Source organism: Erythrobacter sp., from assembly GCF_024305245.1.
Classification (GTDB): Bacteria; Pseudomonadota; Alphaproteobacteria; order Sphingomonadales; family Sphingomonadaceae; genus Erythrobacter.
In genome coordinates, this window is the sequence record NZ_JAMWYX010000007.1 from 1 (window position 1) to 55,408 (window position 55,408).

Consider the following 55,408-nt stretch of genomic DNA (forward strand, 5'->3'; position numbering starts at 1 on the left):
TGAGCAAGGCGGAAAACTCCAGACCCGAGTGGTCCGACGTTGGGTAGCAGTGCACCTTGCGTCAGACTCTACCAAAAAGCGGTCACATTTCAGGGGAGCACGTCAGCTGGCTTCTACTGTGCCGGGATCGCACCGAAACTGACGATCTCAAGCTCACCCACGAATTTATGGCGTCAATGATCGGAGCGCGGCGGAGCGGCGTAACGTTGGCGCTGCACGTCCTCGAAGGTGCAGGCCTGATCAGATCGGCACGCGGGACCGTGACCATAGTTGACCGTGAGAAGCTGCTTGATCTGGCGGGCGATAGCTACGGCCTGGCCGAAGCCGAATACAGCAGGCTTATCGCGCCCTTTGGCTTGCCTAGGTCTGCATAGCCGAAGGTCTGGGATGCCTTAGGATCGGACGGCAACTTTGGGGTCGCTAGCCGAACGGCAGCTTTTTTCCGCATCATTGCTAAACCAGCCTTGCCACTTCCGCGCCGACTGCGTCGAAAGGCCGTGACTAACCCACCTGCCCGCGTTCTCGCCGCGCTATCGCTTGCGTTATTTGAGCGCGTCCCTGTCGCGCTATCGCCTACCCCACTTGCCCCCGATGCAGCAGTTTGTGGTCGGCCAGCACCAGCGCCATCATTGCTTCGACCACCGGCGTGCCGCGGATGCCGACGCAGGGGTCGTGGCGGCCCTTGGTGACCACCTCCACCGCTTCGCCCGCGCTGTTGATGGACTCCACCGGGGTGAGGATCGACGAGGTCGGCTTGAACGCCACCCGGCACACCACTGGCTGCCCGGTCGAAATACCGCCCGCCGTGCCGCCTGCGTGGTTGCTGGCGTAGACGGGCTTGCCATCAGGGCCGGGCCGCATCCGGTCGGCGTTCTGTTCGCCGGTCAAGCGCGCGGCTTCGAAGCCGTCGCCGATCTCCACGCCCTTGACCGCGTTGATCGTCATCATCGCGGCCGCCAGATCGCTGTCGAGCTTGGCGTAAATCGGCGCGCCCCAGCCTGCGGGCACTCCGGTAGCAACACATTCGACCACCGCGCCGAGCGACGATCCGGCCTTCCGCGCGGCATCGACCTTGTCTTCCCAGCGTTTCGCGGCTTCCGGGTCGGGGCAGAAGAACGGGTTGCGGGCGATTTCGCTATGGTCGATCCGCGCGGGGTCGATCCGGTCGCCGCCGAGTTCGCACACGTAGGCGGTGATGCTGACTTCGGGGATCACCAGCCGCGCCACCGCGCCCGCGGCCACCCGCGCTGCCGTCTCGCGCGCCGACGAGCGTCCGCCGCCGCGATAGTCGCGGATGCCGTATTTGGCATCATAGGCATAGTCGGCATGGCCTGGGCGGTATGACTGCGCGATGTCGGAATAGTCCTTCGACCGCTGATCGGTGTTCTCGATCATCAGGCTGATCGGGGTGCCGGTGGTCTTGCCCTCGAACGTGCCGGACAGGATCCGCACCAGATCATCCTCGCGCCGCTGGGTGGTGAAGCGGCTGGTGCCGGGCTTCCTCGCATCCATGAAGGGCTGGATGAACTCCTCGCTGATCGCCAGCCCCGGCGGGCACCCGTCGACAATCGCGCCCAGGGCAGGCCCGTGGCTTTCGCCCCAAGTGGTAAAGCGCAGCACGCGCCCGAAGGTGTTCCAGCTCATGCCGCATCCCTTACCGCAAAAGCGCCGCCTGTCGAGATTGCGCTGATTTCCTACTGCGGGCGCCGCCGGTATGCCCGTAGCCATGAACCGCCATTCCCCCGTTTCGCGCCCGGCTTTCCGAGGTGTCGTGCGGGGGCGGGTTTTCGTTCCTTGGACAGTGTCTCATGTGTCTCCTACAGGCACCTACGCGAGTTGCGGACAGGTGCAGGGGCGCTCTGGCATTTGGGCCGGGCTTGGGGCACTTATCAGCGATGATCGCGAAACTCTCAGGCAGGCTCGATGCCACGGGCGAGGATTGGGCCATCGTCGATGTCGGCGGGGTGGGCTACCTGGTCCACTGCTCCAGCCGCACGCTCGCCGCGCTGGGCGAGGTGGGTGAGGGCTGCACCGTCCACACGCAGTTGCAGGTGAGCGAGAACGACATGCGCCTGCTCGGCTTTGCGGAAAGCGCGGAGCGGGACTGGTTCCGGCTGCTGACCGGCGTGCAGGGGGTGGGGAGCAAGGTCGCACTGGCGATCCTGTCGGCGCTGGCGACCGGCGAATTGCGCGAAGCCTGCGGACGCGGCGATGCGGCGCAAGTGGCGCGGGCGAACGGGGTGGGGCCGAAACTGGCGGCGCGGATCGTCAACGAGTTGAAGGACAGGGCAGGGGCGATGCCCGGCGGCGGCGGCAGCTTCGCGTCCGGCATTACCGCTCCGGTCGCAGGCGCCAGCGCCGACGCGGTGAGCGCGCTCGAAAACCTCGGGTTCAAGCCCGCCGTGGCCGCGCAGGCTGTCGCCCGCGCACAAGCCGAACTGGGCGAGGGCGCGAGCGAGGGCGATCTGATCCGCGTGGCGCTCAAGAAGGCGGCAGGTTAGGGTCGAAGCAGGAGGAAATCGCATGCGTTTCGTAATCACCACCGCTCTGGCACTCGCCGCCGCCCCGCTCGCCGCGCAGGACATGAGCGCGTTCCAGCCCGGCCCGGTGCTGACCGAATTCGGCGCCCACGCGCCCGTGCCGGGGGTGGAGCAATTGCCCGCCGACACCGAATTCGCCATCGCCTTCGATGTGTCAACGCCCGCCGCCGAAGGTTCGCCCAATCGCGGGTTCGACAGCGCGGCGCGGTTCCTCAACATGCATGTCGCAAACGGCGTGCCGCAAGACAACATCCGCCTTGTGGTGGTGGTGCACGGCAAAGCCGCGCTCGAACTGCTGACCGACGCCGCCCACGCCGCCAATCCGCTCTCGCGCCAGGGTGACAACCCATCGGGCAAGCTGGTCGAGGCGCTGCTGGCCGAGGACGTGCGCTTCATCCTGTGCGGCCAAAGCGCAGCGGTTTACGGGATCAAGCCCGAAGATTTGATCCCCGGTGTGGAGATGTCGCTGTCCGCGATGACGGCCCACGCGCTGTTGCAGAGCAGCGGCTTTACGGTGAACCCGTTTTGATGGAGCCGGTGAACCCCATCATTCGTCATGCTGAACTTGTTTCGGGGTTCATCCAGTGGAGCCGGAACGGATGAAACTATTTGGCAAGCAATCACAAACCGAGGCCTACGCTACAGAACTGCCACGCCTTTTGGTGGGGCAGCAGGTTGTGATGCGGCGAGGCGAAGGGCAATGGTCTATTGCGATCGGCAAAAGCTTTGTCATTACCACCAACAGCTGGCGCTTGATCGGCGCGAAGAGCATCATCGTTACCAGCGAGGATGATGGACAGCAGTTTGGCCTGCCTTCACCCGTTGATGCTGAGACGAAGGCCACTGGGGCGCTGACGGGAGCCAGCGTCGCGGCTGTCGAAATGGATACGCGAACCGGAGATTGTACCCTGCAGTTCACCAACGCTCTCGTCCTCGAAATACTGACTTGGTCTTCGGGCTATGAAACCTGGCAGTTATACCGGGACAGCGAGTTCTTCGGAGCGGTTGGCAATGGTGGAATGCGGTGACCACGCCTGACACCCCCCTCCACACCCCCGCCCGCCAGCCGGGCGACCCGGACGCAGCCCTGCGCCCGCGGCGCTTGGCCGAATTCGTCGGACAGGAGGGGGCGAAGGGAAACCTTGCGGTCTTCATCGCCGCCGCGCGCGCGCGCGGGGAGGCGATGGATCATACGCTGTTCTTCGGCCCGCCCGGCCTCGGCAAGACCACGCTGGCGCAGATCATCGCGGGGGAACTCGGCGTCGGCTTCCGCGCCACCAGCGGCCCGGTGATCGCCAAGGCGGGGGATCTGGCCGCGCTGCTCACCAATCTCGAGCCGCATGACGTGCTGTTCATCGACGAGATCCACCGCCTCTCCCCCGTGGTCGAGGAAGTGCTCTACCCCGCGATGGAGGACCGCGCGCTCGATCTCATCATCGGCGAGGGGCCGAGCGCCCGCAGCGTCCGCATCGACCTGCCGCCCTTCACGCTGATCGGAGCCACGACCCGGCAAGGCCTGCTGACCACGCCGCTGCGCGACCGGTTCGGCATTCCCGTCAGGCTCAATTTCTACAGCCATGAGGAGTTGGAGCGCGTCGTCACCCGCGCCGCCGGTCTGCTCGGCCTCGCGATCCAGCCCGATGGCGCGCATGAAATCGCCCGCCGTTCGCGCGGCACCCCGCGCGTCGCCGGACGCCTGCTGCGGCGGGTGCGCGACTTCGCCGATGTCGCGGGCGCGGCCAGCGTAACGCGCTATGTGGCAGACGAAGCGCTGACCCGTCTGGAGATCGACCGGCTGGGGCTGGATGCGATGGACCGCCGCTATCTCGCCATGATCGCGACCACCTATAAAGGCGGACCGGTGGGGATCGAGACGCTCGCGGCGGGCCTCGCCGAGCCGCGCGATACGGTGGAGGAGGTGGTCGAACCCTATCTCATCCAGCTTGGCCTGATCGCCCGCACCGCGCGCGGGCGGATGCTGAATGATGCAGGCTGGGAGCACATGGAGCTGACGCCGCCCAGCAACGCTGCGGGTGATTCTCTGTCCCGGCAGGCCGGCCTGTTCGAGGAAGATAGTTAACGCAGCGACTAACGAGACCTCCGGATTCGGTGCCAGATCGGGACATGGCCGCGCAAAACCACGGAATTTGAGCCGCTTTCGCCGATTTGGCGGCCTGCGGGCTGGTTAACACGATTGCCGTTGAGCGCGATATCCCATCAAATGAAAGCTGATCAGGTGACGCAAGCGGATTGGCCGTTGCGTGCCACCACAGGCAAACAGGGTTATCGACTATGTCGCTCAAACTGGCCATCGCGAAGCTTTCCGCCGCAGCTGCGGGGGTCGCATTGTTGCAGGGCGGCGCGGTGCGCGTGGCTGAGCCGATGAACACCGACGCTCCCGAATTTTCCTCCAATATCGATGGCAAGCTGATCGCGGTCGATCCGGAAACCGGCGCGCGCTATATCAAGTCGCGTGAGCGCATCGTGCCGATGCCCGAAGAGCGTCGCCGCCGGATTGTCGAGCGCACGATCGAGTGCCAGCCGGTCGGCCCGCAAGGTGCGGGCGGCGCGCCGAGCCTGCCGACCGGCGCGGTGCAGACCTATTTCGACCCGAATGAATGTCCGCCGATCGCGCAGGTCGCCTATATGCCCGCGCCGCTCCCGCCGCTTCCGCCGATTCAGGGTGGCGGCGGCTTTGGCGGCGGACCGAACATCGGCGGCGGACTGGGCTTTGGTGGCGGCTTCGGCGGCGGGTTCTTCGGCGGTTTCTTCGGCGGCGGTGGCGGCGGCGGTTCGTCCTCGGGCGATGTGTCGGTGTCGACCACCACATCGACCTCCGGCGGATCATCCTCGGGCGATGTCGCTTCCTCGACCTCGTCGGGCGGCAGCAGCGGCGTCGTGATCGATATCGACATCGACAATTCGACTTCGACGACCTCGTCTTCGGGTCAGATCAGTTCCTCGACCGGCCAGGTTTCGACCTCGACATCGACGGGCACCGTGTCGAGCAGCACGGGGGCGGTATCGTCTTCGGGCGATGTCTCGTCGTCGACCGGCGCGGTATCGAGTTCGGGCAACGTCAGTTCCTCGACCGGCGCGGTTTCGAGTTCGACCGGGGCAGTGTCCAGTTCCACCGGGGCCGTTTCGAGTTCCTCGGGCAACGTCTCCAGCTCGTCGGGCAATGTTTCCAGCAGTTCGGGCAATGTCAGTTCCTCGACCGGCGGGGTTTCGAGTTCAAGCTCTTCGTCGTCATCGTCTTCGTCGTCGTCGAGCTCATCGTCCTCGTCCAGTTCATCGGGCGGCGGCGATGGAACCAGCGGCCATCCCGGCACCACCACGAGCTCGGGCGGTTCATCGGGCAGCAGCTCTTCGTCCTCGTCGAGCAGCGGCGGCAGCACTTCGGGCGACATGACTACCAGCACCAGCAGCAGCAGCTCGTCTTCCTCCTCCTCGTCCTCGGGCAGCTCCAGCGGTTCCTCGGGTTCCTCGGGAAGCAGCGGATCGTCCTCGTCGTCGGGTAGTTCCTCCTCGTCGTCTTCGTCGAGTTCCTCGTCCTCATCCTCGTCATCGAGCAGCAGCGGCGGGCACGAAGTTCCGGCCCCGCCGATGATGGTGCTGTTCGGGCTGGCGGCTGCGGCGATCCTTGGCCGGCGCAAGCTGCATGCCGGACAGGACGCCTGACGGGTCGGCTTTCCGAAACGTACACCGGAAAACGCAAAGGGCGGCCTCCTGGGAGAGCCGCCCTTCGTGATTCGGTAGTGGTACGCCGATGTCAGGGCTGTTCGAGGGAGCGCCCGGCCTCTTCCCAAGCGAGGATACCGCCCGCGAGGTGTTCGACCGGTGCGCCTGTCGCCTCGGCCAGCTTTGCCCCGGCCATCGCCGAACGCTTGCCCGAGCGGCAATAGAGCACCACGTCGCGCCCGTCCGGCGGGCCGAGCCTGGCGGGATCGAACCGGTCGAGCGGGATGTGTTCGGCGCCCGGAATCACGCCTTCGGCGACTTCCGCATCGGTGCGCACATCGATCAGCCGGATGTTCCCCGCGGCGAGGCGTGCCGCCAGCTGTTCGGGGGTCAGATCGATCATCGGCGAGGCATCTGCGCGTGCCTCCGGCACTGCGGCATAATCGTCGGCCGTCGCAGCACCTGCTCCGGCAAACGCCAGTTCGAACCCGAGCGGCGAGGAGGGCGCGTCCCGCTTCTTGCTCGCGTGCGTATCGCCACTGCAGGCGGTAATCGCCAGCAAAGCCGATGCGGCAAGCAGAAGTTTGCGGGACGCGTTCATCCCATCTTTATGCCGCAAGCTTGCGCAGAACGTAATGGAGAATTCCGCCGTGGCGGTAATATTCCATTTCGTTTGCGGTATCTATGCGACACAGCGCGGTGAAGCTGAAGCTGGTTCCGTCGGCGCGGGTGACTTCGACAGTGATGTCCTGAGCCGGCTTGAGGTCGGCCAACCCGCGGATCGAGAAGGTATCATCAGCCGTCAGGCCGAGCGTTTCGCGGGTGTCGCCGTCCTTGAACTGCAGCGGCAGCACGCCCATCCCGACGAGGTTGGAACGGTGGATGCGCTCGAAGCTCTCGACGATCACCATCCGCACGCCCAGCAGGATCGTACCCTTGGCCGCCCAGTCGCGCGACGAGCCGGTCCCGTATTCCTTGCCGCCGATCACCACCAGCGGCGTGCCGTCTTCCTTGTGCTTCATCGCCGCGTCGTAGATCGGCATCGTCTCGCCGTTGTAGGTCGAATATCCGCCTTCGATGCCGGGGACCATTTCGTTCTTGATGCGGATATTGGCGAAGGTGCCGCGCATCATCACTTCGTGGTTGCCGCGGCGCGAGCCGTAGGAGTTGAAGTCCTTCCTGGAGACCTGGTTCGAGACGAGGTAGGCGCCTGCGGGCGAATCTTCCTTGATCGAACCGGCCGGGCTGATGTGATCGGTGGTGACCGAATCGCCCAGCACTGCCAGCGGCTTGGCATCCACGATGTCCATGATCGGCGCGGGCGTCATGGTCATGCCCTCGAAATAGGGCGGGTTGGCGACATAGGTCGATCCGGCGCGCCACTGGTAGGTGTCGGACGGTTCGACCGTGATCGCCTGCCAGTGCTCGTCACCGTCATAGACATTGGCGTAGCGGTTCACGAACATCGAACGATCAATGTTGGCCGCCCGGTTTTCGGCGATTTCGGCGTTGGTCGGCCACAGATCGGCGAGCATCACGTCATTGCCGTTCTGGTCCTGCCCGATCGGGGTCGTGGTGATGTCTTCGGTGACGGTGCCCTTCAACGCATAGGCCACCACCAGCGGCGGCGAGGCGAGGAAGTTGGCGCGCACATCGGGAGACACGCGGCCTTCGAAGTTGCGGTTGCCCGACAGCACGGAGGCGGCGACGATATCATTGCCGTTGATCGCGGCGCTGATCGGCGGTGCGAGCGGGCCGGAATTGCCGATGCAGGTGGTGCAGCCATAGCCGACCAGATCGAACCCGAGCGCATCGAGGTGATGCTGCAGCCCGGATTTTACGAGGTAATCGGTCACGACCTGCGATCCCGGTGCCAGCGAGGTCTTGACCCACGGCTTGGGCTTCAGGCCCTTTTCATTGGCCTTTTTGGCGACCAGACCCGCGGCGATCAGCACGTCGGGGTTGGAGGTGTTGGTGCAGCTGGTAATCGCGGCGATCACCACGTCGCCGTCACCGATGTCGTGGTCCTTGCCCTCGACCGCTACGCGCGCAGGGCCGCTCTTGCCGTAGACCTTCGACAGGTCGGTGTTGAACAGTTCGTCCACCTCTTGCAGGATCACCTTGTCTTGCGGGCGCTTCGGCCCGGCGAGGCTGGGGACGACCGCGGCCATATCGAGTTCGAGCGTCTTGGTGAACACCGGCACGTTGGCGGGATCGAACCACATGCCCTGCGCGCGGGCATAGGCTTCGACCAGCGCTATGGTGTCTTCGCTGCGGCCGGTCAGGCGCATGTATTCGATGGTCTTGTCATCGATCCCGAAGAAGCCGCAGGTCGCGCCGTATTCAGGTGCCATGTTGGCAATGGTGGCGCGGTCGGCCAGCGTCAGGTTGGCGACGCCCGGGCCGTAGAACTCGACGAAGCGTCCGACAACGCCGACTTCGCGCAGCATCTGAACGCAGGTCAGCACCAGATCGGTGGCGGTCACGCCTTCGGCCATCGCGCCTTCGAGATAGAAGCCGACCACTTCGGGGATCAGCATCGATACCGGCTGGCCGAGCATCGCGGCTTCGGCCTCGATCCCGCCGACGCCCCAGCCCAGCACGCCCAGACCATTGATCATGGTGGTGTGGCTGTCTGTGCCGACGCAGGTATCGGGATAGGCGACCATCATGCCGTCCGGCCCTTCGGACGACCACACGCCGCGGGCGATGTGTTCAAGGTTCACCTGATGGCAGATGCCCGTGCCCGGAGGAACGGCGGAGAAGTTCTTGAAGCTCTTGGAGCCCCACTTGAGGAAGTCGTAGCGTTCGGCATTACGCTCGTATTCGAGCGCCATGTTGGCTTCCATCGCCTTGGGGTGGCCGAATTCGTCGACCATCACCGAGTGGTCGATCACGAGGTTGACCGGCACCAGCGGGTTGATCTTCTGGGTGTCGCCGCCCAGCTGCTTGATCGCGTCGCGCATCGCGGCCAGATCGACCACGCAGGGCACGCCGGTGAAATCCTGCAGCAGCACGCGCGCGGGGCGGTACTGGATTTCGTTGCCGGTGGCGGGATTGTTCTGCCAGTCGACGATCGCCTGGATATGTTCGCGCCCGACGGTGAAGCCGCCATCCTCGAAGCGCAGCAGGTTTTCCAGCAGTACCTTCATCGAAATCGGCAGTTTCGAAACATCGCCCAACTGTTCCGCAGCCTTCGCCAGCGAGTAATAGGCGTAGTCGGTCCCGTTCACAGAGAGGGTCTGGCGGGTTGCGAGGGTGTCCTTGCCGATGTCGGTCATGGGGCGTTTTCATCCTTTTGAATTGGTCCGCACCCCGATCCGTAAAAAGGCGCGGTTTTCGGGCGCGCACTGCGCTTTCAGGCGCGCGAGGTCAAGGGGGCTGCCCTAGCGAAATGGTATCAGGCGGGCAGGTTTTGGGTCGCAGCGTCGCGCCGGGTGACGAGCCAGCACCCGGCGATAATCAATGCGGTGCCCGCCAGCGTCGGCAGGGTCACGGCTTCACGGAAGAACAGCCAGCCAAACGCGCTGGCCCAGACGAAGCCGGAATATTCGATCGGCACCAGCGCCTGCGCTTCCTCGCGGGCATAGGCCCAGGCAATCGCCATCGATCCCGCCACCGTCAGCGCGCCGGCGGCGACCAGAGGCAGCAGGGCGGGCGCGCTGGGCGTGACCCACGCGAACGGCGCGAAGGTCAGCAGCACGGCTCCGCCGATCCCGCTGTGAAAGGTCGCGATCTCCACCGGGCCTGCGACCTGCGACTGGCGGCGGATGACGATGAAGTTGTAGGCATAGAGCACCGCCGAAAACAGCATCGCGGCCAAGCCCAGCCCGGCGTCGCGGTCGAACCCGCCAGCCCCGATCCGCCCGCCGACGATCACCAGCGTTCCCGCAAAGCCGAGGATGCTGGCGATCACCGCGTTCCTCGCAATGGTTTCGCCCAGCAGCACCCGCGCGAGATACAGCGCCAGCAACGGCGCGACGAAGCTGAGCGCAATCGCTTCGGCAAGCGGCAGGCGGGTGAGCGCGAAGAAGAACGACAGCGCCATTAAGGCCGACACCACGCCGCGGGTCAGATGCAGTTTCATAACCGCGCGCGATGGCCATGCCGGGCCGCGCGCCAGCCAGAAAGGCGCGATGATCGCCGCCCCGATCCCGGCGCGCAGCACCGTCGCGGTATAGGCTCCGATCAGCAGCGCGGCCTCCTTCATGAAGGCATCCATCAGCGACAGGAAGCCGACGCCTGCAAAGGCGGCGGCAAACGGCAGCAGAGGATTGGGGCGCGGCTGCATATCGCAACGGCGCATAATCACAGGGGCCTGCAAGGTCACGCGGATCTTGGCGCGAAGGGGAGCATCGCGGCTTATTCACCCCGCAGCAAGCGAAGGCAGTTGATAGGGGGCACCCCCCGCGCGTATGATGCGCACGGATGGCATGGGCTGGCGCAGGCTGGCACAACAGGGTTGGAAAGCATTTTGATGAAGTATTCAGCGGGCAGATTGGCGTGCGGGATCGCAGCAGCGGCGCTGCTGGCGGGCTCGGCTTTTGCCCAGACGCAGCCCGGCAGCGAAGATAGCGGTCCGCGCGGCGAGCAGTGGACCGGGCCTGCGCGGATGGAGATGCCGGCCTCCCGCCCAAGCCCCGCGCCCACTCCCGCTACCGAGACGGGCGATTCCTTCGATGCGGCCTTTCCGCGCATGGTGTCCGAGCCGGTGGTGCAGGGCGGCCTTGAACTGCCCGCGCCGCTGGTACAGCCTTGGACGGTCGCCAACGCGACGAAGCTGGTCGCAGCGATCGAGGGGATCGGGACCGAAGGGCTGGACCCTGCCGATTACGATCTGCAACCGCTGAAGGTCGCGCTTGCTTCCGGCCCGTCGGAAGAACTCGATGCGCTCGCGTCGCAAAGCTTCGTGTGGCTGGTCGAGGATTTGCGAGACGGGCGCACCCCGATGGATGCGCGCGAGCAGTGGTTCGTGGTCGATCCCGACCGGGAAACCTTCCGCACCGGCGACTTGCTGGCCGAAGCTGTGGCGAACGGCGACATTGCCGCCACGCTGGACAAGCTTGCCCCCACGCATCCGGACTACGCCCGCCTGCGCGATGAGCTCGCCACAACGCCCGCAAGCGAAGCGGACAAGCGCAAGCTGATCCGCGCCAATATGGACCGCTGGCGCTGGCTGGCGCGCGATCTCGGCTCGCAATACCTCATCACCAACGTGCCCGAGTTTCAGCTGCGGCTGACGGTCAAGGATCGCATCATCAGCACCTATCGCACGGTAGTGGGCAAGCCGGGTCGCACCGCCACGCCGCAATTGGCCGAGATGGTCGAAGGCGTGGTGTTCAACCCGACCTGGACGGTGCCGCAGAGCATCGTGAAGGGTGAGGGACTGGGTGCAAAGGTGCTCGCCAACCCCGCGTGGGGCAAGCGGAACGGCTATGTCGCGACCAAGGGCGCGAACGGCTATATCAGCGTGGTGCAGCAGCCCGGGCCGGGCAATTCGCTCGGCCAGATGAAGCTGGAGATGCCCAACCCGCACGCGATCTTCTTCCACGACACGCCGTCGCGCCACCTGTTCGCCAATGATAGCCGCGCGCTGTCCCACGGCTGCATCCGCACCGAGCGGGCGCTGGAACTGGCGATCACCATGGCGATCCTCGGCAAGGGTGCGAGCAAGGATGAGGCGGTCGAAATCTCGACCTCGGGCAAGTACACCAAGGTGATGCTGGAGAAGCAGCTGCCCGCCTACATCACCTACTTCACCATGGCGTCCAACATCAACGGCGAGATGGCGACGTTCAAGGACATCTACGGCCGCGACGCCCCGGTGCTCGCCAGCTTGGACAAGCCGCGCGTGCGCAACCGCAGCACTGTGCCGACCGACGAGGTTATCGTCATCGAGGACGATCTGCAGGATAGCTAGGCACTCGGGTCAGTCGCCACCATAGCACCACCGCTGCACCTAGCGCGAATGTGGTCGTGAACAGGTAATCGCCCGCCTTCGAATAATCATGCCACAAGACCATCCAAATGCAGGCGACCTGGGTGGCGATAGCAAAGCTGAGGCACAAGGTTAGAGCGCGCAATGGTGAGAGCGCAAAGCGCCGGATCAGCAGAGCGCTCGGGATACCAAAAATCAGCGTGCAGGGGATCACGACAAAGAGGCTCAGTCCGGCAATTGCCAAGGGGAATATAAGCGCCAGCCAGGGCATCTCATAGATGCCTTGGGCGCTGCCATCGAGAATGATCCAAGCCGTGAGGCTGACGCCGCCGATCAGGGCTCCAAATATCGCGGACCAGAGGAGAGCGACCCAGACCTGATCGGGCCGCTCCGGAACGGACATCAGAATGCGCTGGTCGCCGGACGCTGCAACAGGTCGAGCGGCTTACGCTCGATCATCGCCAGTTCCGGCACCGGCTGGATGCTGCCGTCTTCCTCCAGCCCCAGCGAATCCGCGAACAGCAACCGCCCGCCCGACAGGTGTATCAGCGCGATCCGGAACTGTACCTCGCCCATCGCGAAACAGCCGTTGGAGCGCCCCAGACGCCCCCACGTTTCGATATGCGAGGACTCTGCGTAGTCGGCGCGGTGCATCACGATGTAGCGGCGCAGCGCGGCGTCGTTGCTCTCGTCCAAGCCGCCAAGGCGCACGGAAGTGCCATACCGGCCCTTGTACCATTCCCACGTCACATAGGCGCCGCGGCTGGTCGCGTTGGAGCCTTCGGTGTTGGAGAACTGCTTGAGCCAGCCGTCGTGCTGCGGATCCGATCCCGTGCCGTGGCTGACGTGGTGCGACTGCACTTCGCCCCGGTCGAGGTTCACGAAGTGAAACCGGGGCTTCGCCGAATGCAGGCCGAAATCCGCCACCCCGACGATATCGCGCTTCCAGATCGCGTCGCCCGCCCGGTCAAGTTCCCGCTTGGCGAGGGCAAACAGCATCCGGTCACGCGGGGAGCCGGACATCGGCGCTGCGGGAACGGTAGCGGCGAGCAGGGGGGCAGGTGCAGCCAATGCAGCCCCGGCAATCAGAGTGCTCTTGAGAAGGTCGCGCCGCTTCATCCTGTCACAACTTATAGCGCGCCGATTGCGTTCCCGGTAACGGAAAATGGCGTATCGTCGCACCTCTGCGGCATGTCATGGCTGTTGGGCCGCGTTTTCGTGAATCGCCTTGGCCGCCATGCCCAGCCGGATCACCGCCGGCATCGCCTCTTTCACCGCCGCGCGGAACCCGCTGAGCGCCGCCAGCCGCGGATCGCCCGCCGCTATCATCCGCGCAACCGTAGGCCCGGTCGGGTCGAGCCGCGCTGCCGCCAGCCATGCCGCGATCTCCGGCGTCTGCGACCAGGTGCCGCGGTTCATCAGGTTCATCATGAAGGCATAGGGGAAGGTTTCGGGCGTGTCGGTCAGCGGTCCGGTGCGCGCAAGCTGGTTCTTGGTCGTATCGTCCGGATAATGCGCTTCGAGGAACGCGGTGATCGCAGCGCTGAGAGTCACCAGCGGGACGTGGACGGGTTGCAGCACGATGGTGTCGCCGCGAAACTGCGGGCCGCTGTTGGCCTCGGCGGTGAAGGGCACGGCGCGGGCGGTGCAATCGATGAACAGCGTGTCTTCGGGGACGGGGTGCGAAACCGCTCCGAAATGCAGTTGTCCCTGTTCGATGGCGGTCACGCGTCCGGTGCGGATGACCTGCGTGATCCGCCGCAGCAGCGCGATCTCGCCTTCGGAAATCACCGCATAGTGATACATTGCCGGCCGCACATCGGGGTCGATCCGCAGCATGTATCCGCCAGCTTCAAGCGCTTCGAACACTGCATGGCCATCCTCGGCCCCGGCAATCGCCTCCAGATGCGCGATCTGGTTTTCGACCGTGGCGGCGAGGAAATCCTCGCCCGGCTGGATGTATTTGCGATTGTTCAGCCAGCTGTCGCGCGGGCGAACCCACTGGATGCGGTCGGGCGCGACGCCTGCTTCGATCAGCCACACGCCGGTATCCATCGCGGTCTTGCCGCCGCCGAGGATGACGAAGTGGCCGGGCGCGCGGGCGGGGTCTTTCCAAAGGTCGGGCAGCGCGCCGGGCGCGATCACCTGAACGCCGTCGGCCACGGCGAAGGCGCGTGTGTGGGTGGAGGGCACCGAGGTCTGATAGAAGGTCGCATCCACCAGCTTGCGGCGCACGGCGATGGAGTGCTCCTCGCCCGACAGAACGCCTGCGATCCGCGCGGTGCCGTGTTCGTCCCGGCCCCTGAATTCGCTCAGCCGGTGATAGGCCACGCGGCCACTGGGCAGCAGGCGGTGGTGCATCACCCGCTCGAAATAGGCGGTGACTTCGGCTCCGCTGGCGAGCGCATAGAGGCCTTTGTTGGGGCCATGATCGTCGATCTGTTCGCTGGGAAACGCCATCGAATTGACGCCGTAGAAGGCTGAGGGCTGGTGCAGCGCGACGAAGGGGTAGGCATCGTTCCAGTGCCCGCCGGGCCGGGCGTGCTTGTCAACGAAGGTGATATGGCTTGTCGGGTCTTCGTCGAGCAGCGTATCGGCAAAGGCCAACCCTACCGCGCCCGCGCCGATAATCAGGTAATCGGTTGAAAGATCGGTCATGTTGTCCCCCGCACTACGCGGATGCCGCTTTAGCATCATTGCGGCCCCGCCGCGCGTGCGTTTTCGTCCGCCATCGCCAGCATCGATGCGGCGTGACGCGCGGCGACGGCACGCTGATCGTCGCCATATCCGCCGCCAAGCGCGCTGGCGATCGGCAGGCCGCGTCGGCGGGATTCGCTCACTACAAATCGGTCGCGCAACGACAGTCCGGCATCGGTCAGCGCCAGCCTGCCGAGCTTGTCCTGAGCGTGCGGATCGACGCCTGCCTGATACAGCACGAAATCCGGCGCGAACTCGACCATCACCTCTGGCAAGTGGCGGGTCAGCGCGGCCATGTAGCCATCATCATCGACCCCGTCCGGCAAGGGCACATCGCGGCTGGAGCGGGCCTTGCGCACCGGGAAGTTCTTCTCGGCGTGCAGCGACAGCGTGAAGATATCGGTGCGCCCGGCAGTGAGGCTGGCGGTGCCATCGCCCTGGTGCACATCGCAATCGACAATCAGGATGCGCTGCGCATCGCCTTCGGCAATCAACCGATTGGACGCGACCGCCAGATCGTTGAACACGCAGTACCCCGCGCCGGTATCGTGCAGCGCGTGGTGGCTGCCCGCAGCGGAGTTGGCGGCATAGCCGTGCTGCATCGCCAGCCGCGCCGCCAGCCACGTGCCGCCATTTGTGTGGCGCACGCGCGATGTGATCGCGGGCGTCACCGGAAAACCGATGCGGCGCTCCTTGTCTCGCGGAACCTCGGCGCGGAACACCTGATCGACGTAATCGGGGCAATGCACCGCTTCGAGCCATTCGCGCGGCATCGGCTCCGGCGCGTGCTCGGTCAGCGGCGCTCCGCTGGCGCGCAGTTCCTCCATCACGAGGTAGTATTTGTCGAACCGGAAACTGCCGCGTTCCGGGCGCGGGGCCATGTAGTCGGCGTGGTGAACGACGTGGAGCATGCAGCGTCAGACCGGCCTGTAGGAGACACATGAGACACTGTCCAAGGAAGCAAAACCTGCCGCAGCTTCGATGGACACGGGCGCGGGCAGGGACAGGCGGCACAGGTCGTTCATTGGCACCGTCATGCCAGCTTCGCTTGCAGTAGGACAGGCCAGTGTGCCGGTCACAGCCAGCCGGTGTGTTCGGCCAGGATCTTGACGCCCAGCCCGATCAGGATGACGCCGCCCACGCGCTCCGCCCATGAGCCCCAGCGATCCCCCGCGCCGCGCCCCAAGGCCACGCCCGCAACGCTCAAACCGAAGGTTACGAGGCCGATCAGCGCCGCCGAGGTCAGCGGCGGGATATCGAGCGCCGGCAGGGTGATCCCGGCGGCGAGCGCATCGATGCTGGTCGCCACCCCTGCCACCAGCAAGGCTCTGCCGGTCAGCTTGCGCGCCGCTTCGTCCTCGCCGACATGACCCCCCAGCATCCGCAGCCCGAGGAAGGTCAGCAGGGCGAACGCGATCCAGTGATCGACCGCCTCGACATATTCGAACGCGACTGTCCCGATGCCCCAGCCGATCAGCGGCATTGCGCCCTGAAACACGCCGAACGTCAGCGCGATGGCCAGCGCGCCGCCCCAACCGGGCCGGAACCGCGCGCCCTGCGTCAATGCCACGGCAAAGGCATCCATCGCCAGCGCGAGCGCGAGGAGGAAGGCGGCAAGCAACGTGCGGCCCGCTCAATCGGCGGCGGGCGCGGGAGCCTCGGCCAGCGCTTCGAGTTCGGCGACAATCGCATCCTCGCTGCGGGTGGCGGCATTACGCCAGCTGGCGGCAGTATCGAGGTTCACCGGCTGGCCTGCGGCAGTCAGCACCAGCAGCGCGGGCGTGCCGGGCAGTTCGGCAAGGCCGAAGCGCTGCGGCACGGCGAGGTTATGCCCGTCGCCGGTCTGCGGCAGGCCGACATTGACGAACACCAGCTCGTAACGCTCCGCCACCAGCGCGGAAAGGCGTGGGGCTTCGAGCCAACCGGCCAGCGCGCGGCTATCGTGGCACCAGTTGCCGCCCATCACCAGCAGCACGCGTTTGCCATTGCCAGCGGCGCGGGCGAGCGCGGCATCGACATCGCCCATCGCATCGGGCGTGACGGCATAGGATTTCGCCTCGGGGTGGGCGGGGGCGGCCGGGCTTGCGTTGGGTGTCGTCGCGCAAGCGCCCAGCGCCAGCGCCACACCTCCGGCGATGATCGCGCGGATCACTCGGCGGCTTCGGCGGATTGTTGCGGCGCGGCGTGGGGATCGAAGGCAGTGGCTTCGCCCGCATCGATGGCGGCGGCCTTTTCCTCCACCAGCCGGACGATATGATCGAGCATTGCTTCATCGTCGATCGCGTGGGCTTTCATGCCCGAAAGATAGACCATATGCTTGCCATTGCCGCCGCCGGTGAGGCCGATATCGGTCTCGCGCGCTTCGCCCGGGCCGTTGACGACGCAGCCCAGCACCGAAAGGCTCATCGGGGTCTTGATGTGTTCGAGCCGCTTTTCCAGCGTTTCGACCGTGCGGATCACGTCAAAGCCCTGCCGCGAGCATGACGGGCACGACACCACCCGCACACCGCGGGTGCGCAGGCCCAATGCCTTGAGCATGTGGTAGCCGACCTTGATCTCTTCCTCCGGCTCGGCAGAAAGGCTGACGCGGATCGTGTCCCCGATGCCCGCCCACAGCAGGCTGCCCATGCCGATACTCGACTTCACCGTCCCGCCGATCAGCCCGCCTGCTTCGGTGATGCCCAGGTGCAGCGGGCAATCGACCGTTTCGGCGAGGCCATGATAGGCCGCGACGGCGAGGAACACGTCGGACGCCTTCACCGCCACCTTGAATTCGTGGAAATCGTGGTCCTGCAACAGCTTGATGTGATCCAGCGCGCTTTCGATCAGCGCTTCGGGGCAGGGCTCGCCGTATTTTTCGAGCAGGTCTTTCTCGAGGCTTCCCGCGTTCACGCCGATGCGGATCGCGCAGCCGTTGGCCTTGGCCGCGCGCACGACCTCGGCGACGCGCTGGGACGAACCGATATTGCCGGGGTTGATCCGCAAGCACGCCGCGCCCGCATCGGCGGCTTCGAGTGCGCGTTTGTAGTGGAAGTGGATGTCCGCCACGATCGGAATGTTCGCGCCGCGCGTGATTTTCTTGAAATCGCGGGTCGATTCCTCGGTCGGGCAGGAGACGCGGATGATGTCCGCGCCCACTTCCTCGCACCGCCTGATCTGGTCGAGCGTGGCGCGCACGTCCTCGGTCGGGGTGTTGGTCATGGTCTGCACGGTGATGGGCGCATCACCGCCAACGGGGACATTCCCCACCATGATCTGGCGACATTTGCGCCGTTCGATTGTGCGCCAGGGCCGAATGGAAGACATGGGGCTGCATATAGCCATCCGTGCGTGACTGGGCAATGACAAGCACGCCTGCTTGACTTGGCCGGGTGCAGCGTCAGTCTGGCGGCAAAGGGGAATGCCGATGCCGACCGACACCGCGACCGAACTGCGCAGTGCCAAGCCCAGCCTGATCCTGCGCGGGGTCAAGTGGCTGATGGGGCTCGGCAAGCCGGTGTTTCCGCACACTGCCGAGGGATTTGAACAGCGCATGGCGAACCGCCGCTTGCCCGAAGATGCGCCGATGCCGGACAAGTTTCGCCGCGATTTTCAGGTCGCAGACTGGGAAGCGGGGGGGCATCCGGTGGTGACGATCCACCCCAAATCCGGCCCCGGCGCCTGGCACATGCTGTATTTCCACGGCGGCGGGTTCGTGCAGCCGATGTTCAAGGTGCACTGGCCGCTGGTGGCCGCGATGGTGAAGTCCTGCGGGATCAGCGTCACCGTGCCGCTCTATCCCGTAGTGCCCGAAGCCCCGCACGCGGCGCAGGATGCAATGGCCGATGCGGTGTTCGCGACGCTGGCCGAGCATCACGATCCGGCAAAGATCATCCTCAACGGCGACAGTGCAGGCGGGCATATGGCGCTGGCGCTCGCGTTGCGGCTGGCGCGGAAGGGCGCGCCGATGCCGGGCAAGCTGGCGCTGTTCGCCCCGTGGCTCGATCTGACGCTGGCCGACCCTGCGATTGCGGCGGTCGAACCGCATGACATCATGCTCAAGATCGGCACCCTGCGCGACTGCGGGGCAATGGTGGCAGGCGCGCGCGATCCGGCCAGCGCCGAGGTCAGCCCGCTCTACACGCCGGAAACGGAACTGGCGCTGCTGCCCCCCACCCGCATCTGGACCGGACGGCACGACCTGTTCATCGTCGATTCGCGCACGTTCGCGGACCGGCTCCGCACCGCCGGGGTCGATGCGAAACTGTACGAATACGAAGCCGCCCCGCACGTGTTCATGGCGATCACCCCGACGCGCGAGGCGAAGGACGTGCTGGCGCTGCTCAAGGATTTTGTCGCCAGCTAGAGCGCTCTAGTCGGGGTATTGAACCCCGGTCATGTCCTCGCTGATCGCCCACAGCCGCCGCGCCGAGTCGGGATCGAGCGCGTAGGAGCGCACGCCGCCAGCGGAGGATTCGTCGTCCACCTCGGCGACGTGGCAATCCTCGCAATAGACCCCGCCCTTGCCTTCCAGTTCCGGTGCGGTCGCGGCCCAGCAGGTGGTCGCTGCGCCCTGCGGGATGGTTTTGAAGGCGAAATTGTCATCGCTTTTCTTGACCCGCTCGATCAGTGCGGCGGTCATTTCCTCGTCGAGGTGGCGGCTCAGGTTGGTGTTGATGCCGCCCGGATGCACCGCATAGGCATGGATGTCGCGCAGCGCGTAGCGGCGTTCGAGCTCCACGGTGAACAGCACATTGGCGGTCTTGGCATTGCCGTAGCTGACCCAGGGGTTGTAATCGCGCTGCTCGAAATTGGGGTCGTCGAGATTGGTCGGCGCCATGTGATGCGCGCGGCTGGAGAGGTTGACGATGCGCTTGGTCGTGCCCCGTTCGATCAGCGGCATCAACTCGCCGGTCAGCGCAAAGTGGCCGAGATGATTGGTGCCGAATTGCAGCTCAAACCCGTCGGCGGTGTGCATCAGGGGCGACGCCATGACACCGGCATTGTTGATCAGGATGTCGATTTTATCGAAGCGCTGGCGAGCGCGCGAGGTCGCGGCGCGGATGCTTTCGAGGTTGCCCAGATCGCAAACGATCGTGTCGAGCTGCGCATCGGGATGTTCGCCGCGGATCGCCGCGACCGCCTCGTCCAGCTTGCCCTGATCGCGCCCTGCCATCACCACATGCGCGCCGCGCGCGGCCATCGCGCGGGCGGCTTCCTGCCCGAGACCGGAATTGGCGCCGGTGATGAAAACGGTCTGCCCGCTCAGATCCTTGTCTGCCAGCACCTCGTCGGCCGTGGTGTCTTTGCCGAAAGTGGTCATGCGTTCTCTCCCAGTCGCAGTTCGTAGAGGAATTCCGGGTCGAGTTGCTCGCCCACCGGAAATGTGATGTCGGCAATCTTGCCAAAGCCATAGCGCTGATAAAACCGCTGCGCGCCGAAATTCTCCGAATAGACCGACAGGAGGACGCTGTCGTGCGCCCGCTCGCGCGCCACACCCAGCGCCCAGTCCATCAGCCGCGCGCCGAGCCCCGCGCCGGTATAGCCCGGCAGCGCGTAAAGCTGGCCGAGTTCGATCGGATCGCGGGCAGCGGTATGGTGGGCGTAGTGGCTGGGGTAGCGCAGCTTGCAGAAGGCCACCAGTTCGCCGCCATCATCGACGAGGCAATGGGTGCATTCGTCGCCCGCGATTTCCTCGGCCACGGCGGCGGGATCATGCACCTGCACCAGGAAAGCGGCGAGGTCTTCCTCGCGGTAAAGGTGCCCGAAAGCGGCGACGAAACTCTCCGCGCCGAGCCGGGCAAGGGCGGGCGCATCTTCGATGGTGGCAGGGCGCAGGATCATGGGCCTCGCTCTAGCGGGGATGAAGCGCGCTGTTAAGCTGGCGCAAGCTTCAGGTGCGCGTTACACCTTGCGCCCATGAAGAACCTCATCACGCTGATCGCGCTCGCCCTGATGCCCGCCGCCGCCATGGCTCAGGATGACGCACCGCCGCCTGAGCTGAAGTGGTCGATTGCGATCCACGGGGGAGCGGGGACGCTCAATCGCGACGCGATGACGCCGGAGCGCCGCGCTGCATACGAGGCCGCCTTGCAGACCGCGCTCGATGCCGGGGCCAAGGTGCTGGCCGAGGGCGGCAGTGCGATGGATGCGGTGAAGGCGGCGATCATTCCGATGGAGGATTCGCCGCTGTTCAATGCGGGCAAGGGCGCGGTGTTTACCTGGGACGGGACCAACGAACTCGATTCTTCGATCATGGACGGGCGGGATCGTTCGGCAGGCGCGGTGGCCGGGGTGAAGACGGTCAAGAACCCGATCCTGCTGGCGGATACCGTTCGCACCCAGAGCGAGCACGTGATGCTGATGGGCGCGGGCGCAGAGGCCTTCGCGGCGGAAAAGGGCATTGCCGTCACCCCGCCCGAATATTTCGCCACCCCGGCGCGGCGCGAGGCGCTGGAGCGGATGAAGGCGAAGCAGCTTTCGGCGCTGGATGTCGATCACAAGTTCGGCACGGTGGGCGCGGTGGCGCTCGACCAGCAGGGGAACCTTGCGGCGGGCACATCGACCGGCGGGATGACCGGCAAGCGCTGGGGCCGCGTTGGCGATGCGCCGGTGATCGGCGCGGGAACCTATGCGGACAATCGCAGCTGCGCGGTGTCAGCGACGGGGTGGGGCGAGTATTTCCTGCGCGTCGGCGTGGCGCACGAGATTTGCACGCAGTTGCGGATGACCGGGGATGGTGCACAAGGTATCGCCGACGCCGTCATGGCCGATGTCGCGGACCTCGGCGGCGATGGCGGGGTGATCCTTGTCACGCCGTCGGGAGAAGCGATCTTCAGCTTCAACACCAGCGGAATGTATCGCGGCCGCGCGACCAGCGATGGCTTGAACGAGGTCGCGATCTTCGGCGGTGAGGACAAGGCTTCGGCGACGCCGGATCACTAAGCTCGGACAGTTCCGCAAGAGTAAGGGAATGCCGCGGTCCCAAACGGGACCGCGGATTCATGCTCGATTCTAAAGCGGGTGATGGTCGTCCGGCGGCGGTGCCGACGGGGGCAGCGGCGAGAACGGGCATGTGGTCTTGGGGTCGCAACTGCGGATCGGCGGCGGCAGGCTGCGGCGCCATTCCTCACAAAGCTCCTCGATCAGCGCCGGATCCGCGTCCCAGTCCATAATTTCATAGGGGCACTGCTGGTTGATGCTGGCATTCGCAACGCCCGCGCCGGTCAACAGACCAAGCGGTGCGAGTCCCAGCATTGCGACTTTTCGAAACATGTGTCTCTCCTTCGATGTCCTCCCGTGGCTTGAAGCTGGGCTCTCAGAACCGGAGAGTCAATGAATTTTTGAGAGATAAGTATTTGAATATTTGAAGTTATATGTATCAGTCGGCGACTGCCTAATAGAGCTTCCCGATGATCGGCAGCCCCCGTTCCGGTTCCGCAAACTCCTTGATTACGCCGCCGACCCGCGCCAGCGCCGCTTCGGCGGCCGGATCCATTCCGTCATGAGTTTCGCGCGCGCGGAAATAGGTGGCGAAGGTGATCGGCGCGCGGCCCTCGGGCGCTTCGGCGAAGCCGATATCGACATAGATGCTGCCGATCCCCGGCCAGATCGAGGTGCCGGTCTTGTCGCCTGCCACCCAGCCTTCGGGCAACCCGGCACGCACCCGGCGCACACCCGTTGGCGTGTCGATCATCCATTGCCGCAGGCTCGCCCGCTCCGCTTCGGGCAGCACGTCGCCGTAAACCAGCTTCGCCACAGTCCGCGCCATTGCGGCGGGCGTGGTGGTGTCGCGGAATTCTGTGACCGGGACATTGTTGAGTTCGGGTTCGGTGCGGTCGAGCCGGCTCACGCCGTCGCCTATGTTGCGCCAGAATGCGGTCAGCGCGGCCGGCCCGCCCAGTTCGCGCAGCAGCACGTTGGCGGCGGCGTTATCGGAATATTTCTGCGTGAATTCGGCCAGCTCGCGCATGCTCGCGCCGTCCTCCAGCCGCTGCGTAGTGAAGGGCGAGACGTGCATCAGGTCATCCTGCGACCAGCGCACCAGCTTGTCTGCGTCGATGGCCCCTGCCGCATCGCGTTCCAGCACCATCGCCGCCAGCGACAGCTTGAACGAGGAGCAATGCCCGAACCGCCGGTCGCTGTTCAGTCCCACCGACAGCCCGCTGCCGGTGTCGAACAGTTCGACCCCCAGCGTCCCATCCGCCTCGCCTTCGATCAGGCGCAGCTCCGCCGCCAGCCGTCCCGCCGGAGCCTGATCGGGCGGAATGCACGCCGCCGCGCCCAGCGCCAGCGTGCCGCCAATGAAATGTCGCCGATCGATCCTCATGAGAACTTGTCCGCTTTCCGTTTGCCGAAACGCATCTCGCCCTCCAGCTTTGCGCGCAATTGCCCATAGAAGGCTTCGAGAAAAGCCCGCTCGTCGCCCGCGCCCGGATCCCAGCCGATCTTGCGGCAGATGGCGGCGTGGACCGTGGCGAGCGCCTCGGGCGAGGATTCGCGCAGCATCCGCTCGAGCGTCTGCAATTCCTTTTCGCCATAGACCGAAAGTTCCGCCTCGCCGAATGCATAACGCATGCCGGTGACGTCGCTTGCCCCCGACGCGGCGGCTGCGCCCTGGGTCGACAGCGTTTTGGCGAGCCGTGTGCGCGGGGTTTCGACCACCCACGTCCCGGCGATGATGTCGCCTGCGCGCAGCGCCTCGCGGTTGAAGAACGGCAGCAGCAGGAACAGCGCGAACCACGCAGTCGCCGCCCATGCCAGCGTGCCGAGATCTTCGCCCATCGTCGCGCCGATCAGCATCGCCAGAATGAACACCAGCGGATAGAACAATTCGATATCGCGCAGCAGGTTGCGGGCGATCACCGCTTCGGCAGCCAGCCGCCCGCCGCTGCGCGCAGCGATCCGGATGCCGACCAGCCGTTTCCCGAATGTCGCGCCGCGCGGGCCGAGTTCCTGCACGAGGAAATAGCCGTACCACGTCACGAAACCGGCGATCACCAGCAGGATCTGCAGGAATTCCTGCGCCCCGCGCGGTGCGGCCTCGACATCGAGCACAGTGCCGTCCAGCAACCCGCCCGCGATCCATCGCACCAGCAGGTTGAACGCGATCAACCCTGCGATGATGATGATCACGTCGATGATCAGCGCGCCCGCCCGGCTCCCGCGTGAGGCAATGGTGATCGGCAGCGCCAGCCCTTCGGGCGTGACCATCATGCGCCTGCGCTTGTTTGCGGGGAGGGCGGCGGCGCTCATGCCTGTTCCGGCCCCGCCCGGCGCGGGCGATAGAGGAAGAAATAGGCGAGCCAGAAGGCCAGCATCATCCCGCCGATCAGGAACCGCGAACCGGTGCCGTCGACCAGCTGGCGCGGAAAGGCTTCGAGCAAAGCAGCGACAATCATCATGATCACCACGCCCACCATCACCACCGCGCCGCGTTGCCCTGCCTCGGCAGCCGCGACCAGCACCGGCCGCGTTCCGGGAAAGGCCATGCTGCGGCCGATATGCAGCCCCGCCGCGCCCGACAGCAGGATGCCGAAAATCTCGGTGGTGCCGTGGACGCTGAGCCACGCGGACAGTTCCAGCGTCAGCCCCTGACCCGAAAACAGCCACAGGATCGCGCCTAGCATCGCCATGTTGTGCACCATCAGCAGCAGCGACGGGATGCCGAAGGCAAAGCCGAGCGCGAAGGCGAGGATGCAGACGGCCGAATTGTTGCTGAACAGATTGGCGGCAAAGGTCGACAGGCCGACGGCGCTTTCCTCGGTCGCCAGCGTGGCCAGCAATTCCTCGCGGCTCGCCCCCGGCACGCGGGTATCGGCCAGCCCGCCGGGGACGAGCCGGTAATACCATGCCTCGTCGCGCGCCACGAGCAGCCAGCCGACGATGGCGCCCGCCACCATCACGAACAGGGTGATGCAGATATCCAGCCAGATCGCCCGCACCGCGCGGCTCCACCCGCCCAGCACGAAGTCGCGCAGCCATGCGGCGAACCCCTTGGGAGGGCCGTAGACCTGGAACCACGCGCGCTGCACCAACCCTTCGAGATAGGCCAGCGTCGCGGCATCGAGGCTGGTTTCGCGCGCGACCGAAAGGCTGGATGCGGCGGTGCGATAGAGCGCGGGCAGGGCGAGCAGATCATCGTCCGCGATGCGCTTCAATCCGCCGCGCTCCATCCGCGCGACGATGCTTTCCAGCCGCCGCCAGTCGCCTTCGCGCTCCAACCGGAAGCGATCCGATCGCAGTGCCGCGCTGGCGATGTCGGGCGGAGCGGCCACCGCGCCGCGCCCGAACCATGCTGACAGAACCGGCGCCTTCATCCGCCCCTCCTCATCCTATGGCTTCGCTGTTCTTGATGAGGAAATAGCGGTCGATCAGCTGCGGGCCGATGGCGTCCCACGGCGCTTCGATCACGTCGATGCCCATCCGCCGCAAGCGCTGCAGCACCAGCTTGCGCTGCTGGGCAAGCGTATCGGCCGTGACGGATCGGGCCAGCGTGGCGATATCGCCGGGCGGGGCGGCGATTAGATCCTCGATCTCGGCATCGGCCATGGTGACGAACAGCACCAGATGCTTGTTCGCCAGCCGCCCGAGGCTTTCGACCATGATCTCGGCTGCAGTGGGATCGGTGAAGTCGGAAAACACCACCACCAGCGAACGGCGCTTCAGCTTGGTCGTCAGCGTCGCCAGCGCAAGGGTGAAATTGGGTTCCGCCGCGGTGTAATCGAGGCCCGCTGCGGCGCTCTGCAAGCGGTGGAAAGCGCGGGTGTCGCCGATGAACGGGGTCATCAGCTGCGGGGTCTGCGCAAAGCCGAACAGCGCGCATTTGTCACCGCCCTTCAGCGCGACATAGGCGCAGGTCAGCGCGGCGGACACGGCGCGGTCGATGCGCGGCAGCCCGTCCACCGGCTCGCACATCGCCTGCCCGCAATCGAAGGCGAAGACGATCTGGTTGTTGCGCTCGCTCTCGTTCTCGCGGGCGTAGAGGTGATTGTGGCGCGCGCTCGCCTTCCAGTCGATCCGGCGGCGGTCCATCCCGGCCTCGTATTCCGACAGCGCTTCGAACTGGGTGCCTTCGCCGCGGATGCGCCGCGCGATCAGGCCGGTCTGGGCGTTGCGCAGGAAGGTCTGCAAGTCCTTGGACCGCACCGGCGACAGATCGGGCCAGATGCGCACCGCGCGGTCGAGCGGATAGGAAACCTGCCGCGCGCCCAGACCCAGCGGCCCTTCCCAGCGCAGCCATGCGCGGGCGAACTCGGCAGTGCCACGCCGAACGGGAGTGACGCGCGCCTCGCCGCGCCAGCCGGGTGCATCGACCTCGGGCGAGAGCGTGAATGTCACCCGCCCGCTTTCGGCCAGTCGCGGATCGCAGGCCAGTGCGGCCTGCACCGCCTTGCGCCGTCCTCCGGCAAAGCGCGCGGTAACGGCAAGCAGAACAGGCTCGCCGATCTCGGTATCGGCGGGGGCGTCGATATCCCACCCGGCATTGCGTCCCGATAGCAGTGCGTCGATCACCACCAGCGCGATCAGCGCAGCCCCCAGCACCGGCGCGATAATCCATGCGCCCGGCGCGGTGGCGGCGATCACCAGCGCGACCGGCGCAAGGCCCGCAATCGCCCAGACCGCCCGTTCGGTCGGGGCGATCACCAGCAGCGGCCCCAGCGGGGCGAAGATCATGCTGAGAAGGCGGCGGAGCACGGCCATCGGGTCAGCGGTCCGTCACCTTGGCGCCTCGGTGCTTTCGACCAGATCGGCCACCAGCGCTTCCATGTCGCGCCCTTCGATCTCGGCGGCGGGCGACAGGGTGAGGCGGTGGCGCAGCACCGGCACCGCCAGCGCCTTCACATCATCGGGGATCACGTAATCGCGCCCTTCCAGCGCGGCGCGGGCGCGGGCGGCACCGGCCAGCAGCACGGCAGCGCGCGGCGATGCACCCACGGTCAGTTCGGCATGGTCGCGGGTGGCGCGGATCAGCCGCACGACATAGCGGGTGATTTCATCCGTGACCGTCACCTGCGCCAATGCGCTGCTCGCCGCGCCGATTCCGGCGGCGTTGGTGACTGCGGCCACGCCCAAATCGGCGGGACGCTGCGGGCCTGAACGCTGGCCATAGGTGGCAACGATCCGCGCTTCGTCTTCTTCGGCCGGGTAGGGCACCAGCAGCTTGAACAGGAACCGGTCGAGCTGGGCTTCGGGCAGGGGATAGACGCCCTGATTCTCGATCGGGTTCTGGGTCGCCACCACCATGAAGCGATCGGGCAGACGGTGGGTTTCCCCATCGAGCGTCACGCGCCGTTCCTGCATCGCTTCGAGCAGCGCGGCCTGCGTCTTGGGCGGAGTGCGGTTGATCTCGTCCGCCAGCAGCAGATCGCAGAAGATCGGCCCGCGGGTGAGGGTGAACTGGCTGGTCTGGAAGTTGAACAGGTTCGACCCCAGGATATCGCCCGGCAGCAGATCGGGCGTGAACTGGATCCGCCCGAAATCGAGGCCCAGCGCGGTCGCGAAGGCATTGGCGAGGAAGGTCTTGGCGGTGCCCGGCGGCCCTTCCATCAGCACATGACCTTCCGAAAGCAGCGCCACCAGCAGCATATCGACCATGCCGTCCTGCCCGACGATCGCCTTGGCGATTTCGGCGCGGATGGCATCGGCGAGGCTGCGCACGTCACTCAGGCTCATGGTCATTGCTTGCGTATCCCTGTCACAGCTTGGCGGTAAGATCGTCCAGCGCCTGCGCGGCGCTGAGAATGTCGGCGGGTCTATCGGTGGATTCGAGCCGCGCGGCGCGGCGGGAGAAGGGTTCTTCGTTCGGCAGGCGGCGGGCGAGCGCGGCGTCGATTGCCCCGGTATCATGCCGCGCAAGGCCGAGCCGGTCTGCGATCCGGCGGGCGGAAAGCGCGGCATAGGGCGCCCCCAGCAGGCCGAACCGCCGCGCCCGCAGGATCAGTCCCGCTCCGTTGGCGATCAGCCGTTCCTTGCCGAAGGCGATGGCCGGGCCGTTGCCCGTAGCCGCCGGGCCGAACCGCTGGAACGCGCGCCAGCCAATAATCAGCAGCGCCAGCAGCAGGCACAAGGTCGCGGCAAGGAAGGGCGGGCGAAACGCCAACGTCAGCAGGTTTTCCGACGCGCCGAAGCCGTTGAGCGTGAGGTCGAAGGTGATGTCGGTAATATCGCCCTGATAGGTCCCTTCGCGCACCAGCGCCAGCATGGCGGCGGCGCGCGCCTCGTCGGCCAGCCCGTAATTATTCGCAAAATCGGGATCGGCGAGGAACAGCGTCCAGTGCGCGTCCTGATAGTAGTCGCTGTCTTCCTCGCCCAGCACCCTCAGCGCCAGCCAGTGACCCGCTGCATCGAACAGCAGCGGTTCGTGAATATCTTTCTCGCTGGTGAAAAGAATGCGGCGCGTCGGCAATTGCCCGCTCAGGCCGAAGCCGTCCCAACCCGGCTCCTCGTCCGCCTCGAGCGTTTCCAACTTGTGTTCGAAGGCGTAGGGCGCGGGCAGTTTGGTGGGCCATTCCAGTTCATAAGCATCGGTGAGAACGACCCAGCCCGGCTTGAACTTCTGGCGCACTTCGCTGGGCAGGATCGGCGGCGGGCGCTCTGCCGACCATTTGGGCAGGATTATCAGCGTCGGGCCGATATTCTCGCGCTTGCGCAGCAGCTCGCCCAGCTCCTCCGGATCGGTGGCGGGCGGCGGGGTCAGCACCAGCAGGCCTTCGCTCTCCAGCCCAGCCGGACTGCGCGAGCGGGTGACGTCGTAACCTTCGGCCTCCAGCAGGCGGGTGAGCCCGACATAGCCGTTCAGCCCCTTGCCCGCCGCATGGGCCTGACCATTATTGCCGCCCCCGCCGAATTCATCGCCCGATGCAATCAGCCAGATCAGTGCGAGGAACAATGCAAAACCCACCGCCAGCAATGCCAGCGTGCCGCCGCGCGAAAAGGCCACGCCCTGGCTCATGCCGCGCGTTCTCTGGTGTTGAGGCGGGCGAGCGCGAAATCGGCATAGGCCGCGCGGGCGGCCTCCCAATCGGCGCGGTCCAGCGCGCGCAGGGCAAACAGGCTGCGTTCAACCCGTTCGGCGATGATGCGGAACGCGGTCCGCGCGGCTTCGGGCAGGGCGGGCAGCGCCGAAATTTCGCGTGCGGTGCTGGATGGTTCGACCCAATCCGGACGGGCGGCGGCGATCTGGCCGACACTGCGCTGCAGCAGCAGGCGGGCGGCTTCGTCGAACCGGCCCCCGGCAGCCAGCCGGTCGGCATCTTCCAGCAGCGCGAGGCTAGCGGCATGTTCGGGCTGCCACTCCGCTTCGGCCTCGGCAGACACCCGGCGGTTTCTTTCACCGCCCGGCCCGAAGGCGCGCACCAACTGGACCGCCACGAACACCACGACCAGCGCCAGCAGCACCCATTGCAACCACCACCACGATGCACCCAGTGTCTGCCCGACCGGGCCGAGCAGATCGGCCAGAAATGCGAACACATCTTCCAGCATCCGTTCGAACCAGCTTGGCTCGCGCGGTTTGATCGGGGGAATTTCGACCGGCGCGAACTGCAGGTCGCCATCATCGCGCAAATTCTGCCACGCCGCCGCATCGGCACCGGACGATACGCCTGAATCTTCGGGTGATTCGGCCGGGAGAGTCTGCGCCGCTGCGGTCATGCCTGCCGGGTGGTGGCATGGCGCGCACGCAGGCGCAACCGGGAAACCGTAGCGCGCCCGATCAGCCCCTTGCGCGGGCCTGCCGGTAGGTGCCGAGGATGCGCAATTCCTTGGAATGGAAAGCGCATTCCTCCAACGCCCGGTCGACCGCCGGATCGCCCGGCGCGCCGATGATGTCGGCATAGAACGCCGTCGCGGAAAAGCTGGTGCCCTTCTGGTAGGATTCCAGCTTGGTCATGTTGACCCCGTTGGTCGCGAACCCGCCCAGCGCCTTGAAGAGCGCGGCGGGGATGTTCTTCACTTCGAACACGAAAGTGGTCATCACCGGCTCGCCCGCCAGCGATCCGGCAGGCAGAGGTGCGCTGGCGAGGATCACGAAGCGGGTCATGTTGTCGGGGCTGTCCTCGACATTGTGCTCGATGATGGTGAGGCCATACAGCTCGGCGGCGATGGCGGGGGCGATGGCGGCCACCGTCGGGTCGCCGCGTTCTGCCACGTAAGCCGCCGCGCCCGCGGTATCGGCATGGCTGAGCGGCACGATGCCCTTCGCCCGCAGATAGTGGCGCGACTGGCCGAGCGCCTGCGGATGCGAATAGGCCGCCTCGAACGGGCCATTTCCCAATGCCATCAACGCATGATGGATCGGCATGAAAAACTCGCCGACGATGCCCAGCCCGCTTTCGGGCAGCAGGAAGTGGATATCGGCTACCCGCCCGTGCTGCGAATTCTCGATCGGGATGATCGCGTGGCCCGCGCGCCCGTCCTTCACCGCGTCGAGCGCGTCTTCGAAACTGAAGCACGGCAGCGGCAGCAGATCGGGCCGGGCTTCGGTCGCCGCGCGATGCGAATTGGCACCGGGCGATCCCTGAAAGGCGATGGCACGTGCGGGGTCGGCAGCGGCAGCAGCCCGCATCCGGTCGACGATTTCAAGGGCAGGGCCGGGAAAGGAGCGCATGATGGCCAAGCTGCTAGAGCGCCGGGGGCGAAGCGGCAAGCCCGCTTGCAAAAGGTGCAAGGATTCGTGCCATGATGACTCTTGCGCAGGGCCGTGGGCAACACTATGGGCCTGCCTCAATGACACAGGACAATTCTACGCAACCGACAGCCGACGTCCAGAAGAGCGGCGGCGATCTGTTCAACACCGCCGCCGGATGGGTGCTGTTCGCAGCCGGGCTGGGGCTTGGGCTCTCGATTCTTTCGAGCAAGTTCTTCCACGGCACCGATCCCGAACGGCCCGAGCAGCTCGGCTACGTGATCGAAGGCGTGGTCGAGGAAACCGCCGGCCCTGCAGAAATGTCGATCGACGAAGCGCTCACCGCGATCCCGGTCGCCGATCTGGTGACTGCGGGCGAAAAAGCCTTCGCCAAGTGCCAGAGCTGTCACAGCGTCGAAGCGGGCGGGGCCAACGGCGTCGGCCCCAATCTGCACGCCATCATGGGCGCGGATATCGCGGCCAAGGCCGGCTTTGCCTACAGCCCCGAACTGTCGGCGCTGGAAGGCCAGTGGACCTGGGAAAAGATGGACGCCTGGCTGAAAAGCCCCAAGGGCTACGTCCCCGGCACCAAGATGAGCTTTGCCGGCTTGGGCAAGGTCGAGGAACGCGCCGCGATTTCGGCCTATCTCAACTCGCTCGGCTCGGGCCTGCCGCTGCCGGAATTCACGCCTGCGGTCGCCGATGCCGAGAGCGATGCACCCGCCGGGCCGATCGAAGGTTCGGACGTCCAGCCGCGCGAAGCAGCGGGCGCGATGGGTGCCGACGAGCCGGTGTCACCCGACACGGTCATCACCGAATAGGCTGACCGCATCGGGCGCGCGCTATTCCTGGCCGCGCCCCTTGAACTTCTGCGCGATCACATACCATTCGGACGAGCCCTTGCGGCTCGCCGGAGGTTTGGCGTGCTTGACGCTGGTGAAGTGCTTTTTCAGCAGCGTCAGCAGTTCGGTATCGGTGCCGCCCGCCAGCACCTTGGCGACGAACGCGCCGCCTTCTTCCAGATTATCGACCGCGAACCACGCCGCCGCCTCGACCAGCCCCATGGTGCGCAGGTGATCGGTCTGCTTGTGGCCGACGGTGTTGGCGGCCATGTCGGACAGGATCAGATCCGGCTGCCCGCCCAGCGCATCGGTCAGCGCCTGCGGGGCGGCATCGGCCATGAAATCCATCTGGAACATCGTCACGCCCTCGATCGGTTCGACCGGCAGCAGGTCGATCCCCACCACCTGCGCCTTTGGCACGCGGGCGCGCACCACCTGCGCCCACCCGCCCGGCGCAATGCCGAGATCGACCACGCGGGCCGCGCCCTTGAGCAGGGCAAACCGTTCGTCCAGTTCGATCAGCTTGTAGGCCGCGCGGCTGCGGTAACCATCCGCCTTGGCCTGCCGGACATAGGGATCGTTGAGCTGGCGTTCGAGCCAGCGCACCTGGCTGGCGGTGCGGCCCTTGGCGGTCTTCACCCGTTTGGAGGGATTCTTGTCCGATCGGCTCATGATGTGGCCCCTCCTGAGCGCTGTTGCTGAAGCGCGCGCAGGCTGCTTTCGGAACGCAGTTCTGCGGCCATCAGGCTGCGCAGGATCCCTTCGCGAATCCCGCGATCGGCCACGCCCAGCCGCCGTGCGGGCCACAGGTCGAGGATCGTTTCGAGAATCGCGCAGCCCGCCACCACCAGATCGGCGCGATCCTGGCCGATGCAGGGCAGGTTGCTGCGTTCATAAGGGGTCATGACCGATAGCCGCGCGCTGATGTCGCGCATCGCAGGCGCGGGCACGATCAGCCCGTCCACTGCCTTGCGATCATAGCTCGGCAGTTCGAGATAGAGGCTGGCGAGCGTCGTCACCGTCCCGCTGGTGCCGAGCAGGCGGATATCCTCGTGCCCTGCGGCCTCGGAAACCCGCGCGGCGAAGGGCGCGAAACTGTCCGAAACCAGCTTGCGCATCTGCGTATAGCGGGCGAGGCGCGCGGTTTCGCCTTCCTCGCTGCGGCCGACGGTGTCGGTCAGCGAGACCACGCCCCACGGCACGCTTTGCCAATCGAGGATGCGCGGCACGCGGCTGGCTTCCGGGCCGCCTGCTTCGACCAGCACCAGTTCGGTCGATCCGCCGCCGATGTCGAAGATCATCGCCGGTCCGTCGCCCGCCTCCAGCAGGATGTGGCAGCCCAGCACTGCAAGGCGCGCTTCTTCCTCGGCGCTGATGATGTCGAGCGCGATCCCGGTTTCGCGCCGCACCCGCTCGATGAAATCGAACCCGTTGGCCGCGCGGCGGCAGGCTTCGGTTGCGACCGAGCGGGCAAGGCGGACATTGCGGCGCTGCAGTTTTTCGGCGCAGATCGTCAGCGCGGCGAGCGTGCGGTCCATCGCCTTGTCGGAAAGCTGCCCGCTGGTGGCCAGCCCTTCGCCCAGTTTCACCACCCGGCTGAAGGCATCGATCACCGTGAAATCCCGGCCCGATGGCCGCGCGATCAGCAGGCGGCAATTGTTGGTGCCAAGGTCGAGCGCGGCATAGGCCTCGCCCGGATGGCCGGGCCGCAGCGTGCCTATGGCGTCGAGATCATGCACCGGGCGCGGATGGCCGGCCTGGGCTATGCCATTGCTGCGACCGTCACGGCCTCGCTTTCGCGGATCGGGCTGGGGGGCGCGTTTGTAGCGAAAATCGGCTACTTTGCCGGACCTTCCGCCCCGTTTCTTGCCAGCCCTGGCATTTCTGTCCGGCGGCATCATATCCGCCATAAATCACGTACTTTCATATCACCGAACGCGCACAGCCTGCGCGCGGCACCTGCAGCCAAGCTAACCCAAGCACCGCCCAAGGGCAAGCGCGCGCATTTGCCCGCCGCGCCGCACTTTCAGCGATGCCTCGCGCAGCACGGCCTTGACCTTGCGCGCACACAAAACTAGTAGGCGCGCTCGCTGACGCTTCCGGACCACGTCCGGGGGAAGGCCAATGCCCCGTCCTCTAATGGTAAGAGAGCGGACTCTGACTCCGTCAATCAAGGTTCGAATCCTTGCGGGGCATCCAGCCGAATATCCTTTGACAGCAAAGCCTGCCCGCCTTGACAAAATTCCTGCCCTCATGCGGATGCGGGCGAGATTGAAAACCACGACGACTGGCAATCCTGACGCTGCCAGTTTTCGGCCTAGCCCCTGAATTACAGGGAAATTTGCGTGCGAAAGCAGGGTGTGGGGCGCCAATTGGGAAACATGGCGCCTTGCTTTAGCACCGCACTTCACGTTCGCAGCGCGATGCGCGGCTGATGAAAAGAGCGCACGAAGATGACCGACGGTTGGTCCACGAAACGGTAGATCTCGACGACTTTCGCCGCATTCCTCACGCTGCGCCTTTAGATGCGGACATGCGCCCCGTTGGCCTGGCTCGCGACGAATCCGGCCGAGCCAGCCACATCCTGTTGTCCCGTGAGAGCGGCCGTCTGGAAGATGCGTTGCTAGCAGATGTGCGGCCGGACCATTTCTCAAGGTTCTGCCGATTGGCGCAAGAAATCCTGTTTAGTCTGAATGGCTACGGCCCTGCATCAACCTCCAGCAACGCCTCTTCCAATGTCATGATCTCGAGATTTCGAGCCATGCCGCGGTCCCATTTGATTTTTGGGATGCCGACAACTGAGTTATGGAGCAGGATAGCACGCGTTGCCTGAACCTCGCCGCATCCGATCTCGAAGTAAGACTTCAGTTTCTTGTTACGGCCTATCGTGATCTCAATCGCCCAGCATTCGCTCGAACTAGACCAATCGAGGATAAGATCGATTTCGCCATCGGCTGCTGTCCAATAAAAGGCATGAGCGCGAACACCAGCAGCACGTGCGAGGCAGCTGATAGCGAAACCCTCCCAACTACGCTGCCGGTAACCGTCCCATGTGCCCCCGCGATACTGGGGAGGTCGTTTGTCCCAAGAATTCAGCACCACCTCTGGAAGCCCAATGAGATGGTGCAGGACTCCGGAGTCAGTCATGTATAAGAAACTGGGGCGAGAAGTGGCTTCTCCTGGTGGCGACCATGCCGGAAGCCGAAAAATTACGTCCTGCTGCTCGCCGGTTTGGCGAAGCCGTTCGAAGACTTCCCATTGAAGCAGGCTCCTCGTGAAGAGGCCAGATTCCTCAAGGCCATTTTCATTGGCAATCCAGCGCCATGGATCGGTGGCGAGCGGGGAATGAGAGGGCAAATGTGGGCGGAATGGGAGCAGGTCTTCCGCATTGTCGGCTCGCCAACGGTCGCTTGCAGGTCCGTCAGGTGCAAGCAAGCTTTGCGCGAACCGCCCCCTATGCCACATACTTTCCAGCTCGATTGGCGGTGCAGAAGCAGCCGGAGAATTGGTATCAAGGGTCAAGTCCCTCAACGCCAGCGTGTTGGCGCGCTGAATGCCATGATGGGCCTCAATCAAGCGCAAGTCAGCATCGCTGAGCATTTAGCGCGTCAGGTCCAGCACCGCGACGGTCAGATTTCTCCGTTTGGTCGCTTGAAGGGCCTCACTCAATCGACTTCTCAGCTCCTCGGGGGAGCTGGGAACACAACCGGACGGCGGGTTGCGGAGCTTCTTGTGGCCGCTTTGTGACCCGAACCAATACACGAGGTAGATACCATGGCCTCCAGCAAGATGATCTACCGCCTGCTGGCCTCCTAGCTGCCAGTCAGCCGCCGTCCAAAGATCGGCGTTCCACTGCCCCTTGGCCTCGATTGGAATCCGCATTCCCGTGACCGAGCATGCGATGTCGACCTCCCTATCACTACCAACGTGAAACTCTGGTTCGAACCGGATTTCCGGAGCCTCGATATTCAGGAGGTTGGCGAGGTGATCCGAACAATCTTCCTCGGCCTTTGGCGTCACGCCATCATCCCTGTAAAATCCCCGCCAGCAATCAGTCGGATCACTGCGGACGCGATCTTGGACCCGGTCGAGCGCTGCCAATACCTCCGCCTTCAACGCACCAATCGTGACAGGGGCCGATCCTGCTAGAGCGGTGGCCAAATCCGCAATAGTCGGAGGTTGATACGCGAGTTCGGCGCGCTTTGCTTCTTGTTCAGTGGCTACACGACGAAGGTAAGCTGTGTAGCCATCATGGGGGGCGTCTCGCAGTTGGGCCACCAGCGCGACGGCTTCGTCGCTGGGATCGTCGCCCAGCTTTCCGATCAGGCTCGAAAGATATTGCGTGGCGTCCCAGGCATTTCGTTCACCGCTGCGGACGCCGCTAGGATATTCCCTAAATTTCCACACCGCCCTGAAGTGCTCCACGAGCCAAGCAGACAAGCGGGCGGGGATATGAACGGCTTTGCCGTCTCCGTGGCGCCCCCCGCTTAGTCGATCACGGACCGCCCAAAGGAGTGCGGGATCTGCATGAACCACCTTCTCAAACGAGTCTTTGAATCTGTTGAAATCCGTCCAGAGTGCAACCGCCTGCCAATTGCGACGACTGCGCTCGTCTCGGCTTGCATCTGCACTCCGGGCAATTGCGAGGTCGCACAAGACCTGCGTCTCGTTGGCACGGATCAGGCAATCAATCAGTTCCTCTTCGACGTCGGACGCCATGACAGGGTATTGTTGAAGCCATTCGTTGGCCAGCTTGGAGGCTAAGGCAAGGTGATCATCGCCGCGCATCAAACCGTATAATCCGGTGATGTGCGCACGAACTGATCTCAAATGTGGCTCGATCAGCAATCTAGCGTAAGCCTCAAAGGCTCCACGCCTCAGCAATTCGGCTTCAAGAGCATCGCCAAGCTCTTTTGCCTCTTCTGATCTGGCTAACCCATGCTCGATCTGCAACATGGCCGCTATCAATCGCTCGTCGGACAGACCTCCGAAATCTCCTCCATGGCGCACCCGTTCCATCAGTGCGGCAACCAAAACCCACGCCATTGGCCAATACTGGCTTTCCGCCCAACTCTCGGCGATTTGTTCGGCTGTAAGCGCTGGTGGGTCGCGCGTGAGATATGCCTCGAATCCTTGCAGGGCGTCCGACTGAAGGTCTTCGCCTAACCATTGGGCAATCCGATCGTGTGGCGGCACGTCTTTCGGCAAGTCGCTAAAGTGCCCAAGATATACCTGCGCGGGCTGGGCACCGAGGTCGCCGGTCAAGAGTTTGTCGCGATCTGCAAGATAAGCAGCCCGATGCTCAGCATTGCGGATAGCATCTTTCGCCATACGCTTGCGGTTTCGCTCATTCTCGCGAGCCTGCCATATGGGCGCTTTTGGGCTGGCAAGGCTGCCGATCCACTGGAGCATATCGGGGCGATTGGCCACGAAGCGCTTGGCAGCTGCTCGTGCCTCGGCTCCCCGATTCTCATCGTGGTAAGTCATCGTGAGCAGGTCACGCCACCGCCGATCGCCCACTTCAAGTTCATTAAGAAGGGCTGCGACATCACCAGAATCGAGCGCTGCGCCTGGCAGGGGCTCCAGTAATTGCCACTGGCGATGCCTTACGTCCTTGTCGCATTCCAGATCGATCAAAACGTAACGCTGAATGGCTCTCCGCTCTTTGTCGTGTTCCCTAAGCCACTCAGCAATTTCGTCTTTTCTAGACGACAAGAGACCACGAGTTCCTCGGAAAGGCCTCAGCCAGCGCCACAGATCTACCGGGCTGCGAAGTGGCTGTGAATCAGCTTTAGAGAGTCTGCGAACCACCAACTCGCCGACCAGCGACCTGAGTTCAAAATCGTCAACGTCGATCGAATGGTTTTTGATGTAAGGGTCAAGATAACTGGCGAATTCGTCAAGGACTCCGTCAATTCGGGCATCAGACAATTGATACCTGAGAAAGAACATAACGCCGACCGTGCGCCGCTCGGCAGCCTGCTTAGGTAAGGTACAGATTGTGATGCCAGCATATGCCAGAACCAACTCGACGATCTGCCGGTCGGAGAAAGTCTCCAATCCGACATCTTCAAGCAGCCGTATCGCGAGCCGGCAAGAATCCTCAGATGCCTGGATTCGCAGATCCTCAAGAACCAATGGCCAGTCGGGCAGACCGCCGTAAAGTGCTAGCGCCTCGCCTGCTCTGGCACGGATCGCGAACGCTTGTCTTTGGTCCATGAGGAGTGCGCGAAGCTCAGTCCGAAGCTCCTCTACGACTTCTGGATCGCTTAACTGCTCTGCGATTACGATACGTAGTGCGAAGGGGTATCGCCACAGTTCGCCTTCGCCCCGCTCGTTCAGAATACGCCAAGACTGGTCCCGCAATGCACCCTTGACGAGAGATCGCGCGCGAGGACTTCGCCCTATGCTGAACAACGGATTTCGCTGCGCCAGTTCACCCAATGCCTCAAGCAACATTCGTCCTTGAGGCTCGGTCAGGCTGTCCGCATCCCCATATTCAATCAGGCCTGTCGGATCCGATTGGATCACAGAGGGTGCAAGATGCGGATCCATCGCGAGCCAAGCGTGAATTCCCCTTAAGTTAGCTGGCACGATTCCTTCCACCCGAAGCATGCGGATCAACCGCGATCGCTTCGCTGGCGTGTCCGCCCACTTCGCAAGCCACCGACCCCCGAGATACTCGCCGATACGCTTGTGCTGAAATGTACGACGCTCGGCCGGGCCTTTGCAAAGGCGGCTTTTCAGAGCGGCCTCTAGATCCTGTGCACCCGGTAACTGCGCGAGTTCTGTAAGGGCGATATCTCCCGCTTGAATCTCATGGCGTGGCTCGTCGGATAGCGCTTCCGAGCCGGTCAAAATCAGAGAAGCAAAGGCAGCGCCGAGAGAATCGAGCACCGCTTCCTCACCGAGCTTTCGTAGCGGAGCGTCCGGACGTGCCTTGCTGTGCTCAAACCAGGCGCGATCGACAAACTGTGAGAACAGAGCCGTAGCGGTGTCGGGCAAATCACCATCAGCGACATCGCCCAACATCGCAAGAGTCTGCGGGTTCCCCAGCCATTCAGACAAACCGCGCTGCCTAAAGTGCTGCACAATCTGTGCTGCACGGCTTTCGTCATCAAGATAACTGGCCAGGAACTTGCGCGCATCTTCATCGGTGAGAGGTGCCAGGGTGACTTCAGTCGGCGCGTCTCCGTATTGTTCGCGAATTGCTTCACGCATCGTTGCAGCGCGCCATTCGGCTGATCTGCAAGACAGAATAAAGCGCGGAAAGTCGACCTCGCTTAGGGAACGAAGAACGTGATCAACAGCATCACCCTCAGCCTTGACCGCCACTTCATCTACAGCGTCAATTACCAAAACAGTCGCGTTACCGAGTAGCCTTCGCGGCACTCCGTTGAGAAGCTGGCGAGCTGTGCACCGTGTAAAGCCATCAAGGCTGCCCAACTCTTCAGCTAGACGCGTTTTGCCCCCACCGGCCTCGCCGAGCAAAACGACGTTGCCAGCCATTTCGCGCAAGACTTCGTGACCGACTTCGCGGATCTCGGTGCCGACTGAAAACAGGAGCTTGCGGGGGATGAATGCCTTCACGGGCCTACATTGCCCCATCGCAACGGTTTATGAAAGTCTTGGTCGTGTGAACGGTTAGCGCACTTGGGAGCAACGAGCTTCAGATTGTAGCAGTACAATATTTAATGCCTACGCGGGCCTAAGCCATGCTGCTTCATCGCGTCACCGAGAAGTAAATGACCGTTTCTGTCGCATCATGGCTGTAGGAAACGGAGCATGACACAGACTCGTAGTCCTCATTATCGTAGCGAGTAGCTAAACGAACTCTCGAATTGCCCAGCGACAGGCACGCCGTAACGCTTGGCGGGTTCGAAACGCGCGTAACGCTCGACGTTGGCACAAGCGGCGTCATCCAAATCTGTATGACCAGACGACGATGTAATTACGCATTTCGTCACCCTACCTTCGACACCAATCTCGAGTCGGAAACCGACCCGACCTTGACGTTCCTCTCGAAGAGCCCTGCTAGGATATTCTTCAAGGGCCCGCTCAAAGGTACCCTTGCGCGCCACGGGGGGCGTGAAGGCAGGCGGGACAGCAAGCGCCTCCGGGGCCGCGAAAGACTGCCACTCTGGGATCGGAACTCCGTTCACGAGAGCCGCAACACAGATTGGTGCAATACGGATTTCCCGGTGACCGTATGAAAAGTCGGTAGGCGAGTCCAAAGTCGCGCGGCTAAACCCGCCCCTTCCATCACTGCCTCGTACAATGCCAAGGACATGAACCTTGCCACTTTCCTTTACCCTACGCGCCTCATCCGGGGACAAAACAAGTTGAAGATTGCTGGGAAGTGCGGCTGTCGACGGCTCGAACCTCGCCCCGGTAGTCCGCAGGTTTTTCGGGGTGACAGTAGTGGTCACTCCAAAGGCGTTCATGCCGATGTAGCTTTTCCCCTCTTTGAACGACGAATCCAAGCCCGCGAAGCTGTGTCTGTATTGCACCGACATAACCCCTTTATCGGCGTCATATGTAAGGGCATCGCGACTGACGTCGAAGGCGATATTGATCCACACGTGCTCTGCTTCGTTCGCAAAGGCCGCCAATCTGGCCTCGTATTGTAAGGTCGTCTCGAATTCGTCCTTTGCAGGTGGGCTCGGGGGCTGTTTGAATTCGGCCCACTTGTAGTTTGTCGGCAGTTTTTCCAAGCGACTTAGCCAGTCGCCGCAATCGGTAACACGAGCGGCGACCGCATTATCCGAAACACGGATGGTTGCAGGGCGAGGAAATGTGGGGGCCGACGGCACTGACTGGGCGAGCAATGAAGCGCTTTGCAATGAAATGAAAGCCGCCAGCCAAGGCGTTGTGTAGGTCATTCGCGTTTCCCAAAAAATCCGATGGCCGTGGGAGCATTGGCTGCGCGAAATTAAAAAGTGCTGAAATTTTCGGCATATCTGTGCGTCTGCCCGTCATGTTATGGGATCAGCAGTCGCAGCTTCCGCTCTCCGCCGGATCGTCCGATACACTGTCGGCCGCGAGACCTTGAACAGCTTGCCAAGATCGCTGATCGAGTATGCGCCCGTGGCATGCATCTTCAGCAATTCGCGCTGCTGGAGGTCGGATAGCTTGGGCGGCTTTCCGCGGAGCTTGCCTTTGTCCCGGGCGATCTTCATGCCCTCCCGGGTACGCAGCCTTATGAGGTCGCTCTCGAACTCGGCGAAGGTGGCAAGGATGTTGAAGAACATACGGCCCATGGGGTCGTTGGGGTCGTAGACCTGCTTGCCTAGCGCGAGGCTGACGCCGCGCTTCTCCAATTCATCGGCGATCGCCCGCGCGTCCGGCACTGATCGGGCGAGGCGGTCCAATTTGGGCACCACCAGAGTTTCACCGGCGCGCACGGCCGCCAGCGCCTGGGCAAGGCCGGGGCGATCACGGTTGCGGCCGGTCAGGCCGTGGTCGGTGTAGATGCGGTCCTCGGGCACGCCGAGTTCGATCAGCGCTTGGCGCTGTGCGGTGAGATCCTGCTTGTCGGTCGAGCAGCGGGCATATCCGATGAGGGTGCTGTTCATTTGTAACGGATGAGGCCCCTGTGTGAGAAAATAAAGCGTACCACCTTAATGAGAGACCCGGCAGACCGGAATTGCGGAGGTAAGGGGGACTGATCTCTGATCCCTAAAAAGTGTCCGGTGAGCGATCCGCTGCGGTCGCACGAGATTCTCTCATTTCGGATGTATGGGCTTGTGCTTGATACAGGGTTGCGAAGAGTGTATTGTCCAATAGACTATACAGTGAGGCTCTTTATGAACGTGCAACGAGGAAAACTTGTCTCGGGGGGAAGGCTTCAATTGCCAGTCGAGATCCGGCGTGCGCTCTCTCTATCCGATGGCGACACCGTGCTCCTCGAAGTGGTCGATGGCGAGATCCACGTGCGACCCTATCGCGACGCTGTGGCTCGGGTACAGGCAAAGTTGCGCAAGTACGTCGAACCAAGTCGCAGCTTGTCTGAAGAATTGATAGCCGAGCGCCGGGCTGCCGCAGACAATGAGTGATACGCGCTACATGCTCGATGCTTCGGCCGTGCTCGCGATGATGCTCGGTGAGGACGGCGGCGACCAGGTTCGAGAGCGACTTGCTGCCAGCCAGATCAGCGCCGTGAACCTTTCTGAGGTTGTTGCCAAACTCCAAGAAGGCGGCGTGCCCGATGCGGTCATCACGTCCAGTCTTGCGGAGCTCAATTTCGATGTGCTCGCGTTCGATCACGGCCAGGCAGTACGTGCCGGGCTGCTGCGTGCCTCGACGCGAAGCAACGGATTGTCGTTGGGGGATCGAGCGTGCCTTAGCGCAGCCGAGTCGTGCGATGCCTTTGCAGTGACCACCGATCGGGCTTGGAGTAAACTCGAGCTTGATATCGTCGTCGAAGTTCTTCGCTAAGTTCCGCTGCCGATCCAAAGCCGGTCGTTCGCAAAAACCGGATCGAATGTCTGATCCCACCCAACAGCCGTCATCCTACTCTCGGGATTGCGGAGCTGCTCCGCTCAAGCCCGAGAGATGGCGGAAGGGGACGACTGGCGAGGCAGCTTTGCCGTGCTTTGGGGGCGAACGGCTGACTTATTCAGTTCTCTGCTAGAAACGAGCCTCCGCGGACCAGCACAGGGCCGCTTAGCAACGGCCAGCTCGGGCGGTCGAGGTGCCAGAGGATGAGGCCGCAGCTGGATCTAACTGCGCTCTTTAGATGAGCGCTCCTGTAGCGCGGCAGATGGCTGGGAGGATTCCTCGTGCGCTCAGACAGCGAAGTCAGGAATATAGAGGCCGGTAATCCAAGTGGGCAGGTCGCCTGCGACGTGGACAAGGCGACCTAGATGAAAGGTCAGGCAATGCCGCGGGTCGGTATTGATGCGCGAGTTGTCGAAGACGAGCCCATAATCCGCCATGTGGACCGCAGCGAGGATGAGTGGCGCGCTGCGATCGAAGCGCTCGCGGATCTTGCTCTCAGGGACGCTGTGGCCACCTTCATCAATCCGGTCGCTGACACGCGATACCGAGATGTCTGCGACCGCGACGCCAACGTGCATCACCCACACCTTGAAGCCGTTGGCTTTGGCCTCCCGGACGAGGGAAACCTTGGAAGGGTGTGAAAAAACAGTCTCCGTCGCGAAGTCGAGCCGATCATGGAGACACTGCGCCCGGCGCGAAGTAGCGATTTCGGCAGCCCTGTAGGAGGCTTCGGGCGAAGGATCGCCCATTTCGTCACGCTGGATGATGTCGGCATTGATGAAGGGGCCGTTGAAGAACGGCGCAACGACATTGGCATAAAGGGTGGATTTGCCCGCCCCATTGGGGCCGGCAAGCACGATCATCGTCGGCATGATTAGGAACCGCGCTTGTTGAGGAGGTCCGCGGCCTGAACGAAATTGCCGTTTTCGTCGAGGCCTGAGCCGACGCCGAGCCTGCGGCGCTCGGCGAAGAACGCCTTGGACTGCGGTGTGGGACTGGTCACCAGCTTTTCGAAGCTGTCCGCCCAGACTGCGTATTCTTCTTCGCTTAGCGTTGTGGTCGGCGCCTTGCCGGCGAGCACCGCGCTGATCCGCTCGTGGCTGAATGCGTTCGATTTCTCGATCGCCTTACCTATTCTCACCCAGTGGGTGATCTGACCGGCCAGCGAACGGCAATGAAGTGCCGACGCGATCTCCGCTTCGTCCATTATCTCGTCGGCGAGCTTGATTGATCTAGCCATGAGCGATCTCCTGAAAGTGAGGTAGCATTTTGCCGCCCGCAACTCAAGTTGGGAGGAAAGCCCAGGCCGTATGCATTAGCTGATATGCCGTATGCTTCGCGAGATCCGGTGGAGTCCCAAATAAAACGCCGAGTGTTCATCGGCGCGGCGTCAGCCGCGCCTGACGAGCCGAGTGCCATCAGCCTCCTGCCTCGCTGTGGGCGCTGGTGATTGGCAGTTCGCGACCCAGGCTCGGTCGTTCCCGATCATCAAAGAGAACGTCTAGCTCCGCTCGAAGCCGCCATGCCACTTTCTGGATCCCGCACAGACCCGGCTCTTGACCAGAAATGGATTAGACGCATTCATCTCGTCTCATTTGGACTTTTGCGAGAAGGGAGATAGCATCACGGCGAGTGGGGAGGTTTCATGTTTGATAGTATCGCACTACTGCTGGCGGCTTTGGTCTCCGCCGATGCCCATCCAGACCTGATCATCGAAAACGTTACCGTGCTCGAGGTTGAGAGTGGCGAAAAGCTCCCATCCAGGAACGTCGCGATCACGGATGGCTCCATAATTTCGGTTAGCTCCGAACCAGTCGAGAGCGGCGAAAATTCCCTCGTCATCGACGGCCAAGGAAAGTTCCTGATTCCCGGTCTTTGGGATACCCATGTGCACTCGGTGACAAACTGGTCTTGGCACGCACCGCTGTTCCTGGCTCACGGCGTCACCAGCGTTCGGAACATGCATACGAGCGAAACGGAAGGATATGCCATCATCCGTGAGATCAAGAAGCAGGCGGCGCGCGGCGAAGCGCCGAGGATGATCGCGAACGGCTTCATTGTTGGCGGTGCAGAGGATCCTTGGGACGGTGTTCTGGAGGTGGTCACCGCCGAGGACGCGCGCAAGGCGGTCGAAATGCATCGCCAGAACGGCATGGACTTCATCAAGGTCTATGAGGGCATCTCGCCCGAAGCCTATCGCGCACTAATGGAAATGGCCGAAGAGGCCGCATTGCCCGTGGACGGCCACCTGCCGGGCAGAATCCGAACGCAGGAAGCCGTGATGCTTGGCCAGCGCACGATCGAGCACGGGATCGCCTTCGCGCTAGGCTGTTCCGACCCGAACAAGGCCGAGGCCCTGCAGGCATCTTACGAGAGACCGGCGCTTGCAGGTCTTCCCGGCCTGATCGAATTCATGTTGATGCTTCGCGCCTATGACGAGGCGCGAGTGGAAGAGGATTGTGTCGCCTTGGCCCGGCTGATGAGCGATCACGGCACCGCCAGCGTCCCGACCATTATAAATTCGCTCACCGCGGACGCAGAACTCTCGATGGCGACACCAGGGCAGCGCGAGGCTCTGCCTTCCTCGCTTTATGCGCAATGGTCTGAAATGGCGGCCAGTCCTTTCAGCGAGGCTGTGGCCAAAGCGCGTGGACCAGTGATGTCGCCGATCCGAAGTGAGATCGCGACCTTGAAAGAAGCCGGGGTGACGATCCTCGCAGGCACCGATCTGGGCAATCCCTTCATTGCGCCCGGCGTTTCTCTCCTGCGCGAGTTGGAATTGCTCGTTGAGGCAGGCCTGTCGAACCGGGAAGCGCTGGAGGCAGCCACGACCGCCCCTGCAAAGGTCTTCAAGCTCGAGGGTCTGGGGTGCATTGTAGCTGGTTGCAAAGCTGATCTGGTTTTGCTGGAGGCCGATCCCCTGGAGAGTATTTCCAATGTCCGCCGCATTTCCTCTGTGGTTATAGCGGGCCACTATCATAGTAAGTCTGATCTCGATCGTGACGTGCTGCAGGCATTGGATGCGGAAGATCGATAGCTGAAGCCGGAGGCCGCGAAGGGGGGCGCCACGGGAAATTCGAGAAGTCCGTTGAAGCTGCCTAGCAGGTTTCGGGACCCCGCAGCATGGTCGTCGCAGACTGCTCGCGGGTGGAGAGGCGAATAGCTACTTCTTCAACGCCCGCTTGAAGGCACGCGAGCGCGGTCGGAAAGTCATGTGGTTTGCACTCTGGGCGCAAGGCTGATGTCCCCGTTGGATGCGGGATGGCGCCAGCCTAGCCAACTCGCGGCACTGCCGAGCACCAGCCCAGTAACAACAACGAGCCACGCGGGCACGCTGCCGAGTGCCTCGGCGGTGGGCTGCCACCAGGCCGCAAAGCCGATAAGCTTGTAGGCGAACATGCCGAGGACCGCGATCAGACCGAGTGTGAAGGGCAGCACTGGCTTTCCAGCCCGCGCATCGTGAATGATCAGCCCCCCGAGGATCAGGACGGTCAGCATGAAGCTCGCATCGACAGCATGGCCGAACTTGTAAAGCTCTTCTGCGGCACGGATCCGAAAGCCGGGGACGTAATTGGCCAGCAGGCGGGAGAGGGCCGGCCCGATCAGCGGAAAGATGGTGGCAAGAAGATAGCGCGCATGCAGGTCCGGCGTCCGGCGATGGCGCAGAGCCATGAAGAACGCGAACGGCACGAAAACCGACGCGACAAGATCGGCGAACGCAAGGTTCAGCCCGAACATCTCGCGGAACGGCGTCACCTCGACCACGGTCACTTTGGTGGCGAGCAGACCGCCGGCGGTGAACAACGGGATCAGCGGCAGGCTCAAAAGACCGGCCACGCCGTGCGCTCTAAAGTGCCCGTTGTGGATCGTGTAACTCTGGCTGATAATGAGGAGCATCCACAAGGTTGCGGACATGCCGTGCAGGTGATGCGCAAAAGATGCCTCGGTAAAGACCATGAAATAGCTCGGCCAGAACGCCGCGAACGTAACGATCAGAAGGGTCAGGACCCAGTAGTGCGCGCGGGGAAAGGGCAGCATGGAGGGTTCCTTGGCTGGCTGACGACGCTTGCAGGTCAGCACCTTGCCGCCCGGTCCGCCAGTCGGCATGATCGGCAAAGGCCCGATGTCCGCTGATGGCCGCTGTTGCCGCCGCCCGTTCCAGGCGGCGACCGGGCAATAGGAGGATGAGTGACAGACACCCAGGCAGCAAGGCTGGTAGGCTGGAAGCGGATCGCCGCTCATCTGGGCGTCAGCGAACGCAGCGCGCGCCGGTGGGAAGCGACCGAGGCTCTGCCCGTTCACCGCCAGCAGCACGATGCCCGCAGCACCGTCTTCGCCTATGCCGACGAACTTGACCGATGGGTCGAAAGCCGCGCGCCCGGTGAAGAAAGCGGCGGCCCTGCGGGTTCGACTTTCGGCCGCCGAAGCGTCCTTGTTGCGGCCCTGCTCCTGCTGGCGATCGTCTTCGTCCTTGGCGCGTTGACAATGGTGCCGCGCGCGCAGGCCGATCTTTCCGCCGACCGCGAAGCTGTCGACCTGTTCGAGCGCGGCACGGCGCTCTACGCGCAACGGGGCCGCGAACCAGTGTCGCGCTCGATCAAGCTTTTCACGCAGGCGGTCGAGCGGGACGAAAACTTCGCGGAAGCCTGGGCAGGATTGGCGCGGTCATGGGCCGTTTACCCGGCCTATGATCCCGCCATTTCCGAAGATCGCGCCACGGCCGAGTCGGTCAGCGCGGCCAATCGCGCCCTGACGCTGAAGCCGGACCTTGCCGACATCCGCACGCTGCTGGTGTCCGCGGCCTACCGCAAGCGCGATTGGGCGGAAGCCGCCATCGCCGCAGCACGCGACGCCGAGGTCGCGCTGGTGTTCGTCGGCCCCGGCAGCACCGCCGAGACCGAAGGCATGGACCGCGCATCGATGCGCCTGCCGAATGAACAGAATGCGCTGGTCGAGGCGGTGGTCGCCGCCAACGCGAACACGGTGGTCTGCGTCAACAGCGGCGGCCCGGTGGAGATGCCCTGGGCCGGCAAGGTCAAGGCGATCGTCCAGTGCTGGCTGCCTGGGCAGGAGGGCGGCCACGCGCTGGCCGATGTGCTAACCGGCACGGTCAACCCCTCGGCCAAGCTGCCCGTGACCTTCCCGCGCCGCTACGAGGACAATCCCACCTTCCTGCACTATCCGGGCGGGTCGCATGTCCACTACAGCGAGGGGCTGTTCGTCGGCTACCGCCACTATGATGCGCTGGGGATCGCGCCGCTGTTCCCCTTCGGTCATGGCCTCAGCTACACCAGCTTTGCGTTGTCGGACCTCGAAGCGCCGGAAGGGGCAAAGGCGGGCGAGGACATTAGCGTGACCTGCACGCTCGACAACACCGGCGCGCGGGCAGGGGCCGAGGTGGTGCAGCTCTATCTCGAGCACTGCGACCCGGCCGAGACCATGCCGCCGCGCCAGCTCAAGGCCTTCGCCAAGCACGAATTGGCGCCGGGAGAAACGACGAAAGTCACTCTCAAGGTGCCGGGCCGAGCCTTTGCGTGGTATGATGTCGATGCGGACGCATGGACCGTCACCCCGGGCCGCTATCGCCTCCATGTCGGCACCTCCTCGCGCAACCTGCCGATAGTGCACGACATCGAGATCGGTGCATGAGCGCGCCGGCCGTGCCGCCGCAGCACCGCGTTCCGCTGGGGACGCGCATCGGTTTCGGCATCGGGGACTTCGGCTTCCTGGTGGTGTGGCAGGGCACGACCCTGTTCCTGATGTATTTCTACACCGACGTAATGGGGATCGACCCGGTGCTGGCTGGGACGATCTATCTGGTCGCGATGGTCTGGGATGCCGTAACGGACCCGGTGATTGCCGCGCTGGCCGAACGCACCCGCACCCGCTGGGGGCGTTACCGCCCGTGGATCGCGCTGGGGGCGGTGCCCTTCGGCGTGTCTTTCGCGCTGGCGTTTTCCACTCCGGGCGACTTGCCCGTTGCGCCGTGGGTTTGGGCGCTGGGCACACACCTGTTGCTCCGCACCGCCTACACAGTGGTTTCGATGCCATTCAATTCGATGCAGGCACGCTTGACCAGCGATGCGGACGAACGCAGCGTTCTGGCGGGCTTCCGTATGGTCGGCGCGGCCAGCGGCGGCCTCGCGATTGTGGTGCTGATGCCGCTGGTGGTTCAGTCTTTCGCCGCACAAGGCGAGGCTTACGGCTACCTCGTCGCCGCCAGCCTCGCGGGGGCGCTGGCGGTGGCGGGGCTGCTTTACTGCGCGGCCGCGATGCGCGAACCTGGCGCCGGCAGTGAGGCGGCACCCGAACAGTCGCTTTGGGCCGATATTGCCGCGATCCCCGGCCTGTTCCGCTCCAACGGTCCGCTCATTCGCGTGTTCGGGGTGATCGTGATCGGATCGATCTGCCTCGGGATGTTCGGCAAGAACGTGCTCTATCACTTCAAGTATGACGTAGGCCGTGAGGATCTCACCACCTTTGCGCTGGTGCTGCCGGCGGTGTTGCTGGTGGTCTCGACGCCATTCTGGGTTTGGCTGTCGAAGCGCCGCAGCAAACGCGATGCGCTGAACGCCGGCTTGCTGATCGCGCTGGCAGGCTATGTGTTGTTCTTCCTCAATCCATCGCAATTCCTCCCTGGTGCCTTTGCCGCAATAGCGTTGATCGGACTGGGTGGCGCAGCACTGCCGGTGATGTTCTGGGCCATGCTGCCGGACACCATCGAATATGGGGAATATCGTTCCGGCGTGCGGGCGGAATCGCGGACCTTCGGCTTTGCGACCTTCGCTCAAAAAGCGGCGGTGGGGATCAACGCGTTGCTGCTCGGTGCCCTGCTGAGCCGGGCGGGCTTCGAGGCCAATGCTGTCCAGGCCCCCGCGACGCTGGTCGCGATGAAGGCGATCATGGCACTGGTTCCTGCAGCCGGCAGCATCGCAATTCTCGCCATCCTGCGCGGCTACCGGCTGGACCGCCAGACGCACGAGAATATCGTGAATGCCCTGCGCGAGCGAGCTTCCATCGAGCGAGGCTGAGTGCAAGACTGCCGAATGGTCCGATCGATGCATTTGGTCGGCGTCGCATCTTCGATCCAGGCCATGGTGCGCAGGCGCAGTTCCCGGCCGACGACCACCGTGCCGTGGGATCCGGACCAGCGCAAGTTTCTGGCACGATCGCGCCGCATGCCCGTTGACCGCATCCTAGCAAGGCTCCTCCAATGCTCGCACTGAGGGAGCTTTGCTGACGGTCCCTTCGGGAGCGATCGATCGGCTGCTTTTGTGTCAAGCAGACGTTTGCCTTGACCGACCTGAACGACCGACTGTGGGTCGAGAGCTGCCTATCCTGCGGGCGCTCGCGGCTCCGAATAACTCGCTGATTTCCTGCTTTCGGTCTTCTGTCCTGTCAAAATCAGTTGGATCGGGCAGAACTCTTGTCACTCGGTTTTGACAAATCACGATTTGTTCTGGCGCTCTGAGTCCATCTTCGGTGTCAAAGGACACGAACCCAATCTGCCCCACGCCAGCCTCGCTCGGCGATGTTCCACGTGAAACATGCCGCAAACCAATCCGCTTGCGGGTCTGGGGCACCCCTACTAGGGGTCTTGCAATGACCGACAAAGACCTGACCGACCGCAAGTTCTATCCTGCGGGCGAAGAAGCCCGTTTTGCCGAGGGCGTGCCCGAACGTACGCCGCAGACCGCGCATCCGGCTTACAAACTCGCTTTCCGCGACACCGATTTTCTGCTGCGCGAGGAACTGCGCCCGGTGCGCTTCCAGCTCGAGCTGCTCAAGACCGAGATGCTGCTGGACGAAGCGCGGGTTGGATCCACGCTGGTGATGTACGGATCGGCGCGCATCCCGTCACCGGCGCAATCCGAAGCCCGAATCGAGGCGGCGCGGGAAGACAGCGAATACGAACAGAAGGTCGCGGCGCGGCTGGCCGAGAAGGCCAAATATTACGACGAGGCCTACAAGCTGGCGCGGCTCGTCAGCGAAAAGGCGATTATCGAGGACGGCAAACGCCAGTTCATTGTCACCACCGGGGGCGGGCCGTCGATCATGGAGGCGGGCAACCGCGGCGCATCGGATGCTGGCAGCGAATCGATTGGGCTGAACATCGTGCTGCCACACGAACAGGCGCCCAATCCTTACGTGACGCCGTACCTCAGCTTCCAGTTCCATTACTTCGCGCTGCGCAAGATGCATTTCCTGCTGCGCGCGCGCGCGGTGGCGGTGTTCCCCGGCGGATTCGGCACGTTTGACGAATTCTTCGAACTCGTCACTCTGATCCAGACTGGCAAGATGAAGCCGATCCCGATCATCCTGTTCGGCAAGGAGTTCTGGAACCGCGTGATCGATTTCGAGGCGCTGGCCGAGGAAGGCACGATCTCGAAAGCCGATCTCGACCTGTTTACCTGGTGCGAAACCGCAGAAGAGGCCTGGGCCTGCATCGCGGAATTTTATGAGCTGAAGGACTGAGCCAGTGATCCGCACCCCCCGGCTGTTGCTGCGTGATGTGCGGCCCGCCGAGGACTTTGCGGCTATGCATGCGATTTTGGCCAATCCGCAGGCGATGGCGTTCTGGTCGAGCCTGCCGCACGGATCCGAAGATCAAAGCCGCGAGTGGCTGGCGGATATGGCAGCCATTCCCCCGACTGAGGGAGCGGACTTCATCGTCGAATATCAGGGCCAAGCCATCGGCAAGGCCGGGTTCTACCGCTTCCCGGAAATCGGATTTCTGTTCGCGCCGGATGTGTGGGGGCAGGGCTTCGCCAGCGAGGCGATGCGCGCAGTTTTAGCGAATGGCTTTGCCGAACGCGGGCTCGAATGCGCGGTGGCCGATGTCGACCCGCGCAACGCAGCCTCGCTTCGGCTTCTGGCCGGGCTTGGCTTTGCCGAAACCCACCGAGCCGAGCGGACCTGGCTGATCGGCGATCAGTGGTGCGACAGTATTTACTTGTCCATGTCGCGCGAAGACTGGTTGGCGCGCACCGCCTGATGCCCCAGCGGCCCGTTGCCAGCGCCAAAGCCGGGCGCGGCTTCGATCGCGCGGATCACGAAATTGCGCCCCAGCCGCACCGCGTGCTCGAGCGGCTGGCGGTGGCCGAGCAGCGTCGCGATTGCCGATGACAGCGTGCAGCCGGTGCCGTGAGTGTGTGGGGTATCGATCCGCGCGTGATCGAACTGCACCGCGCGTTCGCGGGGAACATACAGCACATCGATGATCCGCGCGTCCAACGTGTGCCCACCCTTGGCCAGCACCGCAGCGCCGGTCATGTTGGACAGTTCCTCGGCGGCCCCGACCAGCTGCTCGGTGGTTGTGAGATTGCGGCCCAGCAGGTGGCCGAGTTCGGGCAGGTTGGGGGTGATCAGCGCGGCGCGCGGAAACAGCACCTCGCGCAAGGCGGTGATCGCTTCGGGATCGATCAGCGCCGCACCGCTGGTGGCGATCATCACCGGATCGACCACGATGGGCGCGCGAACGCCTTCCAGCGCGCGGGCGACATGGGCGATGATATCGGCATCGTGCAGCATCCCGATCTTCACCGCATCCACACCGATATCGGAGATGCATGAGGCGATCTGTTCGGCCACCATATCGCCCGACATCGGCGCGATGGCTTGCACGCCCACGCTGTTCTGCGCGGTGACGGCGGTGATGGCGGTCATGGCATAACCGCCGAGCATGGTGATGGTCTTGATATCGGCCTGAATCCCTGCGCCGCCGGACGAATCGGATCCGGCGATGCTGAGAATTCGCGGGGCAGGGGTGCTCGGGCGCGTTGTCGTGGTCATGGCGCCAGCCATAGCAATTCCGTGCGCGCAGGCGAGAAGTTTGCAGAAGCGCCGCACAGCGGGCCGGACGGCATTTTCCGGCCAGGCGGGCAACTCATGATATGAAACCGAACCTGCGGACGTGTCTACATGGTGCCGGAGGATCAGCACATGACGCGGGCGAACGACAAGAAACAGACGGAATCCAAAGAGATTGCCCGCATGTATTGGCGGTTCATGGCGATGATCGCCGCCAGCACCATCGTGATGTTCGTCCTGATGTACCTCAACACGTACAACGTCGACCACGTGTTCTGGAGCGAGACGCGCTTCTGGATGGCGTTTGTCATGGGAGCAGCCATGATGGTCATCATGCTGGGTTTCATGTGGGGCATGTATGAAAGCGTGCCGCGCAATCTGGTGATCCTGGCCGTGGCGGCGCTGACCTTCGCGGTCGCGCTGTGGCTGGTGCGCAGCCAGACCAGCGTGACCGACAGCGAATATATGTCCGCGATGATCCCGCACCATTCGATCGCGATCATGACGAGCGAGCGCGCGCATCTGAAAGACCCGCGCGTGCGCAAGCTGGCGCATGACATCATCCTCGCCCAGCGGCGCGAGATTGCGCAGATGCGCTATCTTATCGAGGACATCGAACAGAACGGGGTGCGCATGGCCCGGCGCGTGCCGGAGGAGGTGCAGCCATGAACGCGCCGCAAACGTTAATTGCCCTGCCGCTCGCACTGGCCGCGCTGGCGCTGACGGGCTGCAACCGCAACACCGCGATCGGCAACGACCGCGAGGCGCAGATCGACCACGCGCCGACGCCGGCTCCGGTGATGCGCGCCGCCGCCGCACTCGAAAACGTCGCGCCCGCGCTGATCAAGCCCGAGACAATGTCCTTTGCCGATCTTGCGGTGCTGCGCCCGTTGGCTGGCGATTGCGCGGTGCGGCTGACCGAGGTCGCCTTTCCGTCGTTCGTCTACACCCCCGGCGCTGCCGGCACGATCAAGCTCAACGGCAAGCTGGTCCGCCTGCCCGCGACAGATGAGATGCGCTTTTCCGATCAGGGGCTGACCGTCACCTTGCGTCCGGGCCAAGAGCGGGGCGATGCCGGGTTAGGGGAAATCGACATGATCGTGGTGCCGCCCGATGCCGATCAGGAAACCGGATATTCGGGCTTCAATGATTGCAACATCGGAGAAAGCGGATGAGCCCTGCTGTCAAAAGCGCGCTGCTGGGCGCAGTCGGCATGATCGTGTTGCTGGCGCTGATCGCGTTACTGGTTGTGCTGACCGGCGGTTACAATGTCGCGGCGACCGAACGTCATCTTCCGGTCGTCGGCTGGGCGCTCGACACGACTTACACCAATGCGGTCAAGGGGGCTGCGGACGACATCGAGGCGCCCGCGTTCACCCCGGCGATGATCGCTGCGGGGGCAGGCGAATACAAGGAATATTGCCAGCACTGCCATGGCGGCGTCGGGGAAGGGCGGGCGGAATGGGCGCACGGGATGCGCCCGATGCCGCCTGCGCTGGCCACCGCCGCGCGAGAATGGAGCGCGCCGGAAGTGTTCTGGCTGGTCAAGCACGGCGTCAAGATGAGCGGAATGCCCGCCTTCGGCCCGACGCATGACGATGCGACGCTCTGGAATCTTGCCGCCTTCGTCAAGCAGATGCCCGAAATGACCCCGGCCCAATATGCGAGCTATGCGGGCGGGCACGAACACTAGGGTATTATTGCCGCCCGGTCCGGGCCGGAATGTCCCTCACCCCTTGAACTTGCGCTCCGTTGACGGCGGGAACTTGGCGTGCATCGCTTTCGTCCGCGTCGGCCGGTCCATCAACTCGCCGCCGCAATTGGGGCAGCGATCGTCGAGGTCTTCGGCGCATGTCGCGCAGAAGGTGCATTCGAAGCTGCAGATGAACGCGCCGGGGGATTCGGCGGGGAGGCCGGTGCCGCAGGTTTCGCAATCGGGGCGCATTTCGAGCATGGCGTGAACCTTTCTCAGACCGCCGCGTGCACGGCTTCGCAGATGGCGTCCACCACCTGTTCCACTTGTGCCTGATCGTCGCCCTCGGCCATCACCCGGATCACCGGCTCGGTGCCGGACGGGCGGATGACGAGGCGGCCCTTGCCTTCGAGTTCGGCCTCGGCAGCGGCGATCACTGCCTTGACGTTGTTGTCCTCCAGCGGTGTGCCGCTGTCGTAACGCACGTTCCTGAGCAATTGCGGTACGGGTTCGAACACGTGCAGCAATTCGCTTGCCGGCTTGCCCGATCGCACCAGGCTGGCGAGCACCCGCAGCGCTGCCACGGTGCCATCGCCGGTGGTGCCGTGATCGAGCAGGATCATGTGGCCCGATTGTTCGCCGCCGACATTGAAGCCGCCTTCCTTCATGCGTTCGAGCACGTAGCGGTCACCCACCTTGGTACGTTCCAGCGTCAGGCCCTGCGCCGCGAGATAGCGTTCCAGCCCGAGATTGCTCATCACCGTCGCCACGACTCCGCCGCCGGTCAACGCGCCTTTTTCGTGCATCCGCGTGGCGATCAGCGCCATGATCTGGTCGCCGTCCACCGCGCGGCCTTTTTCGTCGACCACGATCAGCCGGTCGGCATCGCCGTCCAGCGCAATGCCGATATCAGCGCCTTCCTCGACAACCTTGGCCTGCAGCGCGGTGATTGCCGTTGATCCGACCCCGTCGTTGATATTGGTTCCATTGGGGCTGACGCCGAGCGTCACCACCTCCGCCCCCAACTCCCAGATGGCCGAGGGGGCGACCTGATAGGCAGCGCCATGCGCGCAATCGACCACCACTTTCAGCCCGTCGAAACGGATTTCGGCGGCAACCGATTGCTTGACTGCATGGATATAGCGCCCGCGCGCATCCTCGATCCGGCGCGCGCGGCCGATGCGTTCGGCAGGCACGAGCGGGATGTCGGTTTCCATCAACCGTTCGATTTCGGCCTCGGCTGCGTCCGACAGCTTGAAGCCGTCGGGGCCGAACAGCTTGATGCCATTGTCGGCGAACAGGTTGTGGCTGGCGGAGATCATCACGCCGAGATCGGCGCGCATTTCGCGGGTCAGCAAGGCGATCGCGGGGGTGGGGAGCGGCCCGGTCATGATCACGTCGATCCCGACGCTGGTGAAGCCCGCCACCAACGCGCTTTCCATCATGTAGCCCGACAGGCGCGTGTCCTTGCCGATCACCACCCGGTGGCGGTGTCCGCCGCGCACGAAATGCCGCCCGGCTGCCTGCCCCACCCGCATCGCGGTGGCCGCTGTCATCGCGCCGGCATTGGTGCGGCCCCTGATCCCGTCGGTTCCGAACAGCTTGCGTGCCATGAAGTCGTTTTCCCTCGCATCCCGCGCATGATTGTCACGCGCTTCTGGCGCGGTTATCGCCCAAAGGGAAGGGCGAAAGGCCCGTTTAAGGACAGGCTATTGCTGGAAAGTGAAAACGCGAAAGACGGCGCGGCGGGCAAATTCGCGCTGGTATCGATCCGACTGCCGGTGGCGCTGACATTTGCGGCGCTGATTGCCGGGCTGGTGGCGGGGATTGCCAGCGGAGCGCTGGGCGGTCCGCAATGGATCGGGGATATTGCCGGGGTGATCGGCGGGCTTTGGCTACGGGCCTTGCAGATGACGATCATCCCGCTGGTCGCCGCGCTGCTGGTGCTGGGTCTGGTGCAGATGATCATGGCCGCACGCGTCGGCACGGTGGCGCGTCGGATGCTGCTGATCATGGTGGGGGTGCAACTGGCGGGCGGCGTGTTCGCCTCGATTGCCATGCCTGCGCTGTTGAAGGCATTCCCGGTGCCTGCCGGGGCAA

General features: G+C 64.0%; 56 protein-coding genes, 1 tRNA gene and 1 pseudogene (1 of these 58 cut by a window edge). 22 read left to right on the forward strand and 36 right to left on the reverse strand.

The features are described 5' to 3' along the window. Positions 1-56 precede the first annotated feature (56 nt). Positions 57-374 carry a Crp/Fnr family transcriptional regulator gene (locus tag Q0L48_RS10745; protein WP_296720773.1) on the forward strand — a complete coding sequence of 106 codons (318 nt, stop codon included), beginning with the start codon at positions 57-59 and terminating at the stop codon, positions 372-374. A 199-nt stretch (positions 375-573) separates the two neighbouring features. Here the strand turns inward: Q0L48_RS10745 and aroC are convergent, their stop codons facing one another. After that, entirely contained in the window at positions 574-1,644 is a 1,071-nt protein-coding gene (gene aroC / locus Q0L48_RS10750; RefSeq protein ID WP_296720775.1) for a chorismate synthase, read from the reverse strand. Between the two features lie 251 nt (positions 1,645-1,895). Here aroC and ruvA point away from each other — a divergent pair, with 251 nt between their 5' ends. From ruvA to ruvB, 4 genes are all read left to right on the forward strand, one after another. Beyond that, positions 1,896-2,501, forward strand: coding sequence for a Holliday junction branch migration protein RuvA (gene ruvA / locus Q0L48_RS10755; RefSeq protein WP_296720778.1), 606 nt, complete (start codon positions 1,896-1,898; stop codon positions 2,499-2,501). Positions 2,502-2,523: 22 nt separating this feature from the next. Next, positions 2,524-3,069 carry a DsrE family protein gene (locus Q0L48_RS10760; protein ID WP_296720781.1) on the forward strand — a complete coding sequence of 182 codons (546 nt, stop codon included), beginning with the start codon at positions 2,524-2,526 and terminating at the stop codon, positions 3,067-3,069. A gap of 70 nt (positions 3,070-3,139) precedes the next feature. After that, the gene (locus Q0L48_RS10765) at positions 3,140-3,568 is read left to right on the forward strand and encodes a hypothetical protein (RefSeq protein ID WP_296720784.1); all 429 of its coding nucleotides are present in this window, start codon (positions 3,140-3,142) and stop codon (positions 3,566-3,568) included. Continuing rightward, positions 3,565-4,620 carry a Holliday junction branch migration DNA helicase RuvB gene (gene ruvB, locus Q0L48_RS10770; RefSeq protein ID WP_296720787.1) on the forward strand — a complete coding sequence of 352 codons (1,056 nt, stop codon included), beginning with the start codon at positions 3,565-3,567 and terminating at the stop codon, positions 4,618-4,620. Before Q0L48_RS10765 ends, ruvB begins: the two co-directional genes overlap by 4 nt. A gap of 598 nt (positions 4,621-5,218) precedes the next feature. Here ruvB and Q0L48_RS10775 read toward each other — a convergent pair. From Q0L48_RS10775 to Q0L48_RS10795, 5 genes are all read right to left on the reverse strand, one after another. Beyond that, a complete protein-coding gene (locus Q0L48_RS10775; RefSeq protein ID WP_296720790.1) occupies positions 5,219-5,455 on the reverse strand; it encodes a hypothetical protein in 237 nt (78 codons plus the stop codon). A 33-nt stretch (positions 5,456-5,488) separates the two neighbouring features. Next, positions 5,489-6,196: a hypothetical protein gene (locus Q0L48_RS10780; RefSeq protein ID WP_296720793.1), complete on the reverse strand. Its 708-nt coding sequence runs from the start codon at positions 6,194-6,196 to the stop codon at positions 5,489-5,491. A 116-nt stretch (positions 6,197-6,312) separates the two neighbouring features. Next, positions 6,313-6,822 carry a rhodanese-like domain-containing protein gene (locus Q0L48_RS10785; RefSeq protein WP_296720794.1) on the reverse strand — a complete coding sequence of 170 codons (510 nt, stop codon included), beginning with the start codon at positions 6,820-6,822 and terminating at the stop codon, positions 6,313-6,315. A 7-nt stretch (positions 6,823-6,829) separates the two neighbouring features. Then, a complete protein-coding gene (gene acnA, locus Q0L48_RS10790; protein ID WP_296720797.1) occupies positions 6,830-9,502 on the reverse strand; it encodes an aconitate hydratase AcnA in 2,673 nt (890 codons plus the stop codon). Between the two features lie 119 nt (positions 9,503-9,621). Then, entirely contained in the window at positions 9,622-10,512 is an 891-nt protein-coding gene (locus tag Q0L48_RS10795; protein ID WP_296720799.1) for a DMT family transporter, read from the reverse strand. 186 nt (positions 10,513-10,698) lie between these two features. On the opposite strand from Q0L48_RS10795, the gene Q0L48_RS10800 reads away from it, so the two are divergent. After that, a complete protein-coding gene (locus tag Q0L48_RS10800) occupies positions 10,699-12,141 on the forward strand; it encodes a L,D-transpeptidase family protein (RefSeq protein WP_296720801.1) in 1,443 nt (480 codons plus the stop codon). Here Q0L48_RS10800 and Q0L48_RS10805 read toward each other — a convergent pair. The 7 genes from Q0L48_RS10805 to ispG all read right to left on the reverse strand — a co-directional run bounded on the left by Q0L48_RS10805 (position 12,113) and on the right by ispG (position 18,162). After that, on the reverse strand, positions 12,113-12,562 hold the full coding sequence (locus Q0L48_RS10805) for a hypothetical protein (RefSeq protein ID WP_296720803.1): 450 nt from the start codon (positions 12,560-12,562) through the stop codon (positions 12,113-12,115). The genes Q0L48_RS10800 and Q0L48_RS10805 overlap by 29 nt on opposite strands. Continuing rightward, positions 12,562-13,278 carry a murein L,D-transpeptidase catalytic domain-containing protein gene (locus Q0L48_RS10810; protein WP_296720806.1) on the reverse strand — a complete coding sequence of 239 codons (717 nt, stop codon included), beginning with the start codon at positions 13,276-13,278 and terminating at the stop codon, positions 12,562-12,564. Before Q0L48_RS10810 ends, Q0L48_RS10805 begins: the two co-directional genes overlap by 1 nt. A gap of 75 nt (positions 13,279-13,353) precedes the next feature. Next, a complete protein-coding gene (locus tag Q0L48_RS10815) occupies positions 13,354-14,817 on the reverse strand; it encodes an NAD(P)-binding protein (RefSeq protein WP_296720808.1) in 1,464 nt (487 codons plus the stop codon). Positions 14,818-14,852: 35 nt separating this feature from the next. Beyond that, positions 14,853-15,767, reverse strand: coding sequence for a histone deacetylase (locus Q0L48_RS10820; protein ID WP_296720809.1), 915 nt, complete (start codon positions 15,765-15,767; stop codon positions 14,853-14,855). Positions 15,768-15,931: 164 nt separating this feature from the next. Continuing rightward, the gene (locus tag Q0L48_RS10825) at positions 15,932-16,477 is read right to left on the reverse strand and encodes a manganese efflux pump MntP family protein (protein ID WP_296720811.1); all 546 of its coding nucleotides are present in this window, start codon (positions 16,475-16,477) and stop codon (positions 15,932-15,934) included. A gap of 12 nt (positions 16,478-16,489) precedes the next feature. Beyond that, a complete protein-coding gene (locus Q0L48_RS10830; protein ID WP_296720814.1) occupies positions 16,490-17,008 on the reverse strand; it encodes a thioredoxin family protein in 519 nt (172 codons plus the stop codon). After that, positions 17,005-18,162: a flavodoxin-dependent (E)-4-hydroxy-3-methylbut-2-enyl-diphosphate synthase gene (ispG, locus tag Q0L48_RS10835; RefSeq protein WP_296720817.1), complete on the reverse strand. Its 1,158-nt coding sequence runs from the start codon at positions 18,160-18,162 to the stop codon at positions 17,005-17,007. The genes Q0L48_RS10830 and ispG overlap by 4 nt, the downstream gene beginning before the upstream one ends. Positions 18,163-18,262: 100 nt before the next feature. Between ispG and Q0L48_RS10840 the strand changes: the two genes are divergently transcribed. Next, positions 18,263-19,201: an alpha/beta hydrolase gene (locus Q0L48_RS10840; RefSeq protein ID WP_296720820.1), complete on the forward strand. Its 939-nt coding sequence runs from the start codon at positions 18,263-18,265 to the stop codon at positions 19,199-19,201. A 6-nt stretch (positions 19,202-19,207) separates the two neighbouring features. Here the strand turns inward: Q0L48_RS10840 and Q0L48_RS10845 are convergent, their stop codons facing one another. Continuing rightward, positions 19,208-20,158 carry an oxidoreductase gene (locus Q0L48_RS10845; RefSeq protein ID WP_296720824.1) on the reverse strand — a complete coding sequence of 317 codons (951 nt, stop codon included), beginning with the start codon at positions 20,156-20,158 and terminating at the stop codon, positions 19,208-19,210. Continuing rightward, entirely contained in the window at positions 20,155-20,679 is a 525-nt protein-coding gene (locus tag Q0L48_RS10850) for a GNAT family N-acetyltransferase (RefSeq protein WP_296720826.1), read from the reverse strand. Before Q0L48_RS10850 ends, Q0L48_RS10845 begins: the two co-directional genes overlap by 4 nt. A 75-nt stretch (positions 20,680-20,754) precedes the next feature. Between Q0L48_RS10850 and Q0L48_RS10855 the strand changes: the two genes are divergently transcribed. Beyond that, a complete protein-coding gene (locus Q0L48_RS10855; protein ID WP_296720828.1) occupies positions 20,755-21,780 on the forward strand; it encodes an isoaspartyl peptidase/L-asparaginase family protein in 1,026 nt (341 codons plus the stop codon). Between the two features lie 69 nt (positions 21,781-21,849). Here Q0L48_RS10855 and Q0L48_RS10860 read toward each other — a convergent pair whose 3' ends face one another. From Q0L48_RS10860 to Q0L48_RS10900, 9 genes are all read right to left on the reverse strand, one after another. Beyond that, entirely contained in the window at positions 21,850-22,110 is a 261-nt protein-coding gene (locus Q0L48_RS10860; RefSeq protein ID WP_296720830.1) for a hypothetical protein, read from the reverse strand. Positions 22,111-22,231: 121 nt separating this feature from the next. Beyond that, positions 22,232-23,164 (reverse strand): class A beta-lactamase, encoded by a 933-nt coding sequence (gene bla / locus Q0L48_RS10865; RefSeq protein ID WP_296720831.1) that lies wholly within the window; start codon positions 23,162-23,164, stop codon positions 22,232-22,234. After that, positions 23,161-24,090, reverse strand: a complete 930-nt coding sequence (locus Q0L48_RS10870) for an RDD family protein (RefSeq protein ID WP_296720833.1) — start codon at positions 24,088-24,090, stop codon at positions 23,161-23,163. Before Q0L48_RS10870 ends, bla begins: the two co-directional genes overlap by 4 nt. Then, positions 24,087-25,154 (reverse strand): stage II sporulation protein M, encoded by a 1,068-nt coding sequence (locus tag Q0L48_RS10875; protein ID WP_296720836.1) that lies wholly within the window; start codon positions 25,152-25,154, stop codon positions 24,087-24,089. The genes Q0L48_RS10870 and Q0L48_RS10875 overlap by 4 nt, the downstream gene beginning before the upstream one ends. Positions 25,155-25,164: 10 nt before the next feature. Further along, positions 25,165-26,538 (reverse strand): DUF58 domain-containing protein, encoded by a 1,374-nt coding sequence (locus Q0L48_RS10880; RefSeq protein ID WP_296720839.1) that lies wholly within the window; start codon positions 26,536-26,538, stop codon positions 25,165-25,167. A 15-nt stretch (positions 26,539-26,553) separates the two neighbouring features. Then, positions 26,554-27,516, reverse strand: coding sequence for a MoxR family ATPase (locus tag Q0L48_RS10885; RefSeq protein WP_296720842.1), 963 nt, complete (start codon positions 27,514-27,516; stop codon positions 26,554-26,556). A gap of 16 nt (positions 27,517-27,532) precedes the next feature. Beyond that, positions 27,533-28,789 (reverse strand): DUF4350 domain-containing protein, encoded by a 1,257-nt coding sequence (locus Q0L48_RS10890; RefSeq protein WP_296720844.1) that lies wholly within the window; start codon positions 28,787-28,789, stop codon positions 27,533-27,535. Continuing rightward, positions 28,786-29,490 (reverse strand): hypothetical protein, encoded by a 705-nt coding sequence (locus Q0L48_RS10895; RefSeq protein WP_296720846.1) that lies wholly within the window; start codon positions 29,488-29,490, stop codon positions 28,786-28,788. Before Q0L48_RS10895 ends, Q0L48_RS10890 begins: the two co-directional genes overlap by 4 nt. 61 nt (positions 29,491-29,551) lie before the next feature. Next, entirely contained in the window at positions 29,552-30,445 is an 894-nt protein-coding gene (locus Q0L48_RS10900; protein WP_296720848.1) for a prephenate dehydratase, read from the reverse strand. A 119-nt stretch (positions 30,446-30,564) separates the two neighbouring features. Between Q0L48_RS10900 and Q0L48_RS10905 the strand changes: the two genes are divergently transcribed. Continuing rightward, a complete protein-coding gene (locus Q0L48_RS10905; RefSeq protein ID WP_296720851.1) occupies positions 30,565-31,284 on the forward strand; it encodes a c-type cytochrome in 720 nt (239 codons plus the stop codon). A 21-nt stretch (positions 31,285-31,305) separates the two neighbouring features. Here the strand turns inward: Q0L48_RS10905 and Q0L48_RS10910 are convergent, their stop codons facing one another. Both Q0L48_RS10910 and Q0L48_RS10915 read right to left on the reverse strand, forming a co-directional pair. Further along, on the reverse strand, positions 31,306-31,977 hold the full coding sequence (locus tag Q0L48_RS10910) for an RlmE family RNA methyltransferase (RefSeq protein WP_296720852.1): 672 nt from the start codon (positions 31,975-31,977) through the stop codon (positions 31,306-31,308). Beyond that, on the reverse strand, positions 31,974-33,044 hold the full coding sequence (locus tag Q0L48_RS10915; protein WP_296720855.1) for a Ppx/GppA phosphatase family protein: 1,071 nt from the start codon (positions 33,042-33,044) through the stop codon (positions 31,974-31,976). The genes Q0L48_RS10910 and Q0L48_RS10915 overlap by 4 nt, the downstream gene beginning before the upstream one ends. On the opposite strand from Q0L48_RS10915, the gene Q0L48_RS10920 reads away from it, so the two are divergent. Together Q0L48_RS10920 and Q0L48_RS10925 are read left to right on the forward strand one after the other, a co-directional pair. Further along, positions 33,039-33,383, forward strand: a complete 345-nt coding sequence (locus Q0L48_RS10920; protein WP_296720857.1) for a hypothetical protein — start codon at positions 33,039-33,041, stop codon at positions 33,381-33,383. The two genes, Q0L48_RS10915 and Q0L48_RS10920, sit on opposite strands and share 6 nt — an antisense overlap. 47 nt (positions 33,384-33,430) lie before the next feature. Beyond that, positions 33,431-33,504 (forward strand) — tRNA-Gln (locus Q0L48_RS10925). A gap of 498 nt (positions 33,505-34,002) precedes the next feature. Here the strand turns inward: Q0L48_RS10925 and Q0L48_RS10930 are convergent. The 4 genes and pseudogenes from Q0L48_RS10930 to Q0L48_RS10945 form a co-directional block, all read right to left on the reverse strand. Then, the gene (locus tag Q0L48_RS10930; protein ID WP_296720858.1) at positions 34,003-34,905 is read right to left on the reverse strand and encodes a DUF4143 domain-containing protein; all 903 of its coding nucleotides are present in this window, start codon (positions 34,903-34,905) and stop codon (positions 34,003-34,005) included. Beyond that, positions 34,906-38,895 (reverse strand): hypothetical protein, encoded by a 3,990-nt coding sequence (locus Q0L48_RS10935; RefSeq protein ID WP_296720861.1) that lies wholly within the window; start codon positions 38,893-38,895, stop codon positions 34,906-34,908. A gap of 218 nt (positions 38,896-39,113) precedes the next feature. Further along, positions 39,114-39,350, reverse strand: a pseudogene (locus Q0L48_RS10940) (energy transducer TonB); the annotation flags it as partial. Positions 39,351-40,280: 930 nt separating this feature from the next. Further along, entirely contained in the window at positions 40,281-40,880 is a 600-nt protein-coding gene (locus Q0L48_RS10945) for a recombinase family protein (RefSeq protein ID WP_296720862.1), read from the reverse strand. 231 nt (positions 40,881-41,111) lie between these two features. On the opposite strand from Q0L48_RS10945, the gene Q0L48_RS10950 reads away from it, so the two are divergent. After that, a complete protein-coding gene (locus Q0L48_RS10950) occupies positions 41,112-41,360 on the forward strand; it encodes an AbrB/MazE/SpoVT family DNA-binding domain-containing protein (protein WP_296720864.1) in 249 nt (82 codons plus the stop codon). Continuing rightward, a complete protein-coding gene (locus Q0L48_RS10955; protein WP_296720867.1) occupies positions 41,353-41,742 on the forward strand; it encodes a type II toxin-antitoxin system VapC family toxin in 390 nt (129 codons plus the stop codon). Before Q0L48_RS10950 ends, Q0L48_RS10955 begins: the two co-directional genes overlap by 8 nt. A 350-nt stretch (positions 41,743-42,092) precedes the next feature. Here Q0L48_RS10955 and Q0L48_RS10960 read toward each other — a convergent pair whose 3' ends face one another. Both Q0L48_RS10960 and Q0L48_RS10965 read right to left on the reverse strand, forming a co-directional pair. Beyond that, positions 42,093-42,677, reverse strand: a complete 585-nt coding sequence (locus Q0L48_RS10960) for a zeta toxin family protein (protein ID WP_296720869.1) — start codon at positions 42,675-42,677, stop codon at positions 42,093-42,095. 2 nt (positions 42,678-42,679) lie between these two features. Continuing rightward, the gene (locus Q0L48_RS10965; RefSeq protein WP_296720870.1) at positions 42,680-43,045 is read right to left on the reverse strand and encodes a hypothetical protein; all 366 of its coding nucleotides are present in this window, start codon (positions 43,043-43,045) and stop codon (positions 42,680-42,682) included. A 405-nt stretch (positions 43,046-43,450) separates the two neighbouring features. On the opposite strand from Q0L48_RS10965, the gene Q0L48_RS10970 reads away from it, so the two are divergent. Then, positions 43,451-44,842: an amidohydrolase family protein gene (locus Q0L48_RS10970; protein ID WP_296720875.1), complete on the forward strand. Its 1,392-nt coding sequence runs from the start codon at positions 43,451-43,453 to the stop codon at positions 44,840-44,842. Positions 44,843-45,015: 173 nt separating this feature from the next. Here the strand turns inward: Q0L48_RS10970 and Q0L48_RS10975 are convergent, their stop codons facing one another. Continuing rightward, positions 45,016-45,843: a hypothetical protein gene (locus tag Q0L48_RS10975; RefSeq protein ID WP_296720878.1), complete on the reverse strand. Its 828-nt coding sequence runs from the start codon at positions 45,841-45,843 to the stop codon at positions 45,016-45,018. A gap of 150 nt (positions 45,844-45,993) precedes the next feature. Between Q0L48_RS10975 and Q0L48_RS10980 the strand changes: the two genes are divergently transcribed. The 4 genes from Q0L48_RS10980 (at position 45,994) to Q0L48_RS10995 (ending at position 50,800) form a co-directional block, all read left to right on the forward strand. Then, entirely contained in the window at positions 45,994-47,454 is a 1,461-nt protein-coding gene (locus tag Q0L48_RS10980; protein ID WP_296720881.1) for a glycoside hydrolase family 3 C-terminal domain-containing protein, read from the forward strand. Continuing rightward, positions 47,451-48,836 (forward strand): MFS transporter, encoded by a 1,386-nt coding sequence (locus Q0L48_RS10985; protein ID WP_296720884.1) that lies wholly within the window; start codon positions 47,451-47,453, stop codon positions 48,834-48,836. The genes Q0L48_RS10980 and Q0L48_RS10985 overlap by 4 nt, the downstream gene beginning before the upstream one ends. 571 nt (positions 48,837-49,407) lie before the next feature. Continuing rightward, a complete protein-coding gene (locus tag Q0L48_RS10990) occupies positions 49,408-50,280 on the forward strand; it encodes an LOG family protein (protein ID WP_296720888.1) in 873 nt (290 codons plus the stop codon). A 4-nt stretch (positions 50,281-50,284) separates the two neighbouring features. Next, complete coding sequence (locus Q0L48_RS10995; protein WP_296720890.1) at positions 50,285-50,800, forward strand: GNAT family protein; 516 nt, start codon at positions 50,285-50,287, stop codon at positions 50,798-50,800. Here the strand turns inward: Q0L48_RS10995 and thiD are convergent. Continuing rightward, complete coding sequence (gene thiD, locus Q0L48_RS11000) at positions 50,755-51,597, reverse strand: bifunctional hydroxymethylpyrimidine kinase/phosphomethylpyrimidine kinase (protein ID WP_296720892.1); 843 nt, start codon at positions 51,595-51,597, stop codon at positions 50,755-50,757. The genes Q0L48_RS10995 and thiD overlap by 46 nt on opposite strands. 222 nt (positions 51,598-51,819) lie before the next feature. Between thiD and Q0L48_RS11005 the strand changes: the two genes are divergently transcribed. From Q0L48_RS11005 to Q0L48_RS11015, 3 genes are read left to right on the forward strand one after another with little or no spacing between them, the layout of a single operon-like run. Next, the gene (locus tag Q0L48_RS11005) at positions 51,820-52,284 is read left to right on the forward strand and encodes a DUF305 domain-containing protein (protein ID WP_296721119.1); all 465 of its coding nucleotides are present in this window, start codon (positions 51,820-51,822) and stop codon (positions 52,282-52,284) included. Beyond that, positions 52,281-52,790: a DUF6692 family protein gene (locus Q0L48_RS11010; RefSeq protein ID WP_296720893.1), complete on the forward strand. Its 510-nt coding sequence runs from the start codon at positions 52,281-52,283 to the stop codon at positions 52,788-52,790. Before Q0L48_RS11005 ends, Q0L48_RS11010 begins: the two co-directional genes overlap by 4 nt. Continuing rightward, positions 52,787-53,308, forward strand: a complete 522-nt coding sequence (locus tag Q0L48_RS11015) for a cytochrome c (RefSeq protein WP_296720896.1) — start codon at positions 52,787-52,789, stop codon at positions 53,306-53,308. Before Q0L48_RS11010 ends, Q0L48_RS11015 begins: the two co-directional genes overlap by 4 nt. 36 nt (positions 53,309-53,344) lie before the next feature. On the opposite strand, the gene Q0L48_RS11020 is transcribed toward Q0L48_RS11015, so the two are convergent. Beyond that, the gene (locus Q0L48_RS11020; RefSeq protein WP_296720898.1) at positions 53,345-53,569 is read right to left on the reverse strand and encodes a DUF1272 domain-containing protein; all 225 of its coding nucleotides are present in this window, start codon (positions 53,567-53,569) and stop codon (positions 53,345-53,347) included. A 14-nt stretch (positions 53,570-53,583) separates the two neighbouring features. Then, positions 53,584-54,921, reverse strand: a complete 1,338-nt coding sequence (gene glmM, locus Q0L48_RS11025) for a phosphoglucosamine mutase (protein WP_296720900.1) — start codon at positions 54,919-54,921, stop codon at positions 53,584-53,586. A 99-nt stretch (positions 54,922-55,020) separates the two neighbouring features. On the opposite strand from glmM, the gene Q0L48_RS11030 reads away from it, so the two are divergent. Next, a protein-coding gene (locus Q0L48_RS11030; protein WP_296720901.1) for a cation:dicarboxylase symporter family transporter crosses the window boundary here: on the forward strand, positions 55,021-55,408 show its 5' portion. It continues 896 nt past the right edge of the window; the window shows 388 of its 1,284 coding nt (coding positions 1-388); its start codon is at positions 55,021-55,023; its stop codon lies off the right edge, out of view.

Bases quoted from the DNA above. Each gene is read 5' to 3' on its own strand.
- aroC (WP_296720775.1), bottom strand. From the start codon at position 1,644: ATGAGCTGGAACACCTTCGGGCGCGTGCTGCGCTTTACCACTTGGGGC.
- ruvA (WP_296720778.1), top strand. From the start codon at position 1,896: ATGATCGCGAAACTCTCAGGCAGGCTCGATGCCACGGGCGAGGATTGG.
- Q0L48_RS10760 (WP_296720781.1), top strand. From the start codon at position 2,524: ATGCGTTTCGTAATCACCACCGCTCTGGCACTCGCCGCCGCCCCGCTC.
- Q0L48_RS10765 (WP_296720784.1), top strand. From the start codon at position 3,140: ATGAAACTATTTGGCAAGCAATCACAAACCGAGGCCTACGCTACAGAA.
- Q0L48_RS10775 (WP_296720790.1), bottom strand. From the start codon at position 5,455: ATGTCGATATCGATCACGACGCCGCTGCTGCCGCCCGACGAGGTCGAG.
- Q0L48_RS10785 (WP_296720794.1), bottom strand. From the start codon at position 6,822: ATGAACGCGTCCCGCAAACTTCTGCTTGCCGCATCGGCTTTGCTGGCG.
- acnA (WP_296720797.1), bottom strand. From the start codon at position 9,502: ATGACCGACATCGGCAAGGACACCCTCGCAACCCGCCAGACCCTCTCT.
- Q0L48_RS10795 (WP_296720799.1), bottom strand. From the start codon at position 10,512: ATGCAGCCGCGCCCCAATCCTCTGCTGCCGTTTGCCGCCGCCTTTGCA.
- Q0L48_RS10800 (WP_296720801.1), top strand. From the start codon at position 10,699: ATGAAGTATTCAGCGGGCAGATTGGCGTGCGGGATCGCAGCAGCGGCG.
- Q0L48_RS10805 (WP_296720803.1), bottom strand. From the start codon at position 12,562: ATGTCCGTTCCGGAGCGGCCCGATCAGGTCTGGGTCGCTCTCCTCTGG.
- Q0L48_RS10810 (WP_296720806.1), bottom strand. From the start codon at position 13,278: ATGAAGCGGCGCGACCTTCTCAAGAGCACTCTGATTGCCGGGGCTGCA.
- Q0L48_RS10815 (WP_296720808.1), bottom strand. From the start codon at position 14,817: ATGACCGATCTTTCAACCGATTACCTGATTATCGGCGCGGGCGCGGTA.
- Q0L48_RS10820 (WP_296720809.1), bottom strand. From the start codon at position 15,767: ATGCTCCACGTCGTTCACCACGCCGACTACATGGCCCCGCGCCCGGAA.
- ispG (WP_296720817.1), bottom strand. From the start codon at position 18,162: ATGTCTTCCATTCGGCCCTGGCGCACAATCGAACGGCGCAAATGTCGC.
- Q0L48_RS10840 (WP_296720820.1), top strand. From the start codon at position 18,263: ATGCCGACCGACACCGCGACCGAACTGCGCAGTGCCAAGCCCAGCCTG.
- Q0L48_RS10845 (WP_296720824.1), bottom strand. From the start codon at position 20,158: ATGACCACTTTCGGCAAAGACACCACGGCCGACGAGGTGCTGGCAGAC.
- Q0L48_RS10850 (WP_296720826.1), bottom strand. From the start codon at position 20,679: ATGATCCTGCGCCCTGCCACCATCGAAGATGCGCCCGCCCTTGCCCGG.
- Q0L48_RS10855 (WP_296720828.1), top strand. From the start codon at position 20,755: ATGAAGAACCTCATCACGCTGATCGCGCTCGCCCTGATGCCCGCCGCC.
- Q0L48_RS10860 (WP_296720830.1), bottom strand. From the start codon at position 22,110: ATGTTTCGAAAAGTCGCAATGCTGGGACTCGCACCGCTTGGTCTGTTG.
- bla (WP_296720831.1), bottom strand. From the start codon at position 23,164: ATGAGGATCGATCGGCGACATTTCATTGGCGGCACGCTGGCGCTGGGC.
- Q0L48_RS10870 (WP_296720833.1), bottom strand. From the start codon at position 24,090: ATGAGCGCCGCCGCCCTCCCCGCAAACAAGCGCAGGCGCATGATGGTC.
- Q0L48_RS10875 (WP_296720836.1), bottom strand. From the start codon at position 25,154: ATGAAGGCGCCGGTTCTGTCAGCATGGTTCGGGCGCGGCGCGGTGGCC.
- Q0L48_RS10880 (WP_296720839.1), bottom strand. From the start codon at position 26,538: ATGGCCGTGCTCCGCCGCCTTCTCAGCATGATCTTCGCCCCGCTGGGG.
- Q0L48_RS10885 (WP_296720842.1), bottom strand. From the start codon at position 27,516: ATGACCATGAGCCTGAGTGACGTGCGCAGCCTCGCCGATGCCATCCGC.
- Q0L48_RS10890 (WP_296720844.1), bottom strand. From the start codon at position 28,789: ATGAGCCAGGGCGTGGCCTTTTCGCGCGGCGGCACGCTGGCATTGCTG.
- Q0L48_RS10895 (WP_296720846.1), bottom strand. From the start codon at position 29,490: ATGACCGCAGCGGCGCAGACTCTCCCGGCCGAATCACCCGAAGATTCA.
- Q0L48_RS10900 (WP_296720848.1), bottom strand. From the start codon at position 30,445: ATGCGCTCCTTTCCCGGCCCTGCCCTTGAAATCGTCGACCGGATGCGG.
- Q0L48_RS10905 (WP_296720851.1), top strand. From the start codon at position 30,565: ATGACACAGGACAATTCTACGCAACCGACAGCCGACGTCCAGAAGAGC.
- Q0L48_RS10910 (WP_296720852.1), bottom strand. From the start codon at position 31,977: ATGAGCCGATCGGACAAGAATCCCTCCAAACGGGTGAAGACCGCCAAG.
- Q0L48_RS10920 (WP_296720857.1), top strand. From the start codon at position 33,039: ATGCACCGGGCGCGGATGGCCGGCCTGGGCTATGCCATTGCTGCGACC.
- Q0L48_RS10930 (WP_296720858.1), bottom strand. From the start codon at position 34,905: ATGCTCAGCGATGCTGACTTGCGCTTGATTGAGGCCCATCATGGCATT.
- Q0L48_RS10945 (WP_296720862.1), bottom strand. From the start codon at position 40,880: ATGAACAGCACCCTCATCGGATATGCCCGCTGCTCGACCGACAAGCAG.
- Q0L48_RS10950 (WP_296720864.1), top strand. From the start codon at position 41,112: ATGAACGTGCAACGAGGAAAACTTGTCTCGGGGGGAAGGCTTCAATTG.
- Q0L48_RS10955 (WP_296720867.1), top strand. From the start codon at position 41,353: ATGAGTGATACGCGCTACATGCTCGATGCTTCGGCCGTGCTCGCGATG.
- Q0L48_RS10960 (WP_296720869.1), bottom strand. From the start codon at position 42,677: ATGCCGACGATGATCGTGCTTGCCGGCCCCAATGGGGCGGGCAAATCC.
- Q0L48_RS10965 (WP_296720870.1), bottom strand. From the start codon at position 43,045: ATGGCTAGATCAATCAAGCTCGCCGACGAGATAATGGACGAAGCGGAG.
- Q0L48_RS10970 (WP_296720875.1), top strand. From the start codon at position 43,451: ATGTTTGATAGTATCGCACTACTGCTGGCGGCTTTGGTCTCCGCCGAT.
- Q0L48_RS10975 (WP_296720878.1), bottom strand. From the start codon at position 45,843: ATGCTGCCCTTTCCCCGCGCGCACTACTGGGTCCTGACCCTTCTGATC.
- Q0L48_RS10985 (WP_296720884.1), top strand. From the start codon at position 47,451: ATGAGCGCGCCGGCCGTGCCGCCGCAGCACCGCGTTCCGCTGGGGACG.
- Q0L48_RS10990 (WP_296720888.1), top strand. From the start codon at position 49,408: ATGACCGACAAAGACCTGACCGACCGCAAGTTCTATCCTGCGGGCGAA.
- thiD (WP_296720892.1), bottom strand. From the start codon at position 51,597: ATGACCACGACAACGCGCCCGAGCACCCCTGCCCCGCGAATTCTCAGC.
- Q0L48_RS11005 (WP_296721119.1), top strand. From the start codon at position 51,820: ATGATCGCCGCCAGCACCATCGTGATGTTCGTCCTGATGTACCTCAAC.
- Q0L48_RS11010 (WP_296720893.1), top strand. From the start codon at position 52,281: ATGAACGCGCCGCAAACGTTAATTGCCCTGCCGCTCGCACTGGCCGCG.
- Q0L48_RS11015 (WP_296720896.1), top strand. From the start codon at position 52,787: ATGAGCCCTGCTGTCAAAAGCGCGCTGCTGGGCGCAGTCGGCATGATC.
- Q0L48_RS11020 (WP_296720898.1), bottom strand. From the start codon at position 53,569: ATGCTCGAAATGCGCCCCGATTGCGAAACCTGCGGCACCGGCCTCCCC.
- glmM (WP_296720900.1), bottom strand. From the start codon at position 54,921: ATGGCACGCAAGCTGTTCGGAACCGACGGGATCAGGGGCCGCACCAAT.